61 protein-coding genes, 1 tRNA gene, 1 other RNA gene and 1 pseudogene (1 of these 64 only partly in view) are annotated in these 57,225 nt (G+C 36.6%); 13 read left to right on the forward strand and 51 right to left on the reverse strand.

All coding sequences use genetic code 11. The annotated features are described in order from the left end of the window. On the forward strand, positions 1-1,181 hold a 1,181-nt coding region (locus tag HMPREF2810_RS07230; protein ID WP_070635599.1), incomplete at its 5' end, for a helix-turn-helix domain-containing protein. Positions 1,182-1,260: 79 nt separating this feature from the next. Here the strand turns inward: HMPREF2810_RS07230 and HMPREF2810_RS07235 are convergent. The 5 genes from HMPREF2810_RS07235 to HMPREF2810_RS07255 form a co-directional block, all read right to left on the reverse strand. Beyond that, positions 1,261-1,980: an MIP/aquaporin family protein gene (locus tag HMPREF2810_RS07235; RefSeq protein WP_002357140.1), complete on the reverse strand. Its 720-nt coding sequence runs from the start codon at positions 1,978-1,980 to the stop codon at positions 1,261-1,263. A gap of 7 nt (positions 1,981-1,987) precedes the next feature. Further along, positions 1,988-3,817 (reverse strand): type 1 glycerol-3-phosphate oxidase, encoded by a 1,830-nt coding sequence (gene glpO, locus HMPREF2810_RS07240; protein ID WP_002366863.1) that lies wholly within the window; start codon positions 3,815-3,817, stop codon positions 1,988-1,990. A 20-nt stretch (positions 3,818-3,837) separates the two neighbouring features. After that, a complete protein-coding gene (gene glpK, locus HMPREF2810_RS07245) occupies positions 3,838-5,343 on the reverse strand; it encodes a glycerol kinase GlpK (protein WP_002357138.1) in 1,506 nt (501 codons plus the stop codon). 276 nt (positions 5,344-5,619) lie between these two features. Further along, on the reverse strand, positions 5,620-7,086 hold the full coding sequence (locus HMPREF2810_RS07250; protein WP_010715305.1) for an AcpB/EbpR/MafR family transcriptional regulator: 1,467 nt from the start codon (positions 7,084-7,086) through the stop codon (positions 5,620-5,622). Then, complete coding sequence (locus HMPREF2810_RS07255; RefSeq protein ID WP_010715306.1) at positions 7,076-8,410, reverse strand: FAD-dependent oxidoreductase; 1,335 nt, start codon at positions 8,408-8,410, stop codon at positions 7,076-7,078. The genes HMPREF2810_RS07250 and HMPREF2810_RS07255 overlap by 11 nt, the downstream gene beginning before the upstream one ends. Positions 8,411-8,588: 178 nt before the next feature. On the opposite strand from HMPREF2810_RS07255, the gene HMPREF2810_RS07260 reads away from it, so the two are divergent. Beyond that, entirely contained in the window at positions 8,589-8,945 is a 357-nt protein-coding gene (locus tag HMPREF2810_RS07260; RefSeq protein WP_002419931.1) for a hypothetical protein, read from the forward strand. A gap of 33 nt (positions 8,946-8,978) precedes the next feature. Beyond that, the gene (locus HMPREF2810_RS07265; RefSeq protein ID WP_002357133.1) at positions 8,979-9,140 is read left to right on the forward strand and encodes a hypothetical protein; all 162 of its coding nucleotides are present in this window, start codon (positions 8,979-8,981) and stop codon (positions 9,138-9,140) included. 240 nt (positions 9,141-9,380) lie between these two features. Here the strand turns inward: HMPREF2810_RS07265 and HMPREF2810_RS07270 are convergent, their stop codons facing one another. The 4 genes from HMPREF2810_RS07270 to HMPREF2810_RS07285 all read right to left on the reverse strand — a co-directional run bounded on the left by HMPREF2810_RS07270 (position 9,381) and on the right by HMPREF2810_RS07285 (position 14,170). Then, entirely contained in the window at positions 9,381-9,821 is a 441-nt protein-coding gene (locus tag HMPREF2810_RS07270) for a hypothetical protein (RefSeq protein ID WP_002385841.1), read from the reverse strand. A 69-nt stretch (positions 9,822-9,890) separates the two neighbouring features. Continuing rightward, positions 9,891-10,427 (reverse strand): GNAT family N-acetyltransferase, encoded by a 537-nt coding sequence (locus tag HMPREF2810_RS07275; RefSeq protein ID WP_002425928.1) that lies wholly within the window; start codon positions 10,425-10,427, stop codon positions 9,891-9,893. A 69-nt stretch (positions 10,428-10,496) separates the two neighbouring features. Continuing rightward, positions 10,497-13,202, reverse strand: coding sequence for a cation-translocating P-type ATPase (locus HMPREF2810_RS07280; protein WP_002419934.1), 2,706 nt, complete (start codon positions 13,200-13,202; stop codon positions 10,497-10,499). Positions 13,203-13,519: 317 nt separating this feature from the next. Next, positions 13,520-14,170, reverse strand: coding sequence for a YczE/YyaS/YitT family protein (locus HMPREF2810_RS07285; RefSeq protein WP_010715307.1), 651 nt, complete (start codon positions 14,168-14,170; stop codon positions 13,520-13,522). 88 nt (positions 14,171-14,258) lie between these two features. On the opposite strand from HMPREF2810_RS07285, the gene HMPREF2810_RS07290 reads away from it, so the two are divergent. The 3 genes from HMPREF2810_RS07290 to HMPREF2810_RS07300 all read left to right on the forward strand — a co-directional run bounded on the left by HMPREF2810_RS07290 (position 14,259) and on the right by HMPREF2810_RS07300 (position 16,681). Then, a complete protein-coding gene (locus tag HMPREF2810_RS07290) occupies positions 14,259-14,915 on the forward strand; it encodes a cyclic nucleotide-binding domain-containing protein (protein ID WP_010715308.1) in 657 nt (218 codons plus the stop codon). Between the two features lie 79 nt (positions 14,916-14,994). Next, on the forward strand, positions 14,995-15,390 hold the full coding sequence (locus tag HMPREF2810_RS07295; protein ID WP_002425930.1) for a DUF3224 domain-containing protein: 396 nt from the start codon (positions 14,995-14,997) through the stop codon (positions 15,388-15,390). A gap of 109 nt (positions 15,391-15,499) precedes the next feature. Further along, the gene (locus tag HMPREF2810_RS07300; protein WP_002365813.1) at positions 15,500-16,681 is read left to right on the forward strand and encodes a multidrug effflux MFS transporter; all 1,182 of its coding nucleotides are present in this window, start codon (positions 15,500-15,502) and stop codon (positions 16,679-16,681) included. 36 nt (positions 16,682-16,717) lie between these two features. Here HMPREF2810_RS07300 and HMPREF2810_RS07305 read toward each other — a convergent pair whose 3' ends face one another. Next, positions 16,718-18,553 (reverse strand): LTA synthase family protein, encoded by a 1,836-nt coding sequence (locus tag HMPREF2810_RS07305; RefSeq protein ID WP_010715309.1) that lies wholly within the window; start codon positions 18,551-18,553, stop codon positions 16,718-16,720. 208 nt (positions 18,554-18,761) lie between these two features. Here HMPREF2810_RS07305 and HMPREF2810_RS07315 point away from each other — a divergent pair, with 208 nt between their 5' ends. Beyond that, positions 18,762-18,911 carry a hypothetical protein gene (locus HMPREF2810_RS07315; protein WP_002357118.1) on the forward strand — a complete coding sequence of 50 codons (150 nt, stop codon included), beginning with the start codon at positions 18,762-18,764 and terminating at the stop codon, positions 18,909-18,911. A 150-nt stretch (positions 18,912-19,061) separates the two neighbouring features. Then, positions 19,062-19,421, forward strand: a complete 360-nt coding sequence (locus HMPREF2810_RS07320; RefSeq protein ID WP_002400669.1) for an iron chaperone — start codon at positions 19,062-19,064, stop codon at positions 19,419-19,421. 199 nt (positions 19,422-19,620) lie between these two features. Here HMPREF2810_RS07320 and HMPREF2810_RS07325 read toward each other — a convergent pair whose 3' ends face one another. The 22 genes and pseudogenes from HMPREF2810_RS07325 to HMPREF2810_RS07425 all read right to left on the reverse strand — a co-directional run bounded on the left by HMPREF2810_RS07325 (position 19,621) and on the right by HMPREF2810_RS07425 (position 41,080). Continuing rightward, the gene (locus tag HMPREF2810_RS07325; protein ID WP_002419678.1) at positions 19,621-19,971 is read right to left on the reverse strand and encodes a DUF2200 domain-containing protein; all 351 of its coding nucleotides are present in this window, start codon (positions 19,969-19,971) and stop codon (positions 19,621-19,623) included. Positions 19,972-20,198: 227 nt separating this feature from the next. Further along, positions 20,199-20,414 (reverse strand): hypothetical protein, encoded by a 216-nt coding sequence (locus tag HMPREF2810_RS16045; protein WP_002357102.1) that lies wholly within the window; start codon positions 20,412-20,414, stop codon positions 20,199-20,201. 221 nt (positions 20,415-20,635) lie between these two features. Further along, positions 20,636-22,273, reverse strand: a complete 1,638-nt coding sequence (locus HMPREF2810_RS07335) for a DUF6119 family protein (RefSeq protein ID WP_010715310.1) — start codon at positions 22,271-22,273, stop codon at positions 20,636-20,638. 70 nt (positions 22,274-22,343) lie between these two features. Next, positions 22,344-22,427 (reverse strand): annotated as a pseudogene (locus tag HMPREF2810_RS16230) (toll/interleukin-1 receptor domain-containing protein); the annotation flags it as partial. Positions 22,428-22,779: 352 nt separating this feature from the next. After that, positions 22,780-24,078, reverse strand: coding sequence for a phosphopyruvate hydratase (eno, locus tag HMPREF2810_RS07340; protein WP_002357098.1), 1,299 nt, complete (start codon positions 24,076-24,078; stop codon positions 22,780-22,782). A 131-nt stretch (positions 24,079-24,209) separates the two neighbouring features. Continuing rightward, positions 24,210-24,965, reverse strand: coding sequence for a triose-phosphate isomerase (gene tpiA, locus HMPREF2810_RS07345; RefSeq protein WP_002362045.1), 756 nt, complete (start codon positions 24,963-24,965; stop codon positions 24,210-24,212). A 48-nt stretch (positions 24,966-25,013) separates the two neighbouring features. Then, the gene (gene pgk, locus HMPREF2810_RS07350) at positions 25,014-26,207 is read right to left on the reverse strand and encodes a phosphoglycerate kinase (RefSeq protein ID WP_002357094.1); all 1,194 of its coding nucleotides are present in this window, start codon (positions 26,205-26,207) and stop codon (positions 25,014-25,016) included. 126 nt (positions 26,208-26,333) lie between these two features. Then, positions 26,334-27,335 carry a type I glyceraldehyde-3-phosphate dehydrogenase gene (gene gap / locus HMPREF2810_RS07355; protein WP_002357093.1) on the reverse strand — a complete coding sequence of 334 codons (1,002 nt, stop codon included), beginning with the start codon at positions 27,333-27,335 and terminating at the stop codon, positions 26,334-26,336. A 39-nt stretch (positions 27,336-27,374) separates the two neighbouring features. Continuing rightward, positions 27,375-28,412, reverse strand: a complete 1,038-nt coding sequence (locus tag HMPREF2810_RS07360) for a sugar-binding transcriptional regulator (protein WP_002357092.1) — start codon at positions 28,410-28,412, stop codon at positions 27,375-27,377. A gap of 420 nt (positions 28,413-28,832) precedes the next feature. Beyond that, a complete protein-coding gene (locus HMPREF2810_RS07365; protein ID WP_002357090.1) occupies positions 28,833-29,711 on the reverse strand; it encodes a YitT family protein in 879 nt (292 codons plus the stop codon). A 142-nt stretch (positions 29,712-29,853) separates the two neighbouring features. Continuing rightward, positions 29,854-30,423: a TIGR01440 family protein gene (locus tag HMPREF2810_RS07370; protein WP_002419685.1), complete on the reverse strand. Its 570-nt coding sequence runs from the start codon at positions 30,421-30,423 to the stop codon at positions 29,854-29,856. After that, entirely contained in the window at positions 30,420-30,926 is a 507-nt protein-coding gene (locus HMPREF2810_RS07375; protein ID WP_002395212.1) for an ECF transporter S component, read from the reverse strand. Before HMPREF2810_RS07375 ends, HMPREF2810_RS07370 begins: the two co-directional genes overlap by 4 nt. Further along, positions 30,910-31,746 (reverse strand): bifunctional hydroxymethylpyrimidine kinase/phosphomethylpyrimidine kinase, encoded by an 837-nt coding sequence (locus HMPREF2810_RS07380; protein WP_002419686.1) that lies wholly within the window; start codon positions 31,744-31,746, stop codon positions 30,910-30,912. Before HMPREF2810_RS07380 ends, HMPREF2810_RS07375 begins: the two co-directional genes overlap by 17 nt. A gap of 153 nt (positions 31,747-31,899) precedes the next feature. Further along, on the reverse strand, positions 31,900-33,669 hold the full coding sequence (aspS, locus tag HMPREF2810_RS07385; protein WP_002377079.1) for an aspartate--tRNA ligase: 1,770 nt from the start codon (positions 33,667-33,669) through the stop codon (positions 31,900-31,902). 17 nt (positions 33,670-33,686) lie between these two features. Continuing rightward, positions 33,687-34,988 carry a histidine--tRNA ligase gene (hisS, locus tag HMPREF2810_RS07390; RefSeq protein WP_002419687.1) on the reverse strand — a complete coding sequence of 434 codons (1,302 nt, stop codon included), beginning with the start codon at positions 34,986-34,988 and terminating at the stop codon, positions 33,687-33,689. Continuing rightward, the gene (locus tag HMPREF2810_RS16050; RefSeq protein ID WP_002383130.1) at positions 34,985-35,206 is read right to left on the reverse strand and encodes a hypothetical protein; all 222 of its coding nucleotides are present in this window, start codon (positions 35,204-35,206) and stop codon (positions 34,985-34,987) included. Before HMPREF2810_RS16050 ends, hisS begins: the two co-directional genes overlap by 4 nt. Before the next feature lie 139 nt (positions 35,207-35,345). Further along, positions 35,346-35,792, reverse strand: coding sequence for a D-aminoacyl-tRNA deacylase (gene dtd, locus HMPREF2810_RS07400; RefSeq protein ID WP_010715312.1), 447 nt, complete (start codon positions 35,790-35,792; stop codon positions 35,346-35,348). A 23-nt stretch (positions 35,793-35,815) separates the two neighbouring features. Then, a complete protein-coding gene (locus tag HMPREF2810_RS07405) occupies positions 35,816-38,029 on the reverse strand; it encodes a RelA/SpoT family protein (RefSeq protein ID WP_002357079.1) in 2,214 nt (737 codons plus the stop codon). 214 nt (positions 38,030-38,243) lie between these two features. Then, positions 38,244-38,996 (reverse strand): 16S rRNA (uracil(1498)-N(3))-methyltransferase, encoded by a 753-nt coding sequence (locus tag HMPREF2810_RS07410; RefSeq protein WP_010715313.1) that lies wholly within the window; start codon positions 38,994-38,996, stop codon positions 38,244-38,246. 1 nt (position 38,997) lies between these two features. After that, positions 38,998-39,945 carry a 50S ribosomal protein L11 methyltransferase gene (prmA, locus tag HMPREF2810_RS07415; RefSeq protein WP_002419688.1) on the reverse strand — a complete coding sequence of 316 codons (948 nt, stop codon included), beginning with the start codon at positions 39,943-39,945 and terminating at the stop codon, positions 38,998-39,000. 15 nt (positions 39,946-39,960) lie between these two features. Continuing rightward, a complete protein-coding gene (locus tag HMPREF2810_RS07420) occupies positions 39,961-40,446 on the reverse strand; it encodes a DUF3013 family protein (RefSeq protein WP_010713278.1) in 486 nt (161 codons plus the stop codon). Continuing rightward, entirely contained in the window at positions 40,403-41,080 is a 678-nt protein-coding gene (locus HMPREF2810_RS07425; RefSeq protein WP_010715314.1) for a DNA-3-methyladenine glycosylase, read from the reverse strand. Before HMPREF2810_RS07425 ends, HMPREF2810_RS07420 begins: the two co-directional genes overlap by 44 nt. A gap of 128 nt (positions 41,081-41,208) precedes the next feature. Between HMPREF2810_RS07425 and HMPREF2810_RS07430 the strand changes: the two genes are divergently transcribed. The 4 genes from HMPREF2810_RS07430 (at position 41,209) to HMPREF2810_RS07450 (ending at position 43,881) form a co-directional block, all read left to right on the forward strand. Further along, positions 41,209-42,486 carry a replication-associated recombination protein A gene (locus tag HMPREF2810_RS07430; RefSeq protein ID WP_002419690.1) on the forward strand — a complete coding sequence of 426 codons (1,278 nt, stop codon included), beginning with the start codon at positions 41,209-41,211 and terminating at the stop codon, positions 42,484-42,486. Positions 42,487-42,558: 72 nt separating this feature from the next. Beyond that, positions 42,559-42,752, forward strand: a non-coding RNA gene (gene ssrS, locus HMPREF2810_RS07435) — 6S RNA. Between the two features lie 7 nt (positions 42,753-42,759). Next, on the forward strand, positions 42,760-43,092 hold the full coding sequence (locus HMPREF2810_RS07440) for a hypothetical protein (RefSeq protein WP_002357068.1): 333 nt from the start codon (positions 42,760-42,762) through the stop codon (positions 43,090-43,092). A gap of 315 nt (positions 43,093-43,407) precedes the next feature. Continuing rightward, positions 43,408-43,881, forward strand: a complete 474-nt coding sequence (locus HMPREF2810_RS07450) for a universal stress protein (RefSeq protein ID WP_002357065.1) — start codon at positions 43,408-43,410, stop codon at positions 43,879-43,881. A 104-nt stretch (positions 43,882-43,985) separates the two neighbouring features. Here the strand turns inward: HMPREF2810_RS07450 and HMPREF2810_RS07455 are convergent, their stop codons facing one another. The 5 genes from HMPREF2810_RS07455 to HMPREF2810_RS07475 form a co-directional block, all read right to left on the reverse strand. Beyond that, entirely contained in the window at positions 43,986-45,173 is a 1,188-nt protein-coding gene (locus HMPREF2810_RS07455) for an acetate/propionate family kinase (protein ID WP_002419691.1), read from the reverse strand. A 24-nt stretch (positions 45,174-45,197) separates the two neighbouring features. After that, positions 45,198-46,205 carry a class I SAM-dependent methyltransferase gene (locus HMPREF2810_RS07460; protein WP_002419692.1) on the reverse strand — a complete coding sequence of 336 codons (1,008 nt, stop codon included), beginning with the start codon at positions 46,203-46,205 and terminating at the stop codon, positions 45,198-45,200. A 128-nt stretch (positions 46,206-46,333) separates the two neighbouring features. Beyond that, positions 46,334-46,687: a competence type IV pilus minor pilin ComGG gene (gene comGG, locus HMPREF2810_RS07465; protein WP_002419693.1), complete on the reverse strand. Its 354-nt coding sequence runs from the start codon at positions 46,685-46,687 to the stop codon at positions 46,334-46,336. Continuing rightward, positions 46,687-47,121, reverse strand: a complete 435-nt coding sequence (comGF, locus tag HMPREF2810_RS07470; RefSeq protein ID WP_002357060.1) for a competence type IV pilus minor pilin ComGF — start codon at positions 47,119-47,121, stop codon at positions 46,687-46,689. The genes comGG and comGF overlap by 1 nt, the downstream gene beginning before the upstream one ends. Next, on the reverse strand, positions 47,111-47,482 hold the full coding sequence (locus HMPREF2810_RS07475) for a type II secretion system protein (protein ID WP_174129599.1): 372 nt from the start codon (positions 47,480-47,482) through the stop codon (positions 47,111-47,113). The genes comGF and HMPREF2810_RS07475 overlap by 11 nt, the downstream gene beginning before the upstream one ends. Positions 47,483-47,815: 333 nt before the next feature. Here HMPREF2810_RS07475 and HMPREF2810_RS16055 point away from each other — a divergent pair, with 333 nt between their 5' ends. Beyond that, positions 47,816-47,941 carry a hypothetical protein gene (locus tag HMPREF2810_RS16055; protein WP_002364184.1) on the forward strand — a complete coding sequence of 42 codons (126 nt, stop codon included), beginning with the start codon at positions 47,816-47,818 and terminating at the stop codon, positions 47,939-47,941. Between the two features lie 296 nt (positions 47,942-48,237). Here HMPREF2810_RS16055 and hemH read toward each other — a convergent pair whose 3' ends face one another. The 14 genes from hemH to HMPREF2810_RS07550 form a co-directional block, all read right to left on the reverse strand. Then, positions 48,238-49,179, reverse strand: a complete 942-nt coding sequence (gene hemH, locus HMPREF2810_RS07485; RefSeq protein ID WP_002364185.1) for a ferrochelatase — start codon at positions 49,177-49,179, stop codon at positions 48,238-48,240. A gap of 29 nt (positions 49,180-49,208) precedes the next feature. Then, positions 49,209-49,282, reverse strand: a tRNA-Ile gene (locus tag HMPREF2810_RS07490). Between the two features lie 633 nt (positions 49,283-49,915). Further along, entirely contained in the window at positions 49,916-50,167 is a 252-nt protein-coding gene (locus HMPREF2810_RS07495) for a hypothetical protein (RefSeq protein WP_002357054.1), read from the reverse strand. Positions 50,168-50,238: 71 nt separating this feature from the next. Beyond that, positions 50,239-50,439, reverse strand: a complete 201-nt coding sequence (locus tag HMPREF2810_RS07500) for a cold-shock protein (RefSeq protein WP_002357053.1) — start codon at positions 50,437-50,439, stop codon at positions 50,239-50,241. 836 nt (positions 50,440-51,275) lie between these two features. Next, positions 51,276-52,517: a LysM peptidoglycan-binding domain-containing protein gene (locus tag HMPREF2810_RS07505; protein ID WP_002370962.1), complete on the reverse strand. Its 1,242-nt coding sequence runs from the start codon at positions 52,515-52,517 to the stop codon at positions 51,276-51,278. Beyond that, a complete protein-coding gene (locus HMPREF2810_RS07510; protein WP_002384371.1) occupies positions 52,518-52,751 on the reverse strand; it encodes a phage holin in 234 nt (77 codons plus the stop codon). Continuing rightward, positions 52,744-52,965 carry a hypothetical protein gene (locus tag HMPREF2810_RS07515; protein ID WP_002403864.1) on the reverse strand — a complete coding sequence of 74 codons (222 nt, stop codon included), beginning with the start codon at positions 52,963-52,965 and terminating at the stop codon, positions 52,744-52,746. Before HMPREF2810_RS07515 ends, HMPREF2810_RS07510 begins: the two co-directional genes overlap by 8 nt. Before the next feature lie 34 nt (positions 52,966-52,999). Next, entirely contained in the window at positions 53,000-53,155 is a 156-nt protein-coding gene (locus HMPREF2810_RS07520) for an XkdX family protein (RefSeq protein WP_002364192.1), read from the reverse strand. Between the two features lies 1 nt (position 53,156). Beyond that, positions 53,157-53,477: a hypothetical protein gene (locus tag HMPREF2810_RS07525; protein ID WP_002389262.1), complete on the reverse strand. Its 321-nt coding sequence runs from the start codon at positions 53,475-53,477 to the stop codon at positions 53,157-53,159. 13 nt (positions 53,478-53,490) lie between these two features. Continuing rightward, on the reverse strand, positions 53,491-53,982 hold the full coding sequence (locus HMPREF2810_RS07530; RefSeq protein WP_002364194.1) for a hypothetical protein: 492 nt from the start codon (positions 53,980-53,982) through the stop codon (positions 53,491-53,493). Beyond that, on the reverse strand, positions 53,982-54,269 hold the full coding sequence (locus HMPREF2810_RS07535; protein WP_002357046.1) for a collagen-like protein: 288 nt from the start codon (positions 54,267-54,269) through the stop codon (positions 53,982-53,984). The genes HMPREF2810_RS07530 and HMPREF2810_RS07535 overlap by 1 nt, the downstream gene beginning before the upstream one ends. Then, positions 54,266-54,862, reverse strand: a complete 597-nt coding sequence (locus tag HMPREF2810_RS07540) for a hypothetical protein (RefSeq protein WP_002357045.1) — start codon at positions 54,860-54,862, stop codon at positions 54,266-54,268. The genes HMPREF2810_RS07535 and HMPREF2810_RS07540 overlap by 4 nt, the downstream gene beginning before the upstream one ends. Next, entirely contained in the window at positions 54,855-55,736 is an 882-nt protein-coding gene (locus HMPREF2810_RS07545) for a phage baseplate upper protein (protein WP_002357044.1), read from the reverse strand. The genes HMPREF2810_RS07540 and HMPREF2810_RS07545 overlap by 8 nt, the downstream gene beginning before the upstream one ends. Positions 55,737-55,754: 18 nt before the next feature. Continuing rightward, a protein-coding gene (locus HMPREF2810_RS07550) for a phage tail spike protein (protein ID WP_002384367.1) crosses the window boundary here: on the reverse strand, positions 55,755-57,225 show its 3' portion. 1,337 nt of this gene lie beyond the right edge of the window; the window shows 1,471 of its 2,808 coding nt (coding positions 1,338-2,808); its start codon lies beyond the right edge, outside the window — the gene reads right to left on this strand; the stop codon is at positions 55,755-55,757.

Consider the following 57,225-nt stretch of genomic DNA (forward strand, 5'->3'; position numbering starts at 1 on the left):
TTTTTTCATTTACACAAAATATTTTACACTCTCTCTGGAAAGTCAGTCAAGAAACAAATTTTAGTTCTTCTTATATTTATAAAAGACTCAATAATATTAATAAGTTACTAGCTCTTTACGGTATTTCGGTACATTTTTCACCTTCAGCTAGCAAAGTGATAAAAGGTACTGAGTTTCAAGTTATCTATGCATTCCTAGATGTTTATTGGACTATATTCTTAAATACTTTAGCCTTACCAAAGTATACGTCTACTTATTTTGAAGATATACTGACTCAACACATTAAACCAGAAATACTTGAACGGTTAGAGTTTGCTTCCCGATTAAAATTAAATTTACTCTTACACATTGCGAAATACCGCTTCCCCTATACTTGTGAAGTAGAACTCCAAAAAGAATTTGAAAAGCACCCTTATTTATCACTTTATTCGGAACCTACTCAAACTATCTTTTGTTGTCAATCAGATTTTTCAAAAACACAAAAAGAAGTCATCAATATCATTGCACCAATCGCAATTGATAATTTTGATTCAGCAAAACAAGCTGAATATTTACTGGCTTCTTTAATTGAAATTTCTTGTCCCGAATATTACTACGTAGATGCCTTACTAACCGATTTTTGCCAAGTTTTTCAGATTTCAGAAATGCGCGAAGTTGATCGTCATTACTTTTTACTTATTTTGTTTAAAAATGTTGTTTACAATCAACTGTTTATTTCTAAACAACCAAATACAGCAATTCTAGATTTCTTAGTCAATAAAAACAGTGCTAGCCAAAAGACTTTACAGAAGGAAATTTATGATTTTTATCAAAGTTTTTCAGGTAACTTCCCTTATCAATTAGAATTTAAAGACCAAGAAAATCCTAATTGGATATGCGAATTACTACTAAGAATCTATAAACATTATAGCCCACGTACTAAAATAAAAATTGGCGTGTCGTATTCTCGCGATTTTTACATTGCGAGTTTTATCATGATGAAAATTAAACAAGCGTTTAGTGAGGACATTATTTTTGAACGAACGAATTTTTCTACTTGCGACATTGTAATTACTGATTATCCTATGTTTAATTTGCCTAAAAAAATTGAACGAATTTATATTTTAGAAGAAGAGTTAACCCGGGAAGATTGGGAATTAATTTTCAGTAAAATAAGTATCGCTATTTTCGATTTACAATAAAAAAGAACGAACCCAAAAATTAGTGTAGATTTCTGGGTTCGTTCTTTTTTTCTATTCAGTTAGTTATCCGTTTTTTCTATTAAATAGTGAATAAATAAATTACTGCAGCTAATGAAGCACCTAAGATAGGTCCTACAATTGGCACCCAAGAATAAGCCCAATCAGAATCACCTTTTGTTTTCACAGGAATAATTTGGTGCGCTAAACGAGGTCCTAAATCACGTGCAGGGTTAATTGCATAACCTGTAGGTCCGCCTAATGATAGACCTAGTCCTAAGACCAAAATCCCAACAAGCATTGGGTTAATGCCAGCCGCTAAGTCGTTTTGAGAAAAGGCTAGTAAGCCAAAAACCAAAACAAATGTGCCGATAATTTCTGTTAAAACATTGGCTGGATAGTTACGGACAGCTGGACCAGTGGCGAAGGTTCCTAAAATAGCACCTTTGTCTTCTGTAATGTTCCAATGGGGTAAATAAGCTAACCAGACAACTAAACCACCAATAAAACCGCCTAGGACTTGAGCTACGATATAAGGTAAAACCATGCCCCATTCAAAGTTTCCAGTAATTGCCATCGCAACTGTTACAGCAGGATTTAAATGCGCTGGACTCATATACCCAGACATGTAAACAGCTAATGTAACAGCAGCGCCCCAACCTAAAGCAATAACGACCCAACCAGAAGCAAAGGCTTTGCTTTTCTTCAAGTTAACTGCGGCACAGACGCCATCCCCTAGTAAAACTAAAATCATCGTTCCGAAAAATTCACCGAATAATTGTGTCATCATCGAAGTTCCCATTTTTTCTTCACCCTACTTTCAAATTTTTTAAATCTGATTCTTCAATTACTTTTTCTAATGTTTCAATGTGTCGTGCTCTTTCTTCCGCTGTCCACTGATAATGCTGTGCCATTTCTTCAATGACTCCCGCTTTCACTTGGTCCAAACGATCACGCATAAACAATAAGTGGTTGGTCCGTCGCAATAAAAAGTCGACGGGTGTTAAAGCCATTTCTTCTTCCATCGCATAGTTTAAAGAGATAGTTTCTGTTAAGGTTAAACCAGGAATTACTTTGGCATCATCAATCATTTCAAAAACAGTTGGTACGTTGGAGCCATATAAATGAGCTAAGTATAGTGCATCCTTTTCACTTAACCCTTTAGATACGCCATGTTTTGCCAACGCTTCTAATTCTTCGTCTACCGTTGCAGGGTTCAATTTCCCGCCTGAAACTGGATAGTTTTTAGAATCAATTAAGGTGAATTCTTTTTGGTATTCTTCTGCTAAGATGGTTTGAATCATTTTCATCGCACCTTCTGCCATTTTACGATAATCTGTTAATTTCCCACCAGCCAAAGTGAGCAAGCCATCCGCTGATCTTTCCAATGAGCTGCCTCGAGAGACAGCTGAAGGATTGACTTTATTTTCCACCAAACTGTCTTCTAGATGGTTTAGGACTTCTTCAATTTCTCGTTTATCTGTTTGGTTTTTTTGGTATCTGTCAACGACATCAATGACTTCATCAATACTTTTATCTGAAAGTTTGCCATTGTTTCCCCCGTTATAATCTGAGCCACCGTTAGCAGAAATTAAAGGTCGTAAGCCAGCCCAGCTGGCTTCAATATCATCAATTGTTAATTGCACCTCTGGATAACGATTATTTACTACTTCCAATAGGTAATCCACATCACTTTGTTCTACTGTTGGATGTTGAAAATCTCCATGGTAATCTGTATCCGTCGTCCCAAAATATGTTTTTTCTTCTCTTGGAACAACGAAGACCATGCGGCCATCTTGTTTACCTGTATCAAAATACGTTGGTTGAGGAACATTTAAACGGCTTTTGTCGACAACTAAGTGGACCCCTTTGGTTGGACGCATTTGTGGTGTAAATGAATCGTTTTTGTCTAAGCCTCTTAATTTATCTGACCAAGGACCAGTAGTATTAATCACAACATCTGCGTGAATCTCAAACTGTTCGTCAGTTAGTAGGTCCTTTGCTTGAATGCCAGTAATTTTCCCTTCATCATTGTATAAAAAGCCCACCGCTTGAACCCGACTCACAGCATGCGCCCCGTCAGCTACTGCTTGTTTAATATTTTCAATAACTAAACGAGCATCATTATTTCGGTAATCTAAATAAACACCGCCACCTTGTAGACCTTCACTTTTTAGTTGTGGCTCACGTGCCAAAACCTCGTCTTTTGTTAACAGATAGTTGGCGTACTTGGTACCTGTTACATCAGCTAACTGATCATATAAATCCATTGCTATTTTGACAGAAAATAGATTAAATGTTGCATTTGGCTCATCATAAATCGGCAATAACATGGGGTCCGCTTTAGGGATGTGTGGCGCAATGGATTGAACGACGGCTCGTTCTTTCACTGTATCTGCCACCACCTCCACGTCAAACGTTTTCAAATAGCGGATACCACCATGAACTAATTTGGTTGATCGTGAAGAGGTGCCCTCTGCGAAATCCTGCATTTCAATTAACCCTGTCTTCATTTTAGCGGCACTGGCTTGCAGGGCAACGCCTGCGCCAGTAATGCCACCACCAATAATTAAGACATCTAAGTGTTGTGTTTTTAAAGCGTCGATTGATTGTCGGCGTGTTTCTATTGAGAAAGTCATAGAAAATTCCCCTTTTCCATTTACTTATTTTTACGTTTGAATTGTTGGGTAGCTGCTACTGCTTGTTGCCAACCTTCATATAAATCTTCTCGTTCTTCTTCCGCCATAATGGGTTCAAATTGTTGTCCTTCTTCTTGGAATGCTTTGATTTCTTCTAAGTCTTTCCAGAAGCCAACCGCTAAGCCCGCCAAGAAAGCTGCGCCTAAGGCCGTTGTTTCTAAGTTATGGGCTCTTTGAACAGCAGTGTTTAAAATATCTGCTTGGAATTGCATCAAGAAATCATTGTTTGCTGCTCCACCGTCTACTTTTAAGACGGGAATATCTATGCCTGTATCTTCTTTCATCGTGTCAATAATGTCACGAACTTGATACGCAACTGCTTGAAGTGTCGCTTTGACAAAATCTTCTCTCGTGGTACCGCGTGTCAATCCAAAGACAGCCCCACGCGCTTGTGAATCCCAATATGGTGCACCCAAACCAGTGAATGCAGGAACCACATAAACTTCATTGTGCCCTGTTGACGCTTTGGCTACTGCTTCAGATTCCGCAGCCGTTTGCAACATTTTTAAGCCATCTCGTAACCATTGAATCGCTGAACCAGCCACGAAGATACTTCCTTCCAAGGCATAATATACTTTGCCGTTAATGCCATAGCCAATAGTGGTAAGCAGATTATTTTTAGAAAGTTGAGGTTCTTCGCCAGTGTTCATGACAATAAATGAGCCTGTTCCATAGGTATTTTTAACCATCCCAGGTTCAAAGGCCATTTGACCAAATAAGGCGGCTTGTTGGTCACCAGCCATCCCAGCGATAGGAACTTCACTTCCGTAAAAATGGTAATTTTTTGTTAGTCCATACACTTCAGAGTTCGAAACGACTTTCGGTAACATCACTCGTGGGATATTTAAAAGATCCAAAATTTCTTGATCCCAATCTAAATCATGGATATTAAACAACATCGTCCGACTTGCATTTGAATAATCAGTGACATGAGTATCTCCCGTTAATTTCCAAACGAGCCAAGTATCAATTGTTCCAAACATCAATTCGCCGTTTTCTGCACGTTCTTGTGCACCTTCTACATGATCTAAGATCCAACGAACCTTCGTTGCTGAGAAATAAGCATCAATGATTAACCCAGTTTTTTCATGAATCATTTCGCTGTAGCCATCTTCTTTTAGTTGATCGGCAATAGGTGTCGTTTGGCGTGATTGCCAAACAATTGCGTTATAAATGGGTAACCCAGTTGCTTTGTCCCAAACAACGGTTGTTTCCCGTTGGTTTGTAATCCCAATTCCAGCAATATCTGTAGGTTTCACTCCTGACTCAATTAAAGAACCTGCAATAACGGATTGAACAGAATTCCAAATTTCATTGGCATTATGTTCCACCCAACCTGCATTAGGGAAATATTGAGTAAATTCCTTTTGTGAACTACCAATTTTGTTTCCTTTTTTATCAAAAATAATTGCACGAGAACTAGTCGTTCCTTGATCAATCGCCATAATGTATTTTTCTTCTGCCATGATAATTCCTCCTAAACGTTTTTGAAATCGTTTTCTTTATGTCCCTATCTTACAAACAAAAGAATAACTAAACATGTCAAAAACTTTTTTTATTTTAAAAAAATTGAAAGGATTTCTACTAAAACCAACAAAGACAACGCTTTCAATAATATTTTTATTATCTCTAATTTTTCAATAAAAAGAAACATTTTTGTTTAAAAAAGCCTAATTTTCGACTTTTAGTTGTAAAAAGGCTGGTGCGAGGATCAGACAATTTCCGTCACACCAACCTTTTGTTTATTTCTCCCGCAAGGTACGTATTTTCTTTTTTAATTGTTGCACATCATAGGTCGAACTTAATTCTGACAAAACATAGACTTCCGGTGTTCCTTGATAGCTCGTTTGCTGATAATTAGTTACAATTAAATCATATGTTTGTTCAGGCTGATACCTCTCCACCAGCGTGCCATTCATATTTTTAAGACTGAGCATTAATACTTGTGTTAACGCCGCTTGATAAAGAGCATCCATTGCTAAGTGAATCCCAATTTTTATTTCACCAATCATTTTAAATTCAATTAATGCCAACACGCTTAAATATTTGACCAGAGAAAGTTCATGCAAACTATCTCCTGGTTGATACGTTTCATCAAAACAAGCTAAAGCTTTTTCTAATAACGTTGTTGAAAAAGAAGCTAATTCCCGACTAGATAATTGCTGTTCTTTTTCCCAGATATGGGCCCTATCAAAGACTTCCAATTCTCCTTTAAAAAAATACAGTTTTCCATGAATTTGTGAAAAATAGTAAGCCATGGTTTTCTCAAGAGTAGGTTCAAATTTATGGGGCCGATAATACAAGACCACATTTTCCAAGATAAACGTATCAGCTAAAGAAACAGCGGAACGACGTCCCCGAATTAAGGAATATTCATCAAAGGCTGATTCTGGTAAGACCGACATTGTGATTAGAAAAACAAAATGAATCATGCTTTCTCCTTCATCTAATTCTAATGAATAGCGACTAGAAAAACGGAAAAACAATTGTCGAACTTGCTTAAATAACGGATCTTCTTTAAAATCACTCATTTTCTTTCTCAATTGTTGATATTTTTTTGAAGTGACCGCTAAGCGCTTTTTCGTAATACTCAACCAAAGGCTAACTTTTAACGCATTATGTTCATTAAAAGTAAAACCTAAGCCAGTCTCAATCCCTTCAATTATCCGTTTATTTAACGGCGACATCGTTTTTTTCTGGTGTGTTTCATAGGGAGTAATATACCAATACAACTGAAAGTAAAAGTAACGAATCTGCAATTCTTCTCCCTGTAGTTGTCCATTTTTTATTTGCAAATCAAAGGCGGCTAACAATTGATTGAGTTCTTTAATCTTTCGAAATAAAGAAGACTCACTAATCATAAATTTAGTCGTTAATTGAACAATAGAAAACTCTTTATTACGATATAAATAATCTAAAAGTTGAAATTTAAGAGACTCTTTTACAAATGCTTCAATTAAATGATTCAACGAAAAAAAATCCGATAAGGTGATTGATAGCTGTTGGCCATCATAAGTAAGCTGACAATCCTGTCCAAAAGGTTTCAAAAAATAATGTAAATCCTCTAAGTCTTTTTCAAAGGAGGCTTTTGTGACCGCTAAGAATGCTGTTAAATCAGAGACTGAGCAGGTGCCGCCTGCTAAGATAGTTTGTTGCACCGTTAATAATTGTCGCATTGCTTTCTTTTCCAATAACGTCTCAACTTTCATCGTTCTCTCTCCAATAAGCCGAAGCACCCATCAAATTTGTAATATCATAAATATTGGTTAAGGAAGGTTGATAAAAATAATCTTTTTGTAATAGGTCTGTCAGTGTCTGACCTGTTTGGATACTTAATGCTAAAGTATTTATTTTTTCTAAACAATTGTTTTTTGAACAAAGCTGTGCCCCAAGGACTCGTTGCGTCACTTTATCATAGATTAATTTGCCTAAAATTTCTGTCCCATGTTGTAGAGGCGGCGCTGGCTGTCTAACAATTACGGAAGCAAGTGTTTGCGGAAAAAATAAACCTTCCATTTCGGTTAGACCTGTACTAGCAAGGTAATAGTCCCCTACTTTTGTTCCCATTGTTCGCAAAGAGCCAATGAATCGGTGTGTTTTTTCTTCTAAATTGTTGGCGACTACTAAGCCAGTTCGTACCGCATTGTTCACTAACGGAGCATAAAAAGTTTCCGCGACTGGTTCATTCATAACTGAAATGCAATCTCCGATGGCAAAAACATTCGGCACTGAAGTTTGTAAATAAGGATCCACCGCGATTGTCTGATCCAGATTCCGTTGAATTTTTTTATCCAAATAGGCTAATTGAGGATGTAAGTTTAAAGCAAAAATCCCACTGTCACAAGAAATTTCCTGCTCGCTTGTTTCAAGAACAATACCATTTGCTGTTTCTTCAATTCCTAGGACCGTTTCTTCAAAATGGAAAATTACTGCTTGTTTTTCCAAAGATTTTTGAACTTCTGCAACCATTTCTTTATCAAAATATTTAGGCAATAGATTTTCTAAACTTTCAAAGACATGGACCGTTTTCTTCATTTTCACAAGAAAATCAATAGCTTCCATTCCAATGGGTCCTGCACCAATGACGGCTACTGTCTGGCTTTCTTCCAGTAATGGAACAGCCGCTAAAGCACCTGATAAAAATTTATATTTGAGTAGTTTTTCTGTTTGACTACCACGAATTTGCGTGGAAAACTGGCTCGCGCCTGTCGCTAAAATCAATTTATCATAAGAATACCACTGTTGCTCTTCTTTTCGTGCCCAAGCAATCAATTGGTTCTCAACATCCATTGCCACGACTTCTCTATTTAAAAGCAACTGAATCTTTTGACGACGTAATTCCTCTTCCGTTATGTAACGTGCTTCGTGTAATTCATTGATGGTATGATTAAAATACGCACTTAAGCCACCAGATAAATACCCCACTGTTGCTTGTTTGTCAATTAAAGAAATTTCTGCTTGGGGATATTTTTTCCTTGAAGCAATTGCTGCGGAAATACCTGCGAATGATGCACCAATAATCACAATTTTCATTTGTTTCCTCCTCTGTCAGGACCTATATACTTCTCTCAGTTTATCATGATTAAAAAGAATGCTAAAGCAACAACTATAGTTTTCACTTAAAATAATTATTTTTGCTGAGCGCATTGCTTTTCAAGCACTTTCATTTTCATTTATAATAAATGTTACTACTGTTTGAGGAGGAGTTTTCATGTCTGCAACAAAAGAGCAATTGGAACTATTTTTATTTTATTTATCTGAAACCCATACAAAAAGTTTATCTTTACATGACTTAGTTACAAGTCGACCACGCCCAGAAGAAGCGCGTATTTTATTAAATATTAACGAGGTTTGCACTTACTACCATAGCGCTCGTGTTCTCTACACAAGTGTTCCTGCTCTTGAAAATAACAAGTCTGAGCCTTTTTTCCAAGCCTTCGAAAATTTTTATTTTGAATTAAAACAACATTTTTTCAATGAAGAAGATGAAACCCATCAATTGAATGAACGTCTAGAGGAAATGAAAATTGCCTTTGAGCAATTGACGGATGACTACAATGTTCTATAATAGAAGAGAACAATTCGTTGAGAAGGGGTCCTTATGAAGCAAGAAGAAGTGATTGAACGTTTAAAAGAAGAACTAAATTTGCCATTTTTTAATGGCACACTAGAAGAAAAGAACTATTCTGAAGCAGATTATCAACAAATCAAGAAAGAGTTAATTCAATACTTTGATGATTATGTGCGAAATGTTGAAAATTAACAAGCTAAAACAACCTTTGATTTTTATAAAATCAAAGGTTGTTTTATTATTAAATAAAAAAATAACAAAAAAACCACCGGCAGTTTTGCCGATGGAAAAGGAGTATTTACTCAATAAGAGTAAAATGAAAAATAAAAAGGTTGTTGTTGGTATGAATTAATAATACAATACACTTTCTCTTTTGTCCATAAAAAAGACATGAAAAAAATATTAAATTCGTTAGTTATTTTTATTAGTTTTTTATTTTTTCAAAAGAATGTTGCTCATCCGTGTAATGGCAAAGGTTAATTCATCCGTTGCTTGATCCTGCTTTTCCTCTGAAGCATTAAATAAATCTGCATCAATACCTGTTTCTGGATCTGTTGCTAAAATCATTTCATTGCATCCTGCTACATATTCTGTATAAGCATGTTGAAATTTTTTATGAATGCCAAGTACTTGTGGCGTCGGTTTTAATGTTCCGACTTTTTTGAGCATTAATTCATATTTTTCAGTACCTTCTTTAAATTTTGCTTGAATTTCTGCAATTCGTTCGGCTGTTAAATCATTCACTTTATTCTTATCAATCGCTTGACGAACTTCTTCGTAATATGGATTCATGACTTCGCCAATATCTTCTGTTGTTTTAACGATATCATTGATTGTTTGAACGTAAAATCCTAAATTTGGTCTCATAACCATCCCTCTTTTCCCTTTTCTCTTTCACTCCATTTTACACTTTTTCTATTCCATCTGACAAGTGGCACTTTTTCAGTCTTTATTCTTTTGATTTTTAACAGAGAAAACATAGTGAGGCATCGTTTTGCCACGGTATGTTTTAATGTATCGATCCCTAACAAGCATCTGGTTTCGAATAGCGACATTCATAGAGGCTAAGTTCGTATCACGAATCGTTGAAATAACTTCTGGAAAATTTAATACATCGAATGCGTATTGCTTTGTCGCTGCGGCAGCTTCAATCGCATACCCTTTGTGCCATTCTTTTCCACATAAATGATAACCAATTTCTGGATAGCTCTTGCCTTTTACTAATTGATTGGTGAGGCCACACTCGCCGATAACTTCGCCTGTTCGCTTCTTCTCTAACGCCCATAAGCCGTAGCCGCATTCTTGATAGGACTGTAAGTTCCACTTTAGCCAGTTTGCAACCTCTTCATCAGAAAAAGCGTGTTCATAGGCATACATCACATTTTCATCTTGCAAAAATTTTTTCAATTCCACTTCATCTTCCATCTGCCATTCTCTGACAATAAGTCGTTGTGTTTCGAAAATAATTTTCCGTTTCAAGCCCTTTCACTCCTTACATAAAGAAAAATTGACTGGTTTAAGTACCAGCCAATTTTCTTTACTTATTTATTAAGCACCTTTACCTGCTTTACGTTGGAAGAACTTCACAATTTCCACAATTGGGATGATAGCAAAAGAAGTACCTGCTACAATTGCCCATTGATATGCATCTAAATGTGTGACGCTGAATAAATCATTAAATCCTGGAATAACAATCGTTGCAGCTAATAGCAAGAACGAAACAAGAATCCCATAGTTAAATGATTTGTTGCGGAATAAACCAACTTTGAAAATTGATTGATAAATCGACTTCACATTAAAGGCATGGAACAATTGAATTAATCCCAAAGTAGCGAAGGCCATGGTTAAAGCATCGCCGTGTTGTAAATCATACAACGCTTGCGCCGATAAGTTTGTGTTAGCCGCGGTATGTGCTGGGAACATAATTGACATTTTATACACAATCAAAGTCAATGCCCCTTGCGTAATCCCTTGGTAAACAACACTGCTTAAAACGCCGCCAGAGAAGAAGTTCGATTTTTTACCACGAGGTTCATGGCTCATCACATCACGTTCTGCTGGTTCCACACCTAACGCAATCGCTGGGAAAGTATCCGTTACTAAGTTAATCCACAATAAGTGAACAGGTAACAAGGTATCCCAATTGAGCATTGTTGCAATAAACAAGGTTAATACTTCCCCTAGGTTAGCTGAAAGTAAATATTGAATCGTTTTTTGGATATTTGAGAAGACTTTACGTCCTTCTTCTACCGCTACAATAATTGTTGAAAAGTTATCATCGGCAAGGACCATATCTGAAGCACCTTTTGATACTTCTGTTCCGGTAATTCCCATACCAATCCCGATGTCAGCAGCTTTTAAGGCTGGGGCATCATTTACGCCATCACCAGTCATCGCAACCACTTTTCCTTCTTGTTGCCACGCTTTAACAATCCGAACCTTGTGTTCTGGTGAAACACGAGCATAGACAGAGTAGCGTCCCACGACTTGTGCGAATTTTTCATCTGACAATTCATTTAATTCAGCGCCTGTAATGACTGCATCGTCGTCGCCTTCTTTGATGATGCCTAAACGTGCCGCAATTGCTTCTGCTGTATCACGGTGGTCACCCGTAATCATAATTGGACGAATACCCGCTTCTTTCGCGACTTTTACAGCATCTGCAGCTTCTTTTCTTTCTGGGTCAATCATACCGACTAAACCAGCAAATGTTAAATCTTTTTCCACAAGTTCAGAACTCATTTCGGCTGGAATCGTCTCAACATATTTATAAGCCATTCCTAAAACACGTAAGGCTTGTTTCGCTAATGAAGTGTTGGTTTTTAAAATTTCTTGACGTTTTGTTTCATCTAATGGACTTGTTTCTCCATTTGATAAGATTTCCGTACAACGTTTCAATAATTCATCTGGTGCACCTTTGACAGAAACTAGGAAGCCACCTGTTTTTAATTCATGAACAGTAGTCATTAATTTACGATCAGAGTCAAAAGGAATCTCTGCCACACGAGGTTCAGCTGCTACTTTTTCGGTTACGTTAAACGCATGATCTAAACCAAATTGTACTAAGGCAGTTTCTGTTGGGTCACCAATTAATGAACCATCTTGAGCGATTTTTGTATCATTCGTAAAGTTCATGATTTTTAAAGCCATATTATCAGCAGGAATTTCTGTGGAAGCAGATAAAACTTGACCATCTGTATACAACGCTTCAACGGTCATTTGATTTAAGGTTAACGTACCTGTTTTATCTGAACAGATAATATCTGTACTTCCTAATGTTTCAACGGCTGGTAACTTACGGACAATCGCATTTTTCTTGGCCATTTTTTGAGTCCCTAAAGCCAAAATAATCGTGACAATCGCTGGTAATCCTTCTGGAATTGCCGCTACAGCTAACGAAATTGACGTTAATAACATGTCAATCCATGAACGACCATTCATCATTCCTACCACAAACATCACCGCTGCAATGACTAAAATGGCAATTGTTAACATTTTACCCAATTGGTTTAAGTTTTGTTTTAAAGGCGTTTCCGTTTCTTGTTCGCTTGCTAGCATGCCAGCAATTTTACCGACTTCTGTATTCATTCCTGTGCCAACCACAACGCCAAGACCACGTCCATACGTCACATTACTATTGGAATAAGCCATATTGATTCGGTCACCGATACCAATATCGGTTCCCTCTAAGATGGTTACTTCTTTTTCAACTGGAACAGATTCACCGGTTAACGCTGCTTCTTCAATTTTTAAGCTATTCGCTTCCAATAAACGTAAATCAGCTGGAACGACATCCCCTGCTTCTAATAAAACAATGTCGCCTGGTACTAATTCATCACTTTTAACAGTAATGACGTGTCCATCACGGCGAACATTCGCATTTGGTGAAGACATTTCTTTTAATGCTTCAATGGCTTGTTCCGCTTTGGCTTCTTGAATGACCCCAAAGATGGCGTTCAAGATAACAACCACTAAGATGATAATCGAGTCTACCACATCATGGGAAAAGACGGCTGAAATGACCGCTGCCGCTAATAAAACAATAATCATAAAATCTTTGAATTGCTCAAAGAATTTCACGGCAAGTGATTTTTTCTTCCCTTCATCTAGCACATTTTCCCCGTACGTTTCTAAACGCTTTTGAGCCTCCTGTGCACTTAATCCATCAGTTGTTGTGTTCATTTTCTCCAAAACAACTGTGTCGTCTTGTGCGTAAAACGCTTCAGACAATTGTGTTTTCTTTTCTTCTGACATGTTCTTCCTCCTCTATTTTTTGCAGCATCCTCCAAGTACTATTTTACATTTCATCAAAAATAAATGAAAAAAAATAGACTTGTGTATGCTACTACGTCGAACATACATAAGTCTCACCGTTTAAGACAACACCAGAAATTGCTTTCGGAGTTGGTGATGTTGTCACAGCATAAATACTGTCAGTTACTCCCTCATGAAAAAACTATTTAACATTGATTGGAGAACCAATGTTATGAATAATTACTTAATTAGTATACCGTTTTCCACTCTTTTTTTCAAATAAAAGTTCTGCTCATTTGAAAAAAACTGAAATCCTTTCATTCGGATTCCAGTTTCTTGATTTGTATTCGTAAAATACGCTGTTGTCCCCGCTTTCTCGACCAACTAATAACCCAAGAAAGTAAGAAAAGACTAATCACGGTTCCTTCACGAACAAAAATTGGCAAATGATAACTAATGGACAATCCTAGTGCTAAACTGACACAAAAAATATCAACTAAATAACGATAAAACTGAAAACTATAGCGCGTTCTTTCAGAAATAAGTGTACAAAATTTTTCAATGGGAAATTGCAAAACACCTAGCGCAACTACCTGTCCTGTCCCGATTCCTGCTATGATTGTCCCTAAAATAAATAGAACAATTTTAACCAAATAATTTTGAAAAACAAGCGAACCAAATAATTGATATAAGAAAAAATTAATGACAAAACCAAAGCCAATTAACGCCATCAAAATAATCAAATAGTCCTGAATTTTACGCTGCTGATCTAACAACCAACACGTGCCTAAAAAAGCGAAATTGATAGCTGTGGTAACAGTTCCGACTTTTAAATGAGTAAGTGTTGCGAAGGTCACATTAAATGCATTAAAACTACTAACTCCAATGCCTGCTTGAATTGTCAAACTGATGCCCAATGCACTAATTAAATAAAAAAGAAACGATAGCACAATTTTTTTCTTCCACATTATAAAAACTCCTCTACTCTTGATACGTCTATTATGTGCTACAATAGAAGAAACAAATAGGAGATATCTCCTATTATAAGGAGAAAAAATGCTTAAAACAGCCTACCAACGATCACCGAAACAAGAATTAGCTAAAAATACGCCTTTTTTTAATGAAACTGATTTAAAACACAGTTTTATTATCGATTTTGAAAATCAAGAATTCATTCATCACCAAGCAGAGCCATTAAATTATCTTTTTTATTTAATCAAAGGAAAAGCGAAAATTTTAAAAACAGAACGCAATGGCCGCCAATCCATTGTTCAGTTTTTAACGACAGGTGATTTAATTGGCGATTTAACATTAGTCCAAGCGGAAACGATAACCAAGGACGTTATCGCCTTAGGTGAAACCTGTTGTTTGGCTGTACCTTTAGCTTACGCAGAAACTGTTTTAAAAAACAAGGTACTTTTTATGCAGCAACTCAGCCATTATCTAGGGAAAAAAATGCTCCAACGGGTGGACCACTTTACAACGAATCAGACCTATGAACTAAGTTATCGGCTAGCGGAATTGCTATTGGTTGCCGCTAATCACGAAGATGTTTATAAAGAAAAACATACTGAGATTGCCGAATACTTAGGGGTTAGTTATCGCCATCTTATTTATACCTTCAAACAATTTCGAGAGCGCGGCTTTATTCAAAAACAAGGAACTGCTTATCACATCAACCGCTTAGCGTTACATTCTTTTGTAAAAAAATGAAGAGTTAAAGTGGTGGATTGTTGACAAATAATGCGCTTCCCGCTACCCTATTCTTATTAATAAGAAAGAAGGGACAGCAATGGAGCAAGCATCATTTACTGTATCTAGTTGGCAAGAACAACCGATTGACAATCTTAATGAAAATTTCCCAGTGAATCAAGCGAGCGCTACTTATCAATTGTCAGGCGCCTTATCTGGGACAGCTTCTGTGGAATACTTAATGACTTATCAAGGCTCTTCAATGGCAGATGGGCTTGAAGCTATGGCTCAAGTGGTCGGTTTCCTACATTTCGAAGGAACTTATTTAGGAAAAAAAGGCACCTTTACTGCTTGCGAAAAAGGGACGTTTACACAGGGTCTTTTAGACTGCCCAGGTGAACTATTTCAAGCATCAGGTGAGCTTGCCGGTTTATCCGGTCGCTACACTTATGAATTTAGTCAAGAAGAAGCGCTTCTTCATTTAGACTTTGTATAATAAAAAATTTCAAGGAAAGTTGGTGACATTATTTTACTTATTTTAAATTTGGCGGTTGTAAAAGACAATGGGTGTTTTTGATTAGATTAAACTTTTAAGGAGAAAAATCATGAAAAACACCCGAAACACCGTCCCATCATTACTAATTATTATTTTGCTTGTGGGATTTCCACAAATCAGCGAGTCGATTTTCACACCCATTTTACCAGCGCTTAGTTCTGCTTTTAACATTCACGATAGCGTGGCACAATTAACCATGAGTATTTATTTTGTTGCCTTTGCCGTTGGCGTTTTATTCTGGGGAATTCTATCCGATACGATTGGACGTCGCCCAGCTATGTTATTAGGAATTTTATGCTATTTAATTGGAAATATTGGCCTTTTTTTGAGTCCGACATTTCCTTGGCTGTTATTCTTCCGTTTAATTCAAGCATTTGGTGCAAGCGTTGGTTCTGTTATTACCCAATCGATGATGCGGGAAAGCTTTAACGATCTTCAAAGAGGGAAAATTTTTGCTCAAACAAGCGCTGCCCTATCGCTATCTCCTGCCATCGGACCCTTAGTCGGCGGACTTGTTCAAACCTATTTTGGCTATCAGCATGTCTTTAGCACCTTAATTGTCATGGCTGTTCTATTACTTTTCTATAGTTTTTATCGTTTACCAGAAACCTTTCACTTAGGAAATACCTTAACGAAAGCGCCTTTTTGGTCTGTGGCGAAACGCCTTTCCTTCGACTCGAAAGTTTGGTGCTACGGCTTATTGATTGGTGGCATTAATGGTTTATTATTTAGCTACTATGCAGAAGCCCCGTTTATTTTCATCAATCACTTTGGCTTTAGCAGTGTCCAATATGGCTTTCTTGGTTTAGTTTTAGCTGTGTCTAGTATTCTTGCTGCGGTTCTTATCAATTGGTTGCTGGGATATTGGTCAGCGGAAAAAATTGCCTTTGCTGGTTTGCTGCTAAGTATCTTTGCGGCTTGCTGTTTATTAATAATGACACAATTTGAAACAATCATTGGGCTTATTTTGTTTATTTTTCTCTTTTTCTTAGGGATTAATATTACTTTGCCCAATGCCTTAAGTATGGCCTTAAAAGGCTATGAATCTGTAATTGGTACTGCCAGTGGGATTTTTAGTTTTGTCTATTACTTGTTTGTTAGTTTCTTTACCTATTTGATTAGTTACTTTCACAATGGTACCATTTGGGTCTTACCGCTTTACTTTTTAAGTTTTGCTTGTCTGTTAGCTTTCAGCTATTATGTCATTGTTTATCGTAAAACTTTAAAATAAAAATCAAAAAACACACGAATGTTTCGTGTGTTTTTTTTAGCTAAAAAATTGATTTTCTAAACTATATTGCTTCCCTGAAACAATGTCATATTGAATCAGTCGGTATTCCTCATATAGTTGTTCTTGCTTTTTATTCATTTCTACTGTTTTTTTCCATTCCCCACCGAGATAGTAATTCCCCTTTTCAAAAGCAGGCAATTGTTCTTGTACCTCATTTAGCATAGCGTAAAATCCCGATTGCGGTAAGCCACTTTGTTGGAAAAGTGAGGGAGCAAAATAAAATGGACTAATGGTTGCTTGATGCTGATTTTTTTCTGTTAACTGGTCCGCCGTATCATACATTAGAAATTCTGTCTGGTGAAGGGCTGCCCCTTCATTCAACGCTTGAATGTTTTCATCATAAATACTTGGTAAGTGATCTCCCCAAAAAACGACTAATGTGCGTTTGGGCATTTTTTCGATTTCTTGTAGGAAATTTTTCAAAGCTTCGCTACTGTAGGCAATATCTTGCAAATAATTATTGAGCGCGACTTGATTGCCGTTTCCTTGAGAAAAATAATTGGAGGTTGTGTATTTGTTTTCATAGGGCATATGTGTTTGCATAGTAACTAAATGAATGAATTGCGGTTGCTCTTTTTCTTTAAGCAGTGTCGTCACTTCCTGATATGCTGCTTGATCTGAAATGTAAGGATTATTTTCTAGTTTATCTGTATAGTTCATTGTTTTTTCATTGATAAATTGATCAAAACCTAAAATTTTATACACATCTTTTCGTTTATACATAGATGTATTGTACGGATGAATAGCCGTTGTTTGGTACTTTTGTTCCTTAAGTAATGAAACAATGGAAGGCAATTCCGTCATCTTAGGAATCATCATTGTATAAGGTGTAGTCATTTGGGCATTCATTAATTCCATCGAAAAACTTGTTAAGGCTTCAAATTCAATATTCGCAGTTCCGCCCCCGTAGTTTTGTGAAAGCATCTGGCCGCTGTAAGTTTTATCAGCGATTTGCTGATAATCAGCTAAAGGATTACCAATAATGGACAAGCCTTTCAGATGATCTGGATTTGAAAAACTTTCACTCATGACAAACACAATATTGGGTTGCTCATTGCTCGGCACTGTTTTCGCCTCGGCCAACTTTTGATATTTCTGAGTAATTTCTGAAATAGCTTCTTTTGAATAACCCTTTGGTTGGTCCATAGCCTCTACTTTTAAATTATATAGAAAACCACCAATAAATCCCGTATTGTAGTAATTCATTTTTTGGCTGTAAGGAATCCATAACGCGGTTTTATTATAGGCTTTACGTAACAAATTTTGCGGATTGTTAAAATCACCAATATATGAAAATAGACCAATCGAAAGAACAAGACTTAACACACGAATCGTTTGTTTTTTCTTCGATAAAAAGAAACTTTTATAAAAGGCTTTTCCTAAGAAAAAAAGTGCTACACAACATAACGCTACCACAAAAATAAACGGCCATAAACCAACCATTTCTTTTAATAAACTAACTTCTGTAATCATTTTTAAGTCGTCTGGGTAAATAGGTTCGACACGATAAAACATCTTTTGATAGTCCGCAAATCCTAAAACACCTATTATGACACTATATAAAAGAGCGCCAACTCCTAATGAACCTGCCAAACTACATAAAAAAAGTAAAAAAACACTTAGCACAAAACAACCTAAGAAAAACTTTTCCGTATGCCACGAAAAAGCAAACTTGAAGGCTAAATCAACAGACAAGTTATTCTGACACCATTGCAGATATAAATTACTAAAAATAATTAATATGATGAACCCGATTCCATACAGAAGATAGCGGTAGGGCCATCGTTTAATTTTCTCAACTCTCTTTTTCACATCGATCTCCTATTCAAAAACTAGTAATGTATTTATTTTATGCTTCTTGAAAAAGAATGTAAAGAAGTAGCTAACAAAGAAGTCTAAGGAATAGTAAAGAAAAAATGTTATTTGTTGCAAAAATAATTTTCCAGTGGTATAGTAACAATGGAATTTCGTTATCAGTTATCGTCGCCTTTTTAGAGTACTTTATGAAAGGAGAATAACTATGACTTACAAAGTAAAAAACATTCAATACCGTATTCAATTAGACACAGACAAAAATATTTTCATTGTTTTTGATGCAAAAAATGAAAGTAAAACAGCAACTGGTCACACAATTGAAGAAGCAATTGCACACTTAAAACAATTAAACTAAGGAGTGACAAACATTTCCATGCAAGACCCTTTAGGTAGTTATTTAAGCTAAAAGCCGTTTAGTAAAGAAAAAATACTAGACGGTTTTTTTGTATCCTCTTCGCCTTTTATTTTTTACATAGTATACTGAAACAAACGGAGGTGTTTTTAGATGACCATCATTGCAAACTATATACGCCAGCAATCCCAACATCAAACACAGTTAACAGAAATCTACCAAGCAATTTTAGCGGTTGTTCCTCAGGAGACTACTGAAAAAATCGCTTATGGAATGCCGACCTTTTACTTAAATGGCAATTTAGTGCATTTTGCGGCGGCCAAGCAACATTTAGGTTTCTATCCTACGCCATCAGCCATCCAACGTTTCAGCAAAGAATTACGCCCTTTTAAAACCTCGAAAGGTGCCATTCAATTTCCCTACACGCAAGAGTTACCTCTTTCGTTAATACAGGAAATAGTTAAATTCCGTGTACAAGAGAACATGAAGAGCGTGGGACAAAAATCACTTTGAATTTTTGTCCCACGCTCAAAAACTGATAAACGGCGGGAACAGAAGCAACTCCTTCGGAAATAAGCCGAAATTCCTCGAAAGACGAAAAGCATCTTTCGGAAATTCCTTCTTATTGCTGAGAAACACTATTTGCAAAGCAAATAGATGTTGAACAGTACCTACTTGGTTCTCGGAGTTAAACACTTCTGTCCCGACCTCTTCATGTTCTTAAAATTTTTTCCATCGCTTTTCCCTTGGCCAATTCGTCGATTAATTTATCTAGGTAACGGATTTTTTGCATTAAAGGATCTTCAATTTCTTCCACGCGATAGCCACAAATTACGCCTTTGATCAATTGGGCGTTTTCATTAAAATTGGGTGCTTCTTCAAAAAATGTTTCCATCGTTACTTTTTGAGCCAATTGTTGCTGCAAGCCTTTTTCATCATAACCAGTTAACCAGTAAATAATTTCGTCAACCTCCGCTTGCGTTCGATTTTTACGTTCTACTTTTTGGATGTATAGCGGGTAAACACTGGCAAAGGTCATTGTATAGATTTTCGGTTTTGTCATTGGTTTTCCTACTTTCTGAAAAAATAACTCCTTCTCATTATACTATACTTCTCTTAAATTTAAACTTTAATACATGTTAAAAGAATAAGTGCCGTAAAAAATTTTAAAAAGCAGTAAAATTGACTCTTCTAGTAAAAATTTCTTTTGTTATTTTTCTTTATATAAGGGGCCCATTTTTTATGTTATTTAATCACAGGAACCTGATTCTATCATTGCAGAATAGGCTTTCATTCAGTATACTGTAAATAGAGGAACAAGAAACGAATTGGATAATTAGGCACTGAAAGAACGCACCACCGTTCTGAATGTTTCGAAACACACAACAGGTTATCGAAATGGCCATTGGAGAAAAATTCCTTTTTCTCCGAGGTTAGCGATTGTGACATGTTGCAATCGTTTTTTGTCCTTAAAATGTTGAGAAAAAGAAAAAAGGCACTTTGCATGTCAGCACCACCTGACAAACAAAGCCCTTCATAGACAGCACAACCTATCTATTCCAGTTGCCTTTTTTGCTAGTTACACTAGCTAATTTTAGTGTACCCGATTTTCAGTGAAATTACTAGCATCTTTAAAATTTTTACTGAAACGATCAGCCTGTGCAATGAACTAGTTTTCTTCAGCGGCGGCAACCGCTGAGAAGCTTTTTCTCAAATTTTAAGTTGCTCTACTCTATCATATAGTTTATATAGATAACTGGCTTTTTAGAAGAATATAATACATGTTTTTTCCAATTGTCTAAATAATTTTTGAATAAAAACATTTTCAAATATGTTAAGTCTGGTATTCCTTTTTCTCGCTCAATCAACTTAGTCTTCTTGTCTAATACAAGCCACAAACCTATTTTTTCTACAGACGGTATATCTTTTACTAATCCTGAGCGAATAATGTCTAAAGAAGCAAGTGATTGAGTAACTGCATAACTTAGCTTGGATGATGCATCACCGATTTTAACTGCAAATAATGTTTGCGTTTCTTTACAGTATATATCTGCAATCTCAATGTCTTCATTATTAGATAGTTTGGTCAACTGACGATCATAATTCTCTAAATGTTCATTTTCTTCTGCTAGCAAGAGATTATAAACTCTTTCTTTATAGTATTTTCTTTTTATTGACTCTTTAATCTCTTTCTTTGTTTTGCCAGTAAAATCAGATCTATTTTTTTCTTCTTCATATTTCTTAGCACAAAAAGTTTCATGCCTTTTTTTAGAAAAATCATACTCAGGATTATAGATTACTGGAATTTCACTAAGTGAATCATTTAAATAATCTAGATAGTCATTATTATAAGAATACCACTCACCATTTAGTAGTGTATAACGCTCTTCTTCATCTGTGTAATCTAATATTTTCTTTATCTCATATTTTTTTCTCTTGCCTTCAATTTCTTTACCTATAAAGATTTTAAAAATATCTTTGCCTATTAATTTGTTTTTTTCAATGAACATGCGTAAATCATTGATGTCAAATCCATCTAAAAAAACCGGTTTTCTATTTAAATAATGTACTGTATATTCCGTACTATAATCATTAAAACTCTCTATGTTTCCTATAATATCAAAATCTGAAAAATAAATAGGTGTTTCTCCATCAATTATTTTTTTTATTAATTTCCCATCTAATTTCTTAATAAGATTATCATCATTCTTGTCCAATTTCTTCAATAATGGAATTTTTATTTCTTCTTTCTCAGATGTAATGATTCTTTTTGCATAAAATACAAGCGCTAACATGTGTGTTAGACAGTCATTTTTCAACTCAACAGATAAAGCATCCCCAATTTCGATATTTTCTTTATATATTCCAAAATCTCTTGGTAATTTTTGGGTAGCTTTAACTTTTAAATAAGCTTCACCACTATCAAAATCAAAATATTTATTATCTTTAAAAGCATCAATCATCTTTACCTTAGAACTATGCGGCGCTGCTTTAGCTGTACGCTTTACTTCTTTGTAGTCTAACTTTCTCGCAAAACGAAAGGCAAATTCTTTATCTGCAAACTTATGAACACAATGATGCGCATGACTAAAAGAAAACGCATATAACTCATCATCCAAAGAAACTGTTAAAATTCCTTTGGGTGCTCCATAAGTTTTTAGATGTATTCCTTCTGTTAATTCATCAATTATCCATTGCCATTTTGGAGTTCCCTCTAAGTTATTTCGATCAATATATAACTGAATATGTACACTTTTTTGTCTATATTGACGAACTTCATCGCTTTCCATTTTATATTCTAAATTAATTTGCTCAAAAAATTCTTCCTTTTTTTCAGTTAAAATTTTATATAAATTTACTTTCATTTTTAGGACCTCCTTTAAAATTATTTCAGGATTCTAAACAAAATGCAAAAGTAGCTTTACATTTATTCATTTTTTTCAACAATTGGATAAACGCATCCACATATTCTTGATCCTTTGAACTATGACTAATAAAAATCTTTTTCCCGTTGCTCACTACTCAACATCCTCCAAGTTAAATTTGTGTTTTCATTTTTTTGTGAAATTATATACTATTTCTTTAAGCGTACAGCGTTATCTGAAACCAGTCAATACTAAAATTATAAAATAACAATTATTTTGTTTTATTATTTTTTATATAATGTTATTTTGTTAATGTTTTGTTATTTTTAAACAAGTGATTATAGAGCAATGTACGGTTGAAATTATTTCCAATCTATTTTTTTCAATATTTTTATAAATATAAAAAAACACGCCTTTCTTTGCAGAAAGGCGTGTTTTTACGTCCGAGTATAAGGAGAATTGATTCATTAACCAATTGTCCCTTTAAGCGTTATTCATTAAATGAATTATTTGTTTTTTAAGTTGTAGAAAGATTTTAAGCCTTTGTATTCAGCTACATCGCCTAATTGATCTTCAATACGTAATAATTGGTTGTATTTAGCAATACGGTCAGTACGGCTTAATGAACCAGTTTTGATTTGGCCAGCGTTTGTTGCAACAGCGATATCAGAGATTGTTGAATCTTCTGTTTCACCAGAACGGTGAGATACAACTGCAGTGTAGCCAGCTTCTTTAGCCATTTCGATTGCTTCAAATGTTTCAGTTAAAGTACCGATTTGGTTAACTTTGATTAGGATTGAGTTAGCGATACCTTTTTCGATACCTTCAGCTAATTTAGTTGTGTTTGTTACGAATAAATCGTCACCAACTAATTGAACTTTGTCGCCTAATACTTCAGTTAATTTTTTGAATCCGTCCCAGTCGTTTTCGTCTAAGCCGTCTTCGATTGAAATGATTGGGTATTTAGAAACTAATTCTTCGTAGAACGCGATCATTTCTTCAGTTGTTTTTTCGCCTTCGCCTGAGTCAGCTAAAACGTAAACGCCTTTTTCTTTATCGTAGAATTCTGAAGAAGCAGCATCCATAGCAAGAACAACGTCTTTACCAGGAACATAGCCAGCTTTTTCGATAGCTTCGATGATTACTTCGAAACCTTCTTCGTTTGAACCTAAGTTAGGAGCGAAACCACCTTCGTCACCTACTGAAGTAGCTAAGCCGCGACCTTTTAAGATTGAAGCTAATGCGTGGAATACTTCTGCACCCATACGTAAAGCTTCTTTGAATGTAGGCGCACCTACAGGCATGATCATGAATTCTTGGAAGTCAATACTGTTGTCAGCATGTGATCCACCGTTGATGATGTTCATCATTGGAGTTGGTAATACTTTTGTATTGAATCCGCCTAAGTAATGATATAAAGGCACTTCTAGGTAATCAGCAGCAGCACGAGCTACGGCGATAGACACACCAAGAATAGCGTTAGCACCTAATTTACCTTTGTTAGGAGTTCCATCTAAATCGATCATTGCTTTATCGATAGCCATTTGATCGCGTACATCGTAACCGATGATTGCTTCAGCAATGATGTTGTTTACGTTATCTACAGCTTTAGTAACACCTTTACCTAAGTAACGAGCTTTGTCGCCATCACGTAATTCAACTGCTTCGTATTCACCAGTTGAAGCTCCTGAAGGAACCATTCCACGGCCGAAAGCTCCGCTTTCAGTGTAAACTTCTACTTCGATTGTTGGGTTACCGCGTGAGTCTAAGACTTCGCGTGCGTAAATATCAGTAATAATTGACATGTTTTGTCTCTCCTTTGAGTTTGTATTTATACTAAGGGGATTCCCTCATGTATGATTGTAGTTAATTCTCGCAAACTATGCAAACATTTTTTTGCAAAAGTCATTGAGAAAACGTTACCGTTAGTGATTTCTTATTTTACAGCATCTAATAAAGCTAAGAATGAATCTGCTTCTAAGCTTGCGCCGCCGACTAAAGCACCGTCAACGTTTTCTTTTGCCATATATTCAGCGATGTTTTCTGGTTTAACAGAACCACCGTATTGAATACGAACAGCTTCAGAAACTTCTTTGCCGTATAATTTTTCAACTGTTGAACGAACAACACCACAGATTTCATCTGCAATATTAGCATCTGCAGATTTACCAGTTCCGATTGCCCAGATTGGTTCGTAAGCGATAACCATTGAAGCAACTTGTTCGTTTGATAAACCAACTAAGCCGTTAGTGATTTGACCTTCGATCCATTCCGCTGTTTTACCAGCTTCATACGTTTCTAAAGTTTCACCACAACAGAAGATTGGTGTCATACCATTTGCAAAGATTGCTTTGGCTTTTTTATTGATATCTTCATCTGTTTCGTGGAAATATTCGCGACGTTCAGAGTGTCCGATAATCACATAGTTCACACCTAAATCTGCAATTGCAGCTGGTGAGTTTTCACCAGTGAAGGCACCAGCGTTTTCCCAGTAGCAGTTTTGTGCAGCTAATTTCACTTCAGAATCTTTTAGGTTCCAAGCTAAAGGAGCTAAGAATAATGCTGGAGATCCAATCACAGCGTCAACAACGTCGTTTGATGGAACAGCATTTTTGACTGCTTCTGCAAAGCTTTGTGCTTCGCTTAAAGTTTTGTTCATTTTCCAGTTACCAGCGATAATTGGTTTGCGCATGAAAAGCACATCCTTTTCTTTTTTTAAAAATATTGTCTTTTAAACTGATTATTTATCGTTAATAGAAGCTAAACCTGGTAAAGTTTTGCCTTCTAATAATTCTAAACTTGCTCCGCCACCTGTTGAGATGTGAGAGAATTTGTTTTCGTAGCCTAATTGAATTGCTGCAGCAGCAGAGTCCCCGCCACCGATGATTGTTGTTGCGTCTTCTAAATTAGCAATCGCTTCACAAACACCAATTGTTCCTTTGGCAAAGTTACTCATTTCAAATACGCCCATTGGACCATTCCAAACAACTGTTTTCGCACCTTGTAATTCGTTAGCGAATAATTCAATTGTTTTTTCACCGATATCCAAGCCTTCTTCATCATCTGGGATTTCAGTTGAAGGAACCGTGTGGAAAGGAGCGTCATTGCTGAACTCTTTAGAGACAACTGTATCAACCGGTAAAACTAATTTGTCGCCAGCTTTTTCCATTAAGCTTTTCGCTAAGTCCACTTTATCTTCTTCAAGTAAAGATAAACCAACACTATAGCCTTGTGCTTTCATGAATGTGTAAGCCATACCGCCACCGATTAAAATTTTGTCGGCTTTTTCAATTAGGTTTTCAATGACAGCGATTTTGTCAGAAACTTTTGCGCCACCCAAGATTGCTACGAATGGACGTTTTGGATTTTCAACAGCTTCGCCGATGAATTTAATTTCTTTTTCCATTAAGAAACCAGCAACTGTTGGGATACCAGTTGAAGCAATTCCAACGTTTGAGGCATGTGCACGGTGTGCAGTACCAAAAGCATCATTGACAAATACATCGCCTAAAGAAGCCCAGTATTTACCCAATTCAGCGTCATTGCCGCTTTCTTTTTTGCCGTCAACATCTTCAAAACGAGTGTTTTCAAATACTAAAACGTCGCCGTCTTTCATATTGTTAACAGCGTCTTCTAATTCTTTACCACGTGTTTCTGGAACAAAAGTAACTGGTTGACCTAGTAATTCGCTTAAACGTTCAGCCACTGGTTTTAATGATTTGCCAGCTTTGTCTTCTTCTGTTTTTACACGACCTAAATGAGAGAAAAGAATTGCTTTTCCGCCATTTTCAATCACGTATTTGATTGTTGGTAAAGCCGCTACGATACGATTATCGTTTGTGATCACGCCATCTTTTAACGGAACGTTAAAGTCAACACGGACAAGGACTTTTTTGTCTTTTAAATCTACATCTTTAATTGTCTTTTTAGCCATGAGTAGACCTCCTGTATTGTCAATTTTAGGATTTTTCTTTTTTAAAAAAAGAAAGCGGAGAAGCGCGTTGCTTCCCCGCTTATTATTTCACAATTGTTCAAATTTCACTAATGATAAGAATAAATCTTATAAGTTAGCGAAGTATTCTAAAGTACGAACTAATTGAGCAGTGTATGACATTTCGTTGTCATACCAAGCAACAGTTTTAACTAATTGTTTGTCGCCAACTGTCATAACTTTTGTTTGAGTTGCATCGAATAATGAACCGTAAGTCATACCTACGATATCAGAAGAAACGATTTCGTCTGTGTTATAACCATAAGATTCGTTAGCAGCTTTTTCCATTACTGCATTCACTTCATCAACAGTAACTTCTTTGTCTAATACAGTAACTAATTCAGTTAATGAACCAGTAGCTACAGGAACACGTTGAGCAGCGCCATCTAATTTACCGTTCAATTCTGGGATTACTAAGCCGATTGCTTTAGCAGCACCAGTTGAGTTAGGTACGATGTTTGCAGCAGCAGCGCGCGCACGACGGAAGTCGCCTTTAGGATGTGGTCCGTCTAATGTCATTTGGTCACCTGTGTAAGCGTGGATAGTTGTCATTAAACCTTCAACAACACCAAAGTTGTCATGTAAAGCTTTAGCCATTGGAGCTAAGCAGTTTGTAGTACAAGAAGCGCCTGAAATTACAGTTTCTTCTCCAGTTAATGTTTCATGGTTTGTGTTGTAAACGATTGTTGGTACATCGTTACCACCAGGAGCTGAAATAACTACACGTTTTGCACCAGCAGTTAAATGTTTTTCAGCAGCTTCTTTAGAAGTAAAGAAACCAGTACATTCTAAAACGATGTCTACGCCTAATTCGCCCCATGGTAATTCTTCAGGGTTACGGTTAGCTAAAACTTTGATTTCTTTGCCGTTAACGTTGAATGAACCTTCGTGAACTTCAACTGTACCGTTGAAACGGCCTTGAGTTGTGTCATATTTTAACAAGTGTGCTAACATTTTAGCATCTGTTAAGTCGTTGATTGCAACTACTTCGATTCCTTCTACATCTTGGATACGACGGAAAGCTAAGCGTCCGATACGTCCAAATCCATTAATACCTACTTTAACTGTCATTAAAGATTTCCTCCTTATGAAAATCAAAAATTTTTTATTTTAAAGGGTTACCCCTTTTAAAATCTCGTTTGCGGCAGCTTCATCTGTGATGAGCCACGTTTGTTTTGGTGCATTTTTCATATATGCGCGAATGGCTTTGGCTTTCGTTTTGCCGCCCGCAATTGCGACGACATAGGGAATTTCTTGTAAGTTTTTTAATTGAAGGCCAATTCGTGGAATTTTATAGACCACTTTTCCTTCTTCATCAAAGAAATAACCAAACGATTCTGCCACGGCATTTTTTTGTTTGAGCATAACCATTTCGTCATCAGACATTTTTCGGCGTGCCGCCATGTGCAACGCTCGACCAATACTGTGCACCACACAGTTGGCATGACTAATTAACGTAAGAACTTCTTGAATCGAGGGTTCTTGTAATAAACTATTATACGTTTCACGACTCAATTGTTCTGGGACATATAACGCCCGGTAGTTACCACCCGTTTTGTTGGCCATTACAGCACTAATTGAATTGGCTTGGACAGAAACTGCTTCACCAATCCCTCCTCTGGCTGGAACAAACAAATTATGACGTTTTTCAGTTTCTAGTGATCCCATATTTTCGGCCACCATGGCCATTGTTGTCCCACCCATAACCGCAATTGTATTCTCACCATTTGGTAAGAGTAAATTCAGCGTATTGGTTAAGACATCTCCAAAGTCCGAAAGAACTTTCTTTTGGATATCACTATCTCCTGCAACAACGATACAACGTTGAATGCCAAAGTACTGTGTCATTTCTTTTTCGATTTGGTGCATACCAAGCAATTGATTCATGACTAATTCTAAGCCTTGGTAGACTTCCAAACCGCGTTCTGTTAATGTCATCCCGCTTTTTGAAGGTTCAATCAGGTTGAGCTGCTTTAAAACATCTGTTTCTGTACGCAAGACTCGCTCTGTAATTCCCATCGTTTCTGATAAACTTCTACGTCCAATAGGTTGCATCCAATAAATATTGCGAAGAATTTGGAATCTTTCTTGTAATACATCGAGCATATCTGGAGCAACTGCTTCAATCATTTTAAATTCTTTTAACATGATGCGCTCCTTTTGTGGGTCGAAATATGTCCAAGTAAGACTGAAAACGACCTATGAACTTTAAAAAAATAGAATTGATGTTCGTTTTTCCTACTATTTATTCATAACAGTATTAAAAGTACTTATCAATTACACACTTAGTGTACCAGTTTTTTTGGGTCTTTTCAATAAAAATGATTCTTTTTTCATCGTTTTCTTTCAAATCCAAACAAAGCATTCGTTTGCGAGAAACAATAGCTACTTATTTCCGAATAATTAGATCTAATTAAACCAAAAGCAAAGGAATTCACGAACGTCTTTCAATTAACTTCTTGTTTAAATGGGAATTTCAGGTCCTCACACAAAGCATTTTTTTACTTATTTTTCAAAAAAAGCAACGAAAGAATAGACACAGCCATTCTCTCGTTGCTTCATATCCTTTTATTTGTAATCTTCTTCGTAAAAACGTCCTAAAATTTTGACATTATCTGAGATGCTGACAAAGGCATTCGGATCGCTTTCTTTCATGGCTGCTTCTAAACTTGGCAACTCAAAGCGTGTCACAATAGTTAGCAAAACAGTTTGGCGGTCGTGGCGATATGCCCCTTCCGCTTCATGAATAATTGTAATACCGCGGCGCATTTTCTTTTGAATCTCATCCACGACTCGATCTGGGTTTTTAGTGACAATCATAACTTGCATTTTCTTTTGCTTAGTATAAACAGCATCTGTGACCTTTCCACTTACAAAAATTGATAACGCACTGTAGAACATGTACTGCCAGCCAAATAAATAACCTGCAACGAAGACAATTAGTGCGTTAAAATAAATTGAAATCGAGCCAACGGAACGCCCCGTTTTTTTCCGAATGGTAATGCTTAGAATATCTAAACCCCCAGAAGAAACCCCGTTTTTTAAGACAAAACCAATTCCTGATCCAGAAATCGCCCCACCAAAAATAGCACAGATAATTGGATCTTGAGTCATCACCGTTTGCGGAACAATATGCATAAATAATGAAGTTAAAGTCACGGTAATGAAAGTAAAAATTGTAAACTTCTTACCTATTTTCTTCCACGCAATAAAGAATAACGGCACATTTAACAGATACAATGTAATGGAGACAGGCACATTAAAACCGACAATTTTTGTTGAGAGGGTTGTTAAAATTTGTGCCAAGCCTGTTAAGCCACTGGAATAAATATTTCCTGGTTGATAGAAAAAGTTCATGGCAATTGATGCAAGAATAGCATAGACAATCGACACGGAAAATTTTGTTGTATAGTCATGAACTGGCAGTCCGTCATAAATTTTTTTCATAAATAATAGCCTCGTTTCAGGTTTTCAATAAATTACATTTCTTTTCATATTATACGTGGTTTACCGAGAGAAAAAAAGAGATTCCTATAATAATTACGGAAGATTCATCAAATGTTTATAGAAATGAAAAAAGAACGAAATCTTAACGATTTCGTTCTTGGGTTGTTTCATAATGGGCTCTTGGTCCACCAATATATTTAGGACGAGAATATAATGCTGTAACATGGGCCGCACCTAACGTTCGAATGCTCAAGCGAAGAGGAACTTGCACATGTTTTACATGCATACCGATAGATGTATCGCCAATGTCAATCCCTGCTTGAGCAACAATATGCTCCACTTCCACAGGTTCATCAAATTTTTCAAAGGCAGCCACTGAACAAGAACCGCCAGCATGTAATTGCGGTACTACAGAGACAATTTCAAAGCCTTTTTCTTCAGCCACACGACGTTCAATCGCTAAAGCACGATTAATATGTTCGCATCCTTGGACAGCCAAAGAGATGCCTTTTTTGTCTAATTGTTCAATTAAGGTTGAGACAATCCATTGTCCTACTTCGGCACTGGAATTTTTACCAATGACGCCACCTACTACCTCACTGGTGGTACAACCCAAAACGAATAGGTCCCCTTTTTTTAAATTACCTGCTGTAATGACTTCTTCTGTAATTGTCACTAACTGTTCTTTTAACATTTTTTCATCGATAGTCATTTGTTCATCCTTCTTTCTTCTAAACGACCATTTTTTGGTAACACACGTTTTAATGTTTGACTAAGGGGCAATGCTACAATCACCCCAAATAAGGATTGAATGATATTCCCTGGTAAAGAGGCAATCCCCGCACCCACGCCGTAAAGCCAGCTAGTCGCTAAAGCATACCCGCTAATCATGAGGAGACTGGCTAAAAGTAATCCTAGCGTTTGCATCTTTTTACTTTTATTAAAGAAGTGACCTGCTAACCACCCTTGTCCGCCATGAATCAATAACGAAAAAACGAACCATTGTGGATAGCCTGACAATAAATCAATTAAACCACCGCTTAAAGCTCCGACTGTCAAGCCACCAATCGGACCAAAAAGTAAACTAGCAATGTAAATCCCTGCATCCGCCAATGTAACAAAGCCATTTGTTGCTGGGACGGGGATAATAAAGACCATTGACACAGCCACTGTTAAAGCGGTAATTACTGCATATAGACTAATTTTTCTTGTCATTATCCGCCACACCTCCTGCTAGTAATCCTTCATGCCACACACTTCCAAAAGCTGCATTTAGCTGGACCCCAGAAACAATGGCTTCATGAACGTATGTTTTTGCTAAATCAACTGCTTCAATTAACGGATATCCTTTAACTAAATTCGCACCAATTGCAGAGGCAAAGGAACAACCAGCGCCATCAATGGTGTGGGCCATTACTTTTTCTTTGATCAATTGAATATGTTGTTGTCCATCATAAAAAAAGTCACATGCTTCTTGGCCAAGCCAACGATTACCGCCTTTAATCACCACCGTTGCCGCTCCTAAAGAGTTTAACTCTTCCGCTGCTTGTTGGACTTCTTCGACGGTTGTTAATTTTCTGCCAATGAGTAATTCTGCTTCTTTTAAATTAGGCGTTACAATCGTTGCGAATGGAAAAAGTTTTTCAATCAATAACTGCATGTATCTTTTTTCATAAACTGAAGTCGTTTCTTTAAAAGCCAAGACAGGATCCAACACCACCGGCAGACCTGCGTGCTTTTTCAAAAAGGTTGCAATTTGTAACATACTTTCTTCACTGTGAATCAAGCCAATCTTGATGCCGTCTAAACTCCCGGCAGGTATGGAAGCGAGTTGCTCTTTCACCAAAGAAGTCTCAAGGTCATGAATCTGAAAATGATTCTTGGGGGCTGTAGCAAGGCAAGTTAAAGTTGATAAGCCAAAGACTTGATGATTTTCAAACGTTTTTAAATCTGTTTGAATCCCGCCACCTGAAAAAGGATCGGAACCGCCAATTGTTAAAATTATTTTTGTCATTTGTTTCGCTCCTTTATACACTCAGTTATCATACAAAGTTTTCTAAAAAGAAAAAACAGCCAATTGGCAGATTTTTAGCTCAGCCACTTTTTAAGTCTTTCGTTATCTTTTTCCTTTCCAAAAAAAGAGTGACCTCATCCGTCAATGAAGTCACTCTTTCTTTGGATTTAACACTTATTCGTCAATGGCTGTTACATCAATGTTTAATTCAAACAATTGTAATGGAGAAACTAAACTTGGTGCGTTGTTCATTGGGTCAATTGCTTTCCCGTTTTTAGGGAAGGCAATCACTTCACGAATATTTTCTTCCCCAGCCAATAGCATTGCTAAGCGGTCTAGCCCTAAAGCAATCCCTCCATGTGGCGGGAAGCCGTAATCTAATGCGTCTAGCAAGAAACCAAATTGGTCTTGTGCTTCTTCTTTTGTAAAACCTAACGTTTCAAACATTTTTTCTTGTAATTCTCGTGTATGGATCCGTAATGAGCCACCGCCTAATTCGTAGCCGTTTAAGACAACATCGTAAGCTTCAGCATACACAGAGGCTGGGTCTGTTGCTAAGCGGTCCACATCCTCTGCTTTTGGTTGTGTAAATGGATGATGAGCAGAAACATAGCGACCAGCTTCTTCATCATATTCAAACAACGGCCAATCCACAATCCACAAGAAATTGAATTTCGATTCATCAATTAAACCTAATTCTTTACCTAAACGTGTACGTACCGCACCTAAAGCAGCGGCTACGATTTCAGGTTTATCGGCACCAAACATTAAAATATCACCGACTTCTGCATTGGTAGCAGCAATTAATTCATCACTAACTTCTGTTAAGAATTTAGCAATCGGTCCTTTTAAGCCATCTTCTTCAACTTTTAACCAAGCTAAGCCTTTTGCGCCAAATTGACTCACATACTTCCCTAAGTTATCCATATCTTTACGAGAATACTTATCTGCGGCGCCTTTTGCATTCAAAGCTTTCACATGTCCACCATTTTCCAACGCTGCTTGGAAAACTTTGAAGTCTACGTCTTTCACTACATCTGCAACATCAATTAATTCCATAGCAAAACGAGTGTCGGGTTTATCGCTACCATAGCGTGCCATTGCTTCGTCATAGCTCATTCGTGGAAACGGAACAGAAATCTCAATTCCTTTTGTCTCTTTCATCACTTCAGCCAACATATTTTCTGTATATGTTTGAATTTCTTCTGGTGTTAAAAAGGTCGTTTCGATATCGATTTGTGTAAATTCTGGCTGACGGTCGCCTCGTAAATCTTCATCACGGAAACAACGAACGATTTGGTAATAGCGATCGAAGCCTGCCCCCATTAATAATTGTTTAAAGAGTTGTGGTGATTGTGGTAAAGCATAAAAATGACCGGCATGGACACGAGAAGGAACCAAATAATCGCGAGCGCCTTCTGGTGTTGATTTGCCTAAATAAGGAGTTTCAATGTCTAAAAAGTCATGATTATCTAAATAGTGACGGATTGTTTTCGTTACTTGGTGACGTAATTTAATGTTGTTTGTCATTGATGGACGACGCAAATCTAAATAACGATATTTCATGCGCAATTCGTCATTAACGTTATTGTCATCTTCAATGGTAAATGGCGTTGTTTTCGCAGTATTTAAAATCGTAATGTCAGTCGCCATCACTTCAAACTCGCCAGTTTTCATTTTTGGATTAATCGCTTCTTTATCACGATAAACGACTTGACCTTTAACTTCGATGACGTATTCACTACGACATTTATCAGCAATTTCCCATGCTTCTTTTGACTTTTCTGGGTTAAAGACCACTTGGACGATTCCTTCACGGTCACGTAAATCAATAAAGATAACGCCTCCTAAGTCACGACGTTTTTGAACCCATCCTTTTAATACAACTTCTTTTTCAATAAATTCGGCAGATACATTGCCGCAATAGGTTGTGCGTTTTGCCATTTCTCAATCTCTCCTTTTTATTCTTCAATCATTTTTGTCATCATTTCGTCATACACTTCATCAAATGAATCATGAATAGCACTTAACGGGAAAGATTTTTCTTCGCGTGTTGCCATTGATTTTACGTTGACAATGCCTTCATTCAATTCATTTTCACCGATTGTTAAAACTAATTTTGCTTGTAATTTATCGGCCGTTTTAAATTGCGCTTTTGGTTTGCGATTCATGTAATCACGATCAGCTGAGAAACCAAAGTTACGAATGCTTTGAACAAGTTGCAAAGCTGCGACGTTGGTTTCTGAACCAATGCCAACCACATATGCGTCTAATTCAGATAACGCTGGAATCACAACTTCTTCAGCTTCCATTGTTAACAACACTCGCTCAATGCCCATACCAAAACCAAAACCTGGTGTGTCTGGGCCGCCTAATTCTTCAACTAAACCATTGTATCGGCCTCCTGCACAAATAGTTGATTGCGCACCCATTTTAGGCGCTTCACTCATAATCTCAAAAATTGTGTGTGTGTAATAATCCAGTCCGCGAACCATATTACTATCAATTTCATAAGGAATTTCTAGTAAATCTAACATATCAGTTACTGCTTCAAAATGTGCTTTAGATGGTTCATTTAAATAATCTAAAATGGAGGGTGCTTCTGCGACAATCACCTTGTCTTTTTTATCTTTGCTGTCTAACACCCGCAATGGATTTTCGTGTAAGCGACGTTGTGAATCCTCGCTTAATTCTGCCATATGGGGCTCTAAATAATCGATTAATGCTTGACGGTACGTAGCACGTGTTTCTTTATCCCCCAAGGAATTAATAACTAATTTGATTTGTTGGATGCCTAATTGTTTGAAGAAGTCCAAAGCCATAGCCATAATTTCAACATCCAATGCTGGGTTTTCACTACCAAATGCTTCCACACCAATTTGATGGAATTGACGCAAACGACCAGCTTGTGGGCGTTCATAGCGGAACATTGGCCCCATGTAATAGGTTTTATATGGTTTCGTATATTCCGGACCATATAATTTATTTTCAACGAAGGCCCGAACAATTGGCGCTGTCCCCTCAGGACGTAGCGTCACGTGACGGTCTCCTTTATCATAAAAATCATACATTTCTTTTGAAACAATATCTGTAGTATCGCCAACACTGCGAGATATCACTTCATAATGTTCAAAAATCGGGGTTCTGATTTCTTGGTATTGATAATCTTTAAAAATCAAACGAGCTGTTTCTTCCACAAATTGCCATTTTTCAGAAGTTCCTGGCAAAATATCGTTTGTTCCTTTTGGTTTTTGATAACTCATTGTCTTTCTCTCCTTCTATCATTCCACAAAAATGTGTGCGCCATTTTCTTTTTTCTAAAAATGAAAAAAGCCCTTGTATGTTGAACATACAAGGGCGTAAAAGTCTCTTTTACACGGTACCACCTAGTTTTGAAAGATTTTACTCTTTCCTCAACGATTAACGCTCGTAACGGGACGGCTTTTCTTCCGTCCATCTCCAGAATGTCTTTCACTTTCACTGTTGAAGTTGCTCTCAGCCACGGCAACTCTCTCTTCGCAGACAGATGAAACTTACTCGTTCCTTCGTAGATTTTTAATATTATCTATAAACTACTAAAGTTCTCTTAGAAAGTCAAGGGGTTCCGACAGGAAAATCAATTATTTTTCTCGTGTATCAATCACAATGGTCACTGGACCATCATTGGTCAACGACACTTGCATATCCGCGCCAAATTCTCCTGTGGCTACCGCTATTCCTTCTGCTTCTAATTGTTGATTAAATAATTCATACAAAGGAATCGCCACATCTGGACGAGCCGCTTCAATAAAACTGGGACGATTGCCTTTTTTAGTTTTTGCATAGAGGGTAAATTGAGAGATACTCAGAATTGATCCTTCAATCTCTTGAATGCTGCGATTCATTTTTCCTTCGTCATCTTCAAAAACACGTAATTTACTGATTTTGCCAACAACATAAGCCACATCTTCTGGCGTGTCTTCTTGATGAATGCCCACCAGCACCATGAAGCCTTGTTTGATTTGTCCCACTATCTGCTCTTCTATCGCAACTTGTGCTTGACTGACTTTTTGAATAACTACTTTCATCTTTTTTGCCTCACTTTTAACACTTACCCATTGGTTCGACGAACACTATAAACATCTGGTACACTTTTAATTTTGTCAACGATGGTTTTTAAATGAGAAAGGTTTTGAATTTTCACAGTGACATGAATCTGGGCCATCTTATCTTTGGATGGACGAGCTTCAACGCCGACTAAATTTTTTGTCATCGAACTAATGACTTGTAAAACATCACTTAGTAAGCCACTACGATCATAGCCGTAAATCTCCAAATCGGCAGCGTATTCTTTGCGACTGTGCTCGGTATCTTCCCACTCAACTTCAATTAGACGTTGTGCTAGTTCTTCTTGATGTTGTACGTTAGGACAGTCCGCACGATGAATTGAAACGCCCCGTCCTTTGGTAATGTAACCAACGATTTCATCACCAGGCACTGGATTACAACAGCGGCTTAAACGAATCAATAGGTTGTCCACCCCTTGAATCACGATGCCGCCTTCATGACGAACTTTCATTTTTTCTGATTCTTTTTTAGCTGGCTGATTTAACAACTCTTCTGCTTCTTGACGTTGGCGTTCCAACTCTTGTTCGCGGCGTTCTTTTTCTGTTAAACGATTGCACACTACTTGCGCACTTACTTCGCCATAACCTACTGCCGCAAATAAATCATCTTCCGTTTGAAATTTAAATTTATCTAGCACTTCCGCCATTTTATTCTTCGTTAAAAATTCTTTCGGTGTAAAGCCGATTTCTGTCATGTATTTAATGACAGCATCATGCCCTTTAATAATGTTATCTTCACGGTCTTGTTCTTTAAAGAAACGTTTGATTTTATTTTTGGCTTTACTTGTTTTAACCATTTTCAGCCAGTCGCGACTAGGTCCGAAAGAATTCGGTGATGTTAAGACTTCAATAATATCCCCATTTTTTAGGACATAGTCTAACTGTACCATTTTGCCGTTGACCTTCGCACCGGTTGTTTTATTTCCAATTTCAGTATGAATGCTGTAGGCAAAATCTAGTGGTCCGGAGCCTTTTGGCAGTTCGGTTACATCTCCACTTGGCGTAAAGACATAGACTTTGTCACTAAAAATGTCTTCTTTAACACCTTGCATAAATTCAGAAGCATCATAGCTTTCATCTTGTAATTCAATAATTTCATGGAACCAATCGACTTGCTTCGTCAGTTCATCTGTTTCAATTTTTTCCGCTTTGCCTTCTTTATAGGCCCAGTGAGCCGCCACCCCAAATTCGGCGATTTGGTGCATCTCATGGGTCCGAATTTGGACCTCTACTGGATTCCCTTTTGGTCCAATAACTGTCGTATGGATAGATTGATACATATTCGCTTTTGGCATAGCAATATAATCTTTAAAGCGACCTGGCATTGGTGTCCAACGTGTATGAATCGCCCCTAACACGGCATAGCAATCTTTAATGGAATCGACGATAACACGAATGGCTAATAAGTCATAGATTTCATTAAACTGTTTCTTTTGGTCCTTCATTTTACGATAGATTGAATAAATATGTTTTGGTCGACCATATATTTCTGCGTAAATTTCTAAATCTTCCGTAGCTAAACGAATATCTTCGACTGCTTCTGCCACATAAGCTTCACGTTCATCGCGTTTGCTTTGCATCAAATTAACAATTCGATAGTATTGGTTGGGGTTAATATAACGTAAGGCCGTATCTTCTAATTCCCATTTAATTCGACTAATCCCTAAGCGATGTGCTAAAGGCGCATAAATTTCTAAAGTTTCTTGTGCAATCCGTCGTTGCTTATCTTCACGTAAATGTTTTAATGTGCGCATATTGTGCAAACGATCGGCTAGTTTCACCATAATAACCCGTAAATCTTGCGCCATTGCCAATAACATTTTCCGATGATTTTCAGCTAATTGTTCTTCATGAGATTTATATTTAATTTTTCCTAGTTTCGTTACGCCATCGACTAACATTGCGATGTCTTCGCCAAATTCTTCTTTTAAATCGTCCAGTGTTACGTCCGTATCTTCGACAACATCATGTAAAAATCCTGTTGCTACAGTATGGGGATCCATATGTAATTCAGCCAGAATGCCTGCCACTTGAATCGGATGGATGATGTAAGGTTCACCTGATTGTCGGACTTGACCTTCGTGTGCTTTTTCAGCATAAGTTAATGCTTTTTGAACCAACTCAACATGTTCTGGTCCCATATAGGTACTTACAATTTTGATGACCGCTGGGCCTGTCAGTATTTCTTCTTTTGGCATGGTATTCACTCCTCTATGAAGGTGACCTTTGGATAAAGAACACTTCGTTCACGTTTTATCTATTTTAATAAAAAAGAAAAGTACCACTTGAAACAGTAGCACTTTCAACAACTCTATTATACTAAATTTCCCTTAAATTTCAATCACTGTCGCTTTTTTACTCTCTGTTTATTCAAAGAGAATGCTTACAAGAATTTTACAGGCGGGCTTTCGTTTAATTTAAAAGTTCCATTTGGTAGCTAACCGCACTTAAAAGATACAACGGTGCTGTTTCTGCTCGTAAAATTCTCGGACCCAACCCGCAAAGTTTCGCCCCAGCCTGCAGAAATTGTTCAATTTCTTGCGGTGCAAAGCCACCTTCAGGTCCAAAGAGCACACACAAACGTGCGCCTGGCTGGCAAGTGGATAATACTTGTGCTAATTGACTTTTTTCTCCTTGTTTTGCTGATTCTTCATACGCAACCAAGACTGTGTCATATGAGTCAAATTGCGCAATGATTTCTTGTGTTTTTTCCACCAAAAAAACACTTGGTGTCTGCTGCCGATGCGATTGCTCCGCCGCTTCTGTGGCAATTTTTTGTAATCTTTTTTCTTTGGCTGCTCTTTTTTTGTGGTCCCATTTGACAACGGAAGTTTTCGCAGGAAAGCCGATAAACTGATTGCCACCTAGCTCCGTGCCTTTTTGAACAATCCATTCTAACTTGTCCCCTTTTGGTAACCCACACGCAATCGTCACTTCAATTGGCAATTCTTTGTCCATTTCTTCTTTACTAATTTCTTTAAAGTAAACAGATGTTGAATCAATTTCCACAATCTCAGCTAAAATGGCAGTTTTATTTTGAAATACTAAATAACAACGATCATTCGGCGTCATTCGCATAACTCGCACAATATGATGATAGTTTTCATCTGCGACTTTATACAAATCTTTTTCTTGATAATCTTCTTTCATGAAATACCGTTGCATTTTACTCTTCCTCTGGTTTCTTCAAGATAATCGCATACCAATCGCCTTGATTAAAGAGTTGGTCCACCACAAACCCGACTTTCGTTAGTGCTTCTAAAACCATTGCTTTTTTATCTTCAATAATTCCAGAAATAATGAAGGTACCGTCTTGTTTTAGCAAACGCCAAGCATCTTCAATCATTAACACAATAATATCTGCCAAAATATTTGCGACGATTACATCAGCAGAATGGTCAATCCCTTTTAGTAAATCATTGGCTGACACACGAACATCGGCCGCAATGGGATTTAAATCCATATTTTCTTTTGCCGCTGCAACTGCTACTTCATCTAAATCATATGCGTAGACGTCTTTAGCCCCTAAATAGCGACTGGCAATACTCAAAACACCAGAACCCGTTCCTACATCTAGAACTGTTTCGCCACCACGTAAAACAGTTTCTAAAGCTTGCAAGGTTAAACGAGTTGTTGGATGCGTGCCTGTACCGAAAGCCATGCCCGGATCCAATGTGATAATTTTTTCTGCTTCATCTTGTGCGTGATAGGCTTCCCAACTTGGCACAATCGTTAAGAATCGTGTGACACGGACAGGATGATAATATTTTTTCCAAGCAGTTGCCCAGTCGCTTTCTGCTACTTCACTAATTGTCATTTCGTTTTTACCAATGGATAAGCCGTACTCAGGCAAGCGTAAAATATTTTCTTTCATAAATGGTAAAATTTCTGGTAAGAAGGTTGTTTCAGGAAAATAAGCCATCACAATCGCCCCTTCTTTAATGTGGGTGAATTGCTCTTTATCTAAAATTTCCCCATACAGATCACTTTCAAAATTTTCAATGTCCAACGCATCTTCAATGGCCACACCACTTGCGCCAGCTTCCATCATAATGTTTGAAATTGCTTCAACTGCTTCGCTAGCCGTTTCTACTTTTACTTCTGTCCACTTCATGTTCTCACCTCTAAATTAATAACTTGGATACGCAATCCATTGTTCTTTTTCTGTTTCTGCCACTTTTTTAATCATCGCTTCAAAATCTGCTGGCTCCCAATGCAATTCAAAAACTTCCGCTGTTTCATCTGATAAAAAGTCTAACAAATCACTTTGCCCTTCATCTAAAACCACTTTTAAATAGTGAATGAATCCGTCTAAAACTGCTTTGCGTAGCCCTTTTTTTCCTTCATAAGGAATTGTGACTAAATACTCTTCATCATCAACGACTGACTTTTGCGGATTATAAAATAACAAGCCATCTTCAAATTCAATGAATTCTTCTTCTGAAAGCGTACCGTCAACATCATCAATCGCCACTTGTTCATTGTTTTCTGCATATAAACGAACAATGACTTCGATGGTATGGTTTTTGCGATCCCAATCAAGGCCTACTTCGTAATCTGCTAAGTGTTTTTCAAGTTGTTCCTCTAAGTATGTGAGCATTGTTGCTTTTTTCATTTTCTTCATCCTTCCAGCCAAAATCTATTTGGTCTACTGCTGTTCTTTTTTGTTTAGAAATATATGGATTGCCAGCCACGACGTATCTTAAAGGCAACTCTGTCCAACGACCTTTATTGGGAATCCCAATTCGTGGTAGTGCCTCAATTTTTTTCGGAAATTTTCGTTTTTCTGGCACGAGCCGTAACGAACTAGAAAAAATCGACTGCCCATATAATTGCTTATCAATTCCTAAGGCTGCAACTAATTTACCTGGTCCATTGGTCAATTCCACGCCTTGACGTCCTTGGCGATTTTCAATCATTTTGTCAACACCTTCAACAGGTTCAATCGCACGGATCATCACCCCTTGTGGTTTGCCTTGTTCTTGTGTCACCATATTTAAAATTAAATGCGTGTGCATAGTATATAAATAAATCGTGCCTGGTTTGTCATACATGGCTTGTAAGCGTGGCGTTTTTCTCAAGCCAAAGCTATGGGCCGCCTCATCATCAGGACCTAAATAAGCTTCTGCATCCACAATGTACCCACCTAAAACGCCTGTTGCTGTTTCGTTCTCTAAATACATCCCTAACAAATATTGTGCCACTTCTTCAGTTGTTTTTGTGTTAAAGATATTTATCGTTTCTTTCATTTCTTTCACCACTCCCTATCATACACGAAACCTTCCGCTATATCCATCTAAAACCCAAAAAACCACCAAAAAGCGAATGTACGTTCTTTATGTTATAATAAGATGATTATGAAAAAGGAGGTCCTTTTATGCAACAACCTTTAGCCTATCGAATGCGACCTCGTCACTTAGACGAAGTGGTTGGTCAACAACATTTAGTCGGCCCTGGTAAAATTATTCGTCGGATGGTCGAAGCCAAAATGCTTTCATCGATGATTCTTTATGGGCCGCCTGGCACTGGAAAAACCAGTATTGCCAGCGCAATCGCTGGTTCAACAAATTATGCCTTTCGCATGTTGAACGCGGCCACAGACACTAAAAAAGATTTACAAATCGTTGCTGAAGAAGCCAAAATGAGTGGCACAGTGATTTTACTGCTTGATGAAATTCACCGATTAGATAAAACAAAACAAGATTTTTTGCTCCCTCATTTAGAAAACGGACGAATTATTATGATTGGAGCCACTACCGAAAATCCATATATCACAATTAATCCTGCGATTCGTAGTCGCACGCAAATTTTTGAAGTAAAGCCTTTAACAGAAACAGACATTCAGCAAGCGATTCAAGAAGCCTTAACCGATAGCACACGTGGCTTAGGCGATTATCCCGTCCACTTAGAAGAAAAAGCATTACAACATTTGACACGCGCAACGAACGGTGACTTACGTAGTGCGCTAAATGGACTAGAATTAGCTGTTAAATCAACACCCAAAAATGAACAAGGCGAAATTAAGATCACCTTACCGATTATTGAAGAGTGCGTGCAACGAAAAGCCATAACCCATGATAAAGATGGCGATGCCCATTATGACGTGATTTCCGCTTTCCAAAAGTCGATCCGAGGAAGCGATGTAGATGCTGCACTTCATTATTTGGGTCGCTTAGTTGAAGCAGGTGATTTACCGATTATTTGTCGTCGTTTAATGGTCATTGCTTACGAGGATATCGGTCTTGGGAATCCTGCGGCCGCCGCTCGGACAGTCACCGCTGTTCAAGCCGCCGAAAAGCTAGGGTTTCCAGAAGCTAGGATTCCTCTAGCTAGTGTCGTCATTGATTTATGTTTATCGCCAAAATCAAATTCTGCAGTCACAGCGATTGATGCTGCTTTGGCAGATATTCGACAAGGCTCTGTGGGAGACGTTCCTGATCATTTGCGTGATGCCCACTATGCTGGAGCCAAAGAATTAAACCGTGGTATTGGTTATCAATACCCACATAATTTTGAAAACGGTTGGGTCAATCAGCAATACTTACCTGACAAATTAAAAGAGGCACGTTATTACGAGCCGATTGATATTGGTAAATATGAACAAGCCTTACATCAGCAACTCAAGCGTATCCAAGAATGGAAACAGAAAAAATAACAAAATAATACGCTTTCAAAAAAAGAAACAATCTCGTTGCCGATTTTGAGAGAGTATGCTATTATAAAGATGGTAAATCTGTGATGTACGCGTTGTCCTTTCACTGTGTTGACCGAACATTTTTATTGATATCTAGGGATCCTGCTTGTATCAAAGTTGGTAACATGCCTTTTCTTTTGGTAGTTCAATACTGCGATCGAGGAACCCACCTGCTTATCTTGCGGGTTCAATACTCTAGGACGATTACCGGCATCGACGGATTTTACCATTTTTATGAAGATTTCTAAACAATTTGCTCTGGCAAGTTGTTTTTTTTTGGAGGACAAGATGATTCGTATACTCGTACTATTACTCGCCGTTGTCACAGGCGTAGCCAGTTATTATTTGATGAAGAAAAGTGCAGCTTTTTTACCACTCTTAAAAAAAGAAACTGCAACAGAAAGTCAACAGTTTATCGAACGTTTTGGGCGTTATTACTTGATTATCGCCATTCTAGGTGTTCTAGCGGCTATTTTTAATCGCCCGTTATTGTCAATTGGTTTTATCTTTTTTGTTTTATTACTTTCAACGTTGTTTAGTTTAACTTTTGCAAAAAAAATGTCATAAAAGACGATGAATTTAAAGAGCGTGGGACAAAAATCACTTTGGATTTTTGCTCCACGCTCAAAAACTGATAAACGGCGGGAACAGAAGCAACTCCTTCGGAAATAAGCCGGAATTCTCCAAAAATTAAAGAACAATTTTCGGAAATCCCTTCTTATTTCTCGGAGTTAAACGCTTCTATCCCGACCTCTTTTTTTACAAAAAAATGCCAATATTCAGAAAAAAAGAAGCGGTTTCAGTTTCTTTTTTTCTTTATTTGTTTTACAATTATTATAGAAACAATTAATGATTTTTTTTACGCTGAAAGGAGCGGTTATTATGTTACAACAATATCAAAAAATTATGATAGCAATCGATGGTTCTGACGAAGCAGACTTAGCCTTTAAAAAAGCGGTCAACGTCGCTAAACGAAACGATGCTGAATTACTATTAGCACATGTTGTTGATACGCGCTCTTTCCAATCAGTGTCCTCTTTTGATGGTGCGCTAGCAGAAGAAGCAATGTCAATGGCAAAAGAAACCTTAGACACCTACCAACAACAAGCGGTGGATATGGGACAAACAAAAGTCTCTAGCGTTCTAGCCTATGGTTCTCCTAAGAACATTATTGCCAAAGAATTACCAAAAGAATACAACATTGATTTAATTATGTTAGGAGCAACTGGATTAAATGCCGTTGAGCGTTTATTTATTGGCTCTGTCTCTGAATCAGTTATCCGTAACGCTAGCTGCGATGTTCTCGTTGTACGGACGGATTTAGACAACAAATTACCAAAAAATGAAGAAAAATAAAAAGAAACTGAGCCAACTATCACTTTTGATAGTTGGCTCAGTTTTTTCTTATTTACCTATTAAGCACACCTTGTGAGAGCATCTCACAAGATGTGTTCGTTTAATTATTTTAGACGTTCTACGTCACGGGCAATCATTAACTCTTCATCAGTTGGTACTAACATAAGCTTGATTTTTGAATCATCAGTTGAGATAACTGCTTCTTCACCGTGTACATTATTTTTGTCATCATCGATTTCACAACCAAACCAAGTCATGCCATCAATAATATCTTTACGAACGCCAACTGCATTTTCACCGATTCCAGCAGTAAAGACAATCGCATCAACGCCATTCATAACAGTGACATAGCTACCAATGTATTTACGAATACGATCGATAAAAATGTTGTATGCTGTTTGAACTTCAGGTTTATCTAGATTTGATTGAATATCGCGCATGTCGCTTGATAAACCATTTGTTAAACCTAATAAACCAGATTTTTTGTTTAAAATATCAACCATGTCTTGTACATCAGTCAAGCCAAGTTTTGTCATTAAATAAGGCAATAGTGACGCATCAACATCCCCTGAACGAGTCCCCATTGTAACACCAGCAAGAGGAGTGAAGCCCATCGATGTATCGACTGATTTTCCACCATCAACTGCAGTGATTGAAGCACCATTTCCTAAGTGACAAGTGATAATTTTCAAGTCTTCAATTGGACGACCTAGCATTTCTGCAGCACGTTGAGAGACATAACGATGACTTGTTCCATGTGCCCCATATTTACGTGCAGCAAATTTTTCATAATATTCACGCGGTACACTATATAAATAGTTGTGTTCTGGCATTGTTGTGTGGAACGACGTATCAAAGACTGCCACGCTAATGATTTCTGGTAAGATATGTTTAAATGCTTTAATTCCCATTGCATTCGCTGGGTTGTGTAAAGGTGCTAATTCAGATAAAGCTTCAATTTTTTCTAATACTTCGTCTGTAATAACAACAGAATCTTTAAATTCTTCTCCACCAGCAACTACACGGTGACCAACACCAGTAATTTCATCATAAGAACCTAAAATGTTTAAGTCGATTAATTGGTCTAGTAACATTTTTACTGCCACTTCATGGTTATCAATATCAACAATTACTTCATATTTTTGTCCTTCACCATATTTAATTGTGAAGATAGAATCTTTTAAGCCAATACGTTCAACGATTCCTTTAGCGATCACTTCTTCATTTGGCATTTGGTATAATTGCCATTTTAAACTTGAACTACCTGCATTAATTGCAATTGTTTTAGACATAATTTTCTCCTCTTCGTTACTATTTTATTTTAAATTTGAAGCTTTCCAAGCTTCAAATTGTTTAAAGAACTTCGTTACTTTATTGATATCTTTCAAAGAGGCAAGTTTTGCTAACAAAACTTCCTTCACTTGCTCAGCATCTGCACCCTTGTTTTGAACAAGCAAGATACTTTTACGTGATTGTTCTGACTTAAACAATTCATCAGGTAACTGTATCATTCCTTGTAAATAGACATTTTTTGTCAACCAATTTTTAAAGAATTCACTTTGCTCAGTCTCTAAAATATTGGTCGGGATTAAGAATAAGCCAAACCCTGCTGGCTTCACGTATTTCATAGCTTGCTCCATTAATAAATGATGCGCATAACTATGGCCTTCCTCAGCAGCAGCAGCAAATCCCTTTGCTCGCTCATCATTTGGATAATAGCCAATCGGTAAGTCACTTAATGCTAAATCAACTGGATCCAATAACAAATCTTGCAATCCGTCTTGATGGAACAACTGAATATTAGCTTGTGACCAAGCATTGTTCACAGAAGATACTGCCAAAAGTGTTTCATCGATATCCACACCATAACCAGAAACTTTGTAACCAGCTGTTTCAAGGTTCAGCAGAACCGTTAACAGTAAATTTCCCATTCCTGAAGCAGGATCTAAAATTTTTAATGTCTCTGATTTATTTGTTAATTGTTCTACTAAATAAACAAACAAAAAGCCAATACCGTCTGGCGTCAATTGATGATTTGCTTGAAGCTGCTCTTTTCTCGTTCCTTTTAACAAAAGTAATTGGGACAAGCGTCGCACATCTTCAGGAGCTAAATCAATATTTTTAATCGTATGATACAGCGTTTCTAATTGTTTCACTGTCTCTGGATTAGGTACTCCGTCAAGTACTCGTACTTGAAAATCATCTAAAATATTTTCACCATTTTCAATATACGCATCTAAAAAAGAAGTATCCAATGACTGTTGCAATAACTGGATTGCTTGTTCCATTGGCTCGAAAGCCTCTTCAATTTTTTCTGGGAACAAATTAGCACCTCTATTCTATTCAAAATGTAACAACTTCCATACCTGTTTTATTTTAACGAAAAAAGAAAGAATAATCAATGCCTTTACTGTCTTTCTTCTAAAATCTAATAATTTGTAGAAAAACAACGCTATTCCAGCATTGTTTCCGCTTTTTTTTGATGAGAAACTTTCTCTTGATATTGGTATTTTCGACCAGATTTGTTTAATAAAACAGTTATTCTTAATTGTTCATTTTTGTATGTATAATCGAGGGTTACTTGCTCGTACATGAGCTTTTCTTCTGTTTTTAACTTTCGTCTATTTTGTTTAACATCTGCAAGAAATAAATGAAGGATACTTTTCCCTGCATAGTATTCCTGGGTAGCTTGCGTAAATTTTTGTGTTAACTGACGTTCTTCTAGTAACTGAAGGGCGAGAAAACTCATCAAATAAACAAAGGCCATGGCCGTGAACAATAAGTTTCCTGAATATTTTTGCTTCATTAAAATTCTCCCTTTATCGGAAAAAAACTATCAAATGTTTTTCCAGAAGTAAAAGTAACTTCCAAAGTAAACGATTGTCCTTCATTTTTAAACTGGCCATTTTTGATACCAATTAACAGCGGTTGATAGCCTTTACCATTGACTCGCTTAATAATTTTATCTTCTTTGATTTGAATTGAAATAGTCTTGTTTGTTTCTGAGTCGAGGAAAGAAATCTCTTGAGCAGAGCCTGTTTGGAAAACAAGCTTTTGACATTCTTTTTCTAATTGAATTAAAAATATATGCCAGGATTTCGAATCATTGTTTTTCAAATATTGATTTCCGATAAAACTTTGTTGAATCATCAACTGAAACAATTGACACATACAACTTAAAACGACTAGTGCCACTAAACACTCTAACATCGTAAAACCCGCATATTTTTTATTCACCAATCAAAATCGCTCCTCTTGAATCTGTGACTTTTAGTATCCTTCTTCCCTCGTTCTCCATCAAAGAAAATCGGTAAGTTTCTCCTTGATATATCCGCTCTTTGAAACGTAAATCACCCGTCTGCTCTAAAAATAAAATTGCTTCGTATCCTAGACGAGTACGCGTTAATTGTTGCTCCCGTTGATAATTTTGCTGAATTAATTGTGTAATAGTCAGGGAGAATATCCCTGCTACCACACATACAACACTAAAACTAACGAGACTCTCTAATAAAATAAAACCACTATAAATAGTTAATTTTCTTCGTATATTTGCCACTCCCCATCTGAAATTCCATAACAATTTAAGGAACAAAAAAATCATACAATACGCATTAAATAGCTGTTTTGTCATTTTTAATAATCTAAGATATGTAAATAATACCGCAAATCTGTGGTAAATTTTGTGGTAAAAATACACCTATGAGTATTTGACATTTTATTGAGTTTAGAATACGGCTAACTGAATTAGTTTGCCTAGAAGGCGACTACGAAAAAAAAGACCTTATTCTTAAAAGAATGGAGGTCTTTTTTGTATTATAATAATAATCACACCAACTGACTTTTAGACTTTTATTTCAATTTTGTAAGTCAATCGTTAGATATATCAATGGATAAGTAGAATATTTCATTCTATTCTCTTTTTGAGGTGAATACAATGAAAAAAATAATTAAACATTTTATGAAACCTGTTGAAGTTTTTGAAACATTAGATGATGATATTGGGATGTTTTTAATCATTTCTATTTGCACAGCTCTGATCTTTACTTTCTTTAGTAAATAAAAAATGTGTTAAATAAATTCTCAGATACTTTCCGCAGTATATCAAATTGGGAAGTCAAAAATATCTAAAAAGAATTGACTTTTCATACAACGTATTTTTATGGACCATACAGGACTCGAACTGCAGTGCAAAAAAATCAAGCTTTTTTAAGCGGCTTATTTCCTAAACTGAACTGGAGATAAGCCGTTTAATTTTTGCTTAATTCTACTATATGCTATACCAGTAAATATATTCGTGCAAACCCTGAATAAATTGTTTAACAAATTCAAACTAAAATAAAAAACTAAAACAAATTACTACAAAGAAATAATGTCCTTTACTAATTTTGCAAATTCAATATCTCCATTAAATGGATGAACATATTTGTAGACTTCCCCGCCATTTTCTAAAAAATAGTTTCTGTTTTCGTGTTCCAATTCTTCTATTGTTTCTAGACAGTCTACAACAAAACCTGGTGCAACAATTAATATATTTTTAATACCTTTTGATGGTAATTTTTTCAAGGTATCATCAGTTGCTGGTTTTAACCATTCAGATGGCCCAAATTTCGATTGATAGGTTTGATAATAACGAATATCTCCTAATTTATCCATTATTAATTTTGTTGTTTTAGTACATTCCTTCGGGTAGTTATCCCCATCTTTTACATAAGACATAGGAATTCCGTGGTATGAAAAAACGATAGCATCTATTGGACTTTCATTCAAAGCTTCATTTATTTTTTTTGAAAAGTAATCTATATACTGTGGATTATTGTAAAATGATCGAATAAATTTAATATCCACTATCCTATCACTTTTTATAAAATAATTCATAACGGAATCAAACACCGATCCTACCGTTGTCCCAGAGTATTGCGGATACATTGGTATGACATTGAGTTCTTCAATCTCTTTTGATAATAATGTATCTAGAGCAGTTTCTATACTCGGTTCACTATATGACATTCCGATTGTAACTTCCACTTCTGGACATATATTTTTCAAATTTTCCATTTGTTTCTCAGTATATTCCAAAAGAGGAAATCCATTTTCAGTACAAATTTTTTGATAGAGTTTTGCTGATTTTTTTGGACGTATATTCAAGATAATACCGTTCAAAATCGGTTTCCAAATTATAGGATGTATTTTTATTACTCTTCTATCTGATAAAAAAGTTTTTAAATACTTCCTTACTTCCGTCTTGGAAGAATCTTTTGGTGTTCCTAAATTCACTAAGAGAATTCCTGTTCTTTTCAAAATAATTCACTACCTGTCTAATTCTATTATCGACCATGATGAATTCGAACCATCGACCGAATAGTCATGAGCCGTTTGCTCTAACCAGCTGAGCTAATGGTCCAAGTAATAACTAGCTTATTGGGGATAAAATAGTTCTTACTAGTTATAGCTTAATATATAACAATTTTACTTTACTGATTTTCAATTTTCAACAAAAAAACGACCACCTTATTGAGAAAAGGCGGTCTGCGTGAAAAAATAAGAGTTTAAATATGTATAGATATTTTACAATATCTATTTTTTGAGTTCAATATTTTTATGTAAAAAAAGCCGCCTCATTGGGGTAAGGCGACAAGAGGTAGTAATAAAATGAAAAATAAAATTGTTTGGTAAAGATATTTTACCGCTTTCTTTTTTAAATTTCAAGTTTTCATTTTACAAAACAATTGTATTTTATTTATAATTCAAATATACAATTATAAATAAACACCTACTAAACATACACAACTTGGGGAAGTATTGTGCGTCTTCAGTAGGTGTTTTCTATATACACAAGATAATTTCGTTTTAACTACTATGATAAATTCGAACAATCAACCGAATGATTACGAACCATTTGCTCTAACTAGCTAACAATTTTTAAATAAAAATAACAGATCCTTTAACAAGTAAAGAATATGTTTAGAAAAAAGAGTATGCCATAAATCCTTGTCTTAAGTTTAACACAAAGACCCTAATCTAAACTAGGGTCTTTTTATTGATACATCGATAATAGTTTCTCATAACTAATTACTGTTTTTTCTTTTTTGTTTTTTGGCTTAGAACTGTCTATAATATTAATTACTGCTGAATTAATTAATAAAACAGCTATTATACCACTTCTAATTTCTTTTCTGTAAATAAATGATACTTTCTGTCCTTCTTCAAACTGTTTACTTTTATCTGATGGTATAATTTCTTTCCATTTTCCAAATCCCATATGATGATCTCCTTTCGCTTTCAACATTCAGAGCCTATCAATTTAATCTTATAAAAAAAACGTTCCAATTAAATTGGAACGTTTTACCAAAACCTTTATTATGCTTTAAAAATATTAACAGCTTGCATACCGCGCTGTCCTTCTTCAATGTCAAAAGTTACTGCTTGTCCTTCTTCTAATGACTTAAAACCATCCGCTTGAATTGCTGAAAAATGAGCAAATACGTCATTGCCATCTTCACCTGTAATAAATCCAAAACCTTTGTCTGAGTTAAACCACTTTACTGTACCGTTGTTCATATATGTTTCCTCCTTGTGCATACCCTGTATGCGATTTGTTGCAAAAAATGTTTGATAAGCAAAAGGAGAATTATAGTCTTATGTATAGCGCTCTCGTTACATGTCAAAATTGATTACTTATTTATAATACCATACTATTTCCTATAAAGCAAATGAGTGTATTAAAACATGATGGACCAATACTATAAAAAGGTTATAATCCATCTACTCTAGACATGAAATATAAATATACGATACAAAAACCCCCTTGCACAATTATGATACAAGGGGCCTGTAGTCTTTTACTACAAGTAATTGCTTTATTATTCTAGCAAATTAGTTTTGTTAATTCAACCAATAAAATTATTCACAACTTATTAACAAAATTGTGTTTGGCTTTAAATTAGAACTGGGATATTAAGGAATATCGCTAAAGTAGCTGTACTACAATTTTCCACTTATTTAAAAGGAAACTGTTCTCAAGTAATAGTAGCTTAGAAATAGGCTAATTCTATTTTTTATTAGGATAAATTCCGTACACATTATCCTTTTCATAAATTCAAGCTTAACCTTGTTATAAAAAAAGAAAATCGGTTATGATTAACAAGTAAAATCTAAAAAAACACCTACCGCACAGACAACTGCTTGGGGAAGTACGTGCATCTGTGGTAGGTGTTTTCTTATGTAATACAATAGCTTTAAACTAAGCTACGTATGAGTAAAATTAAAATGCTCCTACCTAAGGACTTGGCATAAGATAGGAGCACCTCTTTTCTAAATCGAAAAGAGTCATAATATGAAAAGGTAACTCTATTGTAAATGAGGTACCTCTAAATTTCAACCGATTTTGCAAAAAATCAATAGCTCAATGTTTGACCAGAATAAATCAAGTTAGGATTTGCTAATCCGTTTAATGCAGCTAAGGTTTGATAAGTCGTACCAAGCTTAGCTGCAATACTTGATAAATTATCACCGTATTGAACTGTGTAAATGTTGCTTACTACTGATCCATTTACTTTCAAAATTTGGCCAGGGTAAATAAGATTTGGATTTGTCAATCCATTTAATGCAGCCAATCTTTGATAGTTTGTTCCGTATTGATAAGCAATGCTTGATAATGTTTCGCCGTATTGTACCACATGAGTCGCTTCTGGTTGTTTATCAGGAACAGTTGCCGCATCTGGCAATAATTCAATATTGCCTTTGCTGATCCATGACAAGATACCTTCAAGCAATACTCTGCTCTCAGTTACTTCTTGTACTTTATAGCTGTTTCCTTTTACCCATTGCGGAATAGCTTCGCCAGTTGCCCAAGCATCAACACTAAATTTCACTTTAACAGTGTCGCCCACTTTAACATCGGAACTTGGCGTATTTTCTACTTCTTTACCTTCCTCAATAGCTGGTGTGTTTGTTGCTGGTTGGTTATTCTTTGTATAACCATTATCAGTAATACCTGTTAAATCAACGTTACCATCTAGCCCTCCTGCAACGTAGGTTGACGTGAACTGAAAAATACCGATATTTTCAAATGAAGGAAAATAATTGTAATTTGGATAAGGTGTCACTTCATAATCTGGATATTCTGCCATCCATAATTGATACTTCTTTGCAATTCGTGATAAATCATAAGATGAAGTAAGATACCCTTTGTATCCGTAAAGCATCGGTGTATATCCAGCCTCTTTGATATAGTCTAACGCCCATAGCGTTACATCCGTCGATTGAACGCCGTCTTCCGCATCTAAGGCGACAATTGATCCCTTTGGTGTTTGAACTTTAGGTAAAAAGTAATCTAATACTTGCTTTGCATTTTCGTAGGTAAGGACGTTTTGCCACCATACATACGTATGCGCTCGTTTACCTTGAGCAATCGTACTAGCTACTTGACTAGAATAAGTAACTTGATCATAAATCCCATAGTTGTTTTGCCCACCAATTTGTGAAATTGAGAATTTATCATGTGCATAACCAAATGTTGCTTGATACCCATTCCAAATAGACAAATCAACGCCTTGGTCTCCTTTTGCAGCAAATGTGCTAATTGGTGATACAAAAAATAAGACTACCAGTAACGTTGCCAATAGTTTCTTTTTCATTTATTTATCTCCTTTCCTATCTGATAATCCAGGTGTTGTGGGATCTGTCACAATACCTAGAATAGTTAGCACAACAAATAATGCATTAACAACATCTAACAGTTGCTTATTAATCATTTCAATTTGAAATTTATATCCAAAAGGAACTGCTACTACTTGAATTAATAATAGAACTGCTGGAATAATCGAAAGCCAAAATTGTTTGTTCTTTATTCTTGATTTCCAATTAATCATTTTTATTTCCTCCAATCCCTCTAAAGAGGGTTTTATTTTGCTCTTCCAATCGGCTAATGCGTATTTCATGGTTATTTAAACGTTCAACAGCTTCCTTTAGTTCTTTCATGCTATCTTCTAATTGAGAAAAGACATGATAAAATTTCATTAATGCGAAAATAATTCCCCCTAAGAATGTAATCACTGTTAACCATTGTTCTACTGTTAAGTTCATCCTGCACCTACTTTCTACTTACAAGAAAAACCGCTTAGCTTTCGCTAAACGGTTCTCCACAAATTTTTGTATATTCTTCTTTTGTTAAGCAATTCATATTCACGTAATCTACTAAATCTTGTTTTGTATAACAATTCCAATCATACAACTGTTTAATATTATCGAAACCTGGAAAAGCATTCGTTTTCATCTTATTCCGCTCCTTTCGTAAGTTCAGCGACTTGTTTCATCAATTCGCCAGTCATTCTTTGTGTTTGTTGAATAACTTGATTCTGCTGAGAAACTTGCTTCATTAATTCCGCATTTTGCTTTTGTAAAAGTTCCAATTCCGTAGGTGGCGTTGGCTCTGGTTCTGGCACATTATCAGGATCGTATATTAAGCTTGTTCCGTCCCAGCGATAATTAAAAAAATCTGTTGGCTCTTTTTCTACTTCAAGTTCAATTTTATTCGGTTGTTCCATTGTGGAATATCCGTCTAAATAACCTTGAATATCATCAATCCAAATTTTCATGTTCTCTTTCCTCCTAGTATTCATAAATCGCACTTAACGCAAACATTTTACTGCCTGAACCAGCCGTATCACTAGAAGAGGCATTTAAGTCGTTTCCAGTAATTTTAGTATCCTTAATATATAAATATTTCCGTACTAAATTAGTATAGTATCCATGTAAAAGGAAAATAACTCCCCCAGAACCTGGATTCTGCGCATGCTGTTTAGGCACTAAGAAAAAGTGATAACACGCACCGTTCAAAGCTCCTTCTTTGGTATATTCTTGCCATTGTAAAATCCAACCATTCTCACACTGTGAAAGAGACTTAGAAGGTACTTGCCCATTTCCTGCAGCTCCGCCATACCATGCACCTGTCCACAACGGTTCTTTTTTGGTAATTTTTTGATATGCTTTGTCCGCATCTATTTTTTTTATATAAGATTCAAGCCCATCAATTGCGGCAGTATGTGTTTTAAGATAGACTGGTTTTCCTTTTTCTTTTAATTGAACAATATCTGTTGTCATTACACTTCCCCTACCTTTTCAAACGTAATTGCTGGCAATCCATCTAGCTTTGTTTTATCTTCTTTAGACATCAAGCCATTTTTTATTGAGGTTGCAACGTCTGTCGTTGTTGCATTTTGCCCTGCTGGACCTTGCGGACCAACGTCTCCTTTATCTCCTTTTGGACCTTGTGGACCTGGGTCTCCCTTTTCACCTTTCAATACTTCTGGTTTCCCTTCCACAGCATTCCAATGTGTTTGAGGAAATACCTGTGTTCCTCCTTGTTTTACTTTAACAATATCTGTCATTCAACTTCCCCTACTCTCTCAAACGTAATATCAGGTATTCTGTCAATGGCTTCTTGAACTTTTTGGTCAACATATTGTTGATTCACTCCGCCGCCATCGCCACCACCAGTTGCTGAAATAACACCATCTTCTGAAATAGAAATATTCGCTCCAGCAGTATAACCTTTCAACTCTTCCAGTTTCGATTTTAGTTCAGTGGTGAAATTTTGATCTGTTTGCTTTACCGCAGACAACGTTCCGTCTTCTGTAATTTCTAACAGTTGGCCAACCTTTATTCCGCCCAGTTCATCTGCGGTAGCGATTGGAAGAATGTACACGCCTCCCTCGCCATTTGACAACCGTTGAAACATTTCAGCAGTGATAATACCGTCTGTTTCTTCTGTCGCATAAGGAAGTTCTGTCAGTGCATTTTCTAAGCCTAGATCTGCTTTAGTGATAATTACTGCCCCAGTATATCCATTAACAGATAATACTTTTGATTGACCCGCAATAATTTTTTCTAATCCTCGAACAGCGGATGCATGTGTAATAGGATAAAACTGACGTTCCACGCCATTTTCATCGGTTTCCATCATTCGTTTTGCTTTAACCACTTATTTCACCCACTTTTTCAAACACATAAGCGTTCTGTTTTGTATCATCAACTGTTGCGATAACCAATGCCCCATCGATCGCAGGATAATCAACTGTTCCAACAATTTCTGTTTCATGATTCAGTGAAAAAGCATCATCTTGTAAAATAATCAAGTCACTTATTTCGCCATATTCTAACGTATATAAGCGTTTCTCTAATTTCTGATACAAATATTCCATATCTGCCAATAAACGTTCAGAAATTGAATTATGGCGCACTCCTTGAATGTCTACACGTGCATCCATTAGCTCGGCTAACATCGTACCGCCAGGATCAATCGTTTTTAAAATATCTTTGATTGATTCGAACCATGAAGTGAAATCTGTTTTTTGCGCATCTCGCCACGCTTCGAACTCTTCTTTTCTAGCATTCATCCAATCAGTAAAATCACCCTTATTTTCGTTGATAAAAGCGTTCATGTCCGCGATTAAATCTTCAATGGACTGCCAATAAGAACCCATTTCACCTTCTGTTTTCGAAGCAGCATTCACTACAAAGTAAGAAAAGTTTTGCGTTGCACCAATCAGGTTATCACCTTTATGAATACTGAAATATGCTTCTTGTCTGTGTAACGACTGCATAGAATATTCATCAAAGGTATACTGAATAATCCCTTTTTTGGCATTCACAATTTTTGCTGAACGTTGAATCGGATATTTATTATCAATAACCGATTCAAAAAAAACTTCGCAACCTGTTAAATCAAGTGGCCAAGCATTTTCAACTAGTATGGCTTCTAAGACTTCTGTGTTTCGATTTCCTTGTCGTACATTCTGAATCCCAATGTAATTGTAAGGTTCAGTTGTACTTAGCGTTGCTTGCCATTTAACCATTGAAAAATCCTCCTTTCGTTATTTTGGTGGAATAACAATCGATTGAATAGAATTAGCAAAATATAATCGGTCATATTTTGCGACAATTTGCCCTTGCTCGGCGTTCTGTTCTATGGTTTGGATACGTCCGTTATTTAAGCCGTAAATCACGCCCGTGTGACCATATGTTGGGTCTACTGTCCAACCTGTTCCCCATTGGCCACCTCGTCTAATATTGACGATTGCTCCTACCACTAAATCTTGATACGTTGGATTTTGGATTACTCGCCAACCTACCGCATTCCAATCATATGCTTCACCAATATCTGCAGCAGATGATGTATCACCAATTACATGTGAAAAGCCATAAATTGTTCCTGCACCTAAACCACAGCCGCCCATAAAACCAGAATATTCGGCTGGAACGGCATAACATTGCCCATTACCAAGCCATTTGCCCATTAAGGTCTCCAAATGTTCTATGCCAGCTTTTCCTGTTGCAGTAGAAGCTTTCAAATCTTTGAATTTGTCATACCATACTTGTGCATAGGTTTGTCTTTCTGGATGTGCTGCAGCTGGACGTTCAAAGTTTAATTCAAACGCATAAGCAGCTGTTTTAGGCGAGCTGACAACTTTAAATTCATCAACTGTTAATGGACTTACTTGTCCTAACCATTGCCCATTGAACATACACCAATTAATTAATTGAGCTTGGGCTAATGACGTCCTATAGTCTTGTTTGATACCTGCAGCTGCGATTAAGCGTTGTACATATTCTCGGCCATTCCAAGTTGGTGCGCCTACCAATGGATATGCTGAACCGTCCCATTGAACCCATCCGTAAGCTGGACCGCCTATTTGTTCGGTATCTGGGTTCATACTTGGACCAACTTCTCCTTGTACATTTCCAAGGATACCTGCAGCAGCTGCTTTGCTGTATCCGTTAGCTAATAGGTAACTCCATAAGTCCCAAGCAAATTTATCTGCATCGCTTGTAACTTCTGATGGATAACCACCTGTTCCAGCTCCAGAACCGCCACCACCATTTTGACCAGGTATAACTTCTTTGCCGCCCACAATCAATCGATCAACTGTCAGAATTGCTTTACTTCCATTTGGACCAAAAAAGTTAAAATTATTTCCAACAAAAAACTGTGTAGGACCAGTAATTAAATGTCCTGTGCCTGATTGGTTAGACAAACCAATAATTTTTTGGGGATTATCTGCGACTAATAGTAATGAATTCCCATCAGAAACTACAGGATTTCCATTTTTATCTGCTAACCCTGGAAAAGGATTTCCCTTTGTTCCCATCGTGCCAACGTGACTATTACCATTCCAAAACTCCATCCCTTTTTTAGTTAATTCCATGATTTTTTTCTTATTATTCCAAGCTTGTAAAGTACCGTTTACCATACGTAAAATATCTCCACAGCTATTAAATGATGTTTCAAAAATATTAGATTTTATTTTGCCAGCTCCTATAAAGTCCGCATTCAATACTCCATTA

It is taken from the genome of Enterococcus sp. HMSC078F03 (assembly GCF_001811595.1).
Taxonomy (GTDB): Bacteria; Bacillota; Bacilli; order Lactobacillales; family Enterococcaceae; genus Enterococcus; species Enterococcus faecalis.

Excerpts from the sequence above, each read along its gene's own strand:
- glpO (WP_002366863.1), bottom strand. The coding sequence starts at position 3,817 with ATGACTTTCTCAATAGAAACACGCCGACAATCAATCGACGCTTTAAAA.
- HMPREF2810_RS07375 (WP_002395212.1), bottom strand. The coding sequence starts at position 30,926 with ATGACAAGAAAAATTAGTCTATATGCAGTAATTACCGCTTTAACAGTG.
- hisS (WP_002419687.1), bottom strand. The coding sequence starts at position 34,988 with ATGAGTTATCAAAAACCAAAAGGAACAAACGATATTTTGCCAGGAACT.
- HMPREF2810_RS07255 (WP_010715306.1), bottom strand. The coding sequence starts at position 8,410 with ATGAAAATTGTGATTATTGGTGCATCATTCGCAGGTATTTCCGCAGCA.
- HMPREF2810_RS07420 (WP_010713278.1), bottom strand. The coding sequence starts at position 40,446 with ATGAAAAAAGCAACAATGCTCACATACTTAGAGGAACAACTTGAAAAA.
- HMPREF2810_RS07535 (WP_002357046.1), bottom strand. The coding sequence starts at position 54,269 with ATGACAGATATTGTTAAAGTAAAACAAGGAGGAACACAGGTATTTCCT.
- HMPREF2810_RS07295 (WP_002425930.1), top strand. The coding sequence starts at position 14,995 with ATGGAGCAAGCATCATTTACTGTATCTAGTTGGCAAGAACAACCGATT.
- HMPREF2810_RS07270 (WP_002385841.1), bottom strand. The coding sequence starts at position 9,821 with ATGGTTATGAGACCAAATTTAGGATTTTACGTTCAAACAATCAATGAT.
- dtd (WP_010715312.1), bottom strand. The coding sequence starts at position 35,792 with ATGAAAGTAGTTATTCAAAAAGTCAGTCAAGCACAAGTTGCGATAGAA.
- HMPREF2810_RS07475 (WP_174129599.1), bottom strand. The coding sequence starts at position 47,482 with ATGATTTTTTTGTTCCTTAAATTGTTATGGAATTTCAGATGGGGAGTG.
- glpK (WP_002357138.1), bottom strand. The coding sequence starts at position 5,343 with ATGGCAGAAGAAAAATACATTATGGCGATTGATCAAGGAACGACTAGT.
- aspS (WP_002377079.1), bottom strand. The coding sequence starts at position 33,669 with ATGGCAAAACGCACAACCTATTGCGGCAATGTATCTGCCGAATTTATT.
- HMPREF2810_RS07410 (WP_010715313.1), bottom strand. The coding sequence starts at position 38,996 with ATGCAACGGTATTTCATGAAAGAAGATTATCAAGAAAAAGATTTGTAT.
- HMPREF2810_RS07450 (WP_002357065.1), top strand. The coding sequence starts at position 43,408 with ATGTTACAACAATATCAAAAAATTATGATAGCAATCGATGGTTCTGAC.
- HMPREF2810_RS07545 (WP_002357044.1), bottom strand. The coding sequence starts at position 55,736 with ATGGTTAAATGGCAAGCAACGCTAAGTACAACTGAACCTTACAATTAC.
- HMPREF2810_RS07235 (WP_002357140.1), bottom strand. The coding sequence starts at position 1,980 with ATGGGAACTTCGATGATGACACAATTATTCGGTGAATTTTTCGGAACG.
- HMPREF2810_RS07505 (WP_002370962.1), bottom strand. The coding sequence starts at position 52,517 with ATGAAAAAGAAACTATTGGCAACGTTACTGGTAGTCTTATTTTTTGTA.
- HMPREF2810_RS07365 (WP_002357090.1), bottom strand. The coding sequence starts at position 29,711 with ATGAAAAAAATTTATGACGGACTGCCAGTTCATGACTATACAACAAAA.
- HMPREF2810_RS07335 (WP_010715310.1), bottom strand. The coding sequence starts at position 22,273 with ATGAAAGTAAATTTATATAAAATTTTAACTGAAAAAAAGGAAGAATTT.
- HMPREF2810_RS07370 (WP_002419685.1), bottom strand. The coding sequence starts at position 30,423 with ATGACTATCGATGAAAAAATGTTAAAAGAACAGTTAGTGACAATTACA.
- HMPREF2810_RS07315 (WP_002357118.1), top strand. The coding sequence starts at position 18,762 with ATGACTTACAAAGTAAAAAACATTCAATACCGTATTCAATTAGACACA.
- HMPREF2810_RS07290 (WP_010715308.1), top strand. The coding sequence starts at position 14,259 with ATGCTTAAAACAGCCTACCAACGATCACCGAAACAAGAATTAGCTAAA.
- HMPREF2810_RS07530 (WP_002364194.1), bottom strand. The coding sequence starts at position 53,982 with ATGACAACAGATATTGTTCAATTAAAAGAAAAAGGAAAACCAGTCTAT.
- comGG (WP_002419693.1), bottom strand. The coding sequence starts at position 46,687 with ATGAAGCAAAAATATTCAGGAAACTTATTGTTCACGGCCATGGCCTTT.
- HMPREF2810_RS16045 (WP_002357102.1), bottom strand. The coding sequence starts at position 20,414 with ATGCAAAGTGCCTTTTTTCTTTTTCTCAACATTTTAAGGACAAAAAAC.
- pgk (WP_002357094.1), bottom strand. The coding sequence starts at position 26,207 with ATGGCTAAAAAGACAATTAAAGATGTAGATTTAAAAGACAAAAAAGTC.
- HMPREF2810_RS07515 (WP_002403864.1), bottom strand. The coding sequence starts at position 52,965 with ATGAACTTAACAGTAGAACAATGGTTAACAGTGATTACATTCTTAGGG.
- HMPREF2810_RS16055 (WP_002364184.1), top strand. The coding sequence starts at position 47,816 with ATGAAAAAAATAATTAAACATTTTATGAAACCTGTTGAAGTTTTTGAA.
- prmA (WP_002419688.1), bottom strand. The coding sequence starts at position 39,945 with ATGAAGTGGACAGAAGTAAAAGTAGAAACGGCTAGCGAAGCAGTTGAA.
- HMPREF2810_RS07300 (WP_002365813.1), top strand. The coding sequence starts at position 15,500 with ATGAAAAACACCCGAAACACCGTCCCATCATTACTAATTATTATTTTG.
- HMPREF2810_RS07495 (WP_002357054.1), bottom strand. The coding sequence starts at position 50,167 with ATGTTGAAAGCGAAAGGAGATCATCATATGGGATTTGGAAAATGGAAA.
- gap (WP_002357093.1), bottom strand. The coding sequence starts at position 27,335 with ATGACAGTTAAAGTAGGTATTAATGGATTTGGACGTATCGGACGCTTA.
- HMPREF2810_RS07430 (WP_002419690.1), top strand. The coding sequence starts at position 41,209 with ATGCAACAACCTTTAGCCTATCGAATGCGACCTCGTCACTTAGACGAA.
- HMPREF2810_RS07510 (WP_002384371.1), bottom strand. The coding sequence starts at position 52,751 with ATGATTAATTGGAAATCAAGAATAAAGAACAAACAATTTTGGCTTTCG.
- HMPREF2810_RS07455 (WP_002419691.1), bottom strand. The coding sequence starts at position 45,173 with ATGTCTAAAACAATTGCAATTAATGCAGGTAGTTCAAGTTTAAAATGG.
- HMPREF2810_RS07260 (WP_002419931.1), top strand. The coding sequence starts at position 8,589 with ATGTCTGCAACAAAAGAGCAATTGGAACTATTTTTATTTTATTTATCT.
- HMPREF2810_RS07520 (WP_002364192.1), bottom strand. The coding sequence starts at position 53,155 with ATGAAAACGAATGCTTTTCCAGGTTTCGATAATATTAAACAGTTGTAT.
- HMPREF2810_RS07265 (WP_002357133.1), top strand. The coding sequence starts at position 8,979 with ATGAAGCAAGAAGAAGTGATTGAACGTTTAAAAGAAGAACTAAATTTG.
- HMPREF2810_RS07325 (WP_002419678.1), bottom strand. The coding sequence starts at position 19,971 with ATGACAAAACCGAAAATCTATACAATGACCTTTGCCAGTGTTTACCCG.
- HMPREF2810_RS07360 (WP_002357092.1), bottom strand. The coding sequence starts at position 28,412 with ATGTTAAAAGAATTTAAAATGATTGAAGCAGTTGCTCCAGATATGCTC.
- HMPREF2810_RS07405 (WP_002357079.1), bottom strand. The coding sequence starts at position 38,029 with ATGCCAAAAGAAGAAATACTGACAGGCCCAGCGGTCATCAAAATTGTA.
- HMPREF2810_RS07525 (WP_002389262.1), bottom strand. The coding sequence starts at position 53,477 with ATGAAAATTTGGATTGATGATATTCAAGGTTATTTAGACGGATATTCC.
- HMPREF2810_RS07280 (WP_002419934.1), bottom strand. The coding sequence starts at position 13,202 with ATGTCAGAAGAAAAGAAAACACAATTGTCTGAAGCGTTTTACGCACAA.
- HMPREF2810_RS07500 (WP_002357053.1), bottom strand. The coding sequence starts at position 50,439 with ATGAACAACGGTACAGTAAAGTGGTTTAACTCAGACAAAGGTTTTGGA.
- HMPREF2810_RS07440 (WP_002357068.1), top strand. The coding sequence starts at position 42,760 with ATGAAGATTTCTAAACAATTTGCTCTGGCAAGTTGTTTTTTTTTGGAG.
- HMPREF2810_RS07425 (WP_010715314.1), bottom strand. The coding sequence starts at position 41,080 with ATGAAAGAAACGATAAATATCTTTAACACAAAAACAACTGAAGAAGTG.
- eno (WP_002357098.1), bottom strand. The coding sequence starts at position 24,078 with ATGTCAATTATTACTGATATTTACGCACGCGAAGTCTTAGACTCACGC.
- tpiA (WP_002362045.1), bottom strand. The coding sequence starts at position 24,965 with ATGCGCAAACCAATTATCGCTGGTAACTGGAAAATGAACAAAACTTTA.
- HMPREF2810_RS07250 (WP_010715305.1), bottom strand. The coding sequence starts at position 7,086 with ATGAAAGTTGAGACGTTATTGGAAAAGAAAGCAATGCGACAATTATTA.
- HMPREF2810_RS07320 (WP_002400669.1), top strand. The coding sequence starts at position 19,062 with ATGACCATCATTGCAAACTATATACGCCAGCAATCCCAACATCAAACA.
- HMPREF2810_RS07285 (WP_010715307.1), bottom strand. The coding sequence starts at position 14,170 with ATGTGGAAGAAAAAAATTGTGCTATCGTTTCTTTTTTATTTAATTAGT.